A 55,054-nucleotide genomic window follows, 5' to 3' on the forward strand; every position below is an offset into this window, starting at 1 on the left:
CCCCAGAGCATCGCGCCCAACACCCACACCCGTCAAGCAATACGCGAAACAAGTTTCGTGAGTCATGTTGCTGTTCAACGGGGAGCCGTTCCACCTCACAACACCAGCAGGGCTTCACACCATTGGCCGCACTGAGAAGTGCGGACGCGCCGAAGCCGAGTCATCCCACACTCCCCTGCCCGCCGACCTGGCCGTCTGCCCGGGAAGCTCGCAGACACCGGCGACTGGGCGGGCGGGCTACGGAACAGCGCGTCCTCCGCTCCGCAGGAAGACCTCTCCGCAGTGTCCCGGGGGCATACGCCCCGTGGTCGCCGCCTGCCTGGCCAAGGGTCCCTGGACGAGGATCCACGCCCGAGTCGCTGTTGGACCAGGTCTCCCCGGGCTCCGCCCCGCGGCGAACGCCGGGCACGGCCGCGCACGTCGTCGGTGCCCGCGACCGCGACCGCGGACACGGTCTACCGCCCCCGGTCGTTCACCTTCACATGGCGGCGCTCCGACCGGCTCATGCCGCGCTGCCGGCTCACCTGCGTCCATTCGGCGAACCACCAGGCGCCGGTCACCACCACCGCCCACAGCAGCCCGCTGACAACGGCCTTCGGCCAGGACGCGACCTCGCCCCAACGCTCGACACCTGCCAACACCACCCAGCTGATCATGAGTACAACGGCCGTACGCACACGTCGATGCCTGAACATGCGTCCCGCCTACCCCACGCGCCTGCGTTAAACGAAGCCGTGCCCGGCTGTTGGGGAGAAACGGGGGAAGGAGGGAAGACGCTGTCGATGGTCTGCATGGAGCCGGCGGTATTGGCCAGGCGAACAGAAGAAGTAGTCCGGCAACTCGAACGGAGGCACGAGATGGATTGGCGCCACCAGGCGGCCTGCCGACAGGCAGACCCGGACCTGTTCTTCCCGGTCGGCACCAGCGGCCCGGCCCTGCTCCAGATCGAGGAGGCAAAGGCGGTATGCCGCCTTCTCTAGGGGTAACCGTGTGGCGCGAGGCGAGTGGGGACCACTTTGTGCAGCTCAGTGCCGGTGTGAGCGACACTATCGTGTGCAACACATGTGGCGCCACTGTTGCTTCGAGCAGTCGCCAGTGGACCTGTCCGATAGTCAGCCGTCTGCGTCAGGAAGGCTCTAGGGTCCTCGCTTGTGACTGAACTTTCCTCGTATCACGGTGCGACAGCTGACGCGTACGATGCCGTCGCCGTTCTCTATGCCGAATTGCCCCGCGATGACCTCAACACTCTTCCGCTGGATCGCGCGGTGCTCGCCGCGTTCGCCGAAGCTGTGCGGGCCGCCGGCTCCGGGCCCGTCGCCGAGCTGGGATGCGGCCCTGGACCTGTCACCGCTCACCTGCGGGATCTGGGGCTGGACGTCTTCGGCGTCGACCTGTCGCCAGTGATGATCGATCTCGCGCGGGAGACATACCCGGACCTGCGGTTCGAGGTCGGTTCCATGGATGCCCTCGACCTGGCCGATGGCCAGTTGCAAGGCATCGTGTCCTGGTACTCGGTCATTCACGCCCCACCGCAGGACGTGCCACCGTACTTCGCCGAGTTCCGTCGGGTACTCGCACCCGACGGAACTCTTCTGCTCGCCTTCTTCGAGTCGGAAGGTGAGCCGACCACGGCGTTCGACCACAAGGTGACGACAGCCTACCGATGGCCGATCGACGACCTTGCAGGGCTGGCCGGTGAGGCCGGCTTCACCGAGGTCGGCCGGATGCTGCGTGAGCCATGCGAGGGGGAACGGTTTCGCCGGGGGCATCTGCTGATGCGCGCAGGGAAGTGACTCAGGTTGTCCCGTGCCGCCTTCGACGGCACGGGACAACCTGGACCGCCTCAGCCGCGTTGGTTCAGCGCTCTCGTCAGGTCCCGGTTGGCCGCCCGCGCGGCATCGAGATCGGATCGGGCCTCCTCCAACGCGGAGGCCAGTTCGACGTTACGCTGCTCCAGTCTCGTGATCTTCCGCTGGAGCTCGTCGATGTCCGATGGAGCCCCGAGCCCCGACTCCTGCCATGCCTGAGTCCCCAGCACCTGCGACAACCGCTTCTCCAACTGCTGGACGCGGGCGGCAAGGCGGGCGTTGCGAGCCTGGGCGTTCGCGAGATCGGCTTGGAGCGAGGCCCGGCTCACCGGCGAAGTGCCTGCCGGGTCCTGAGTCGCAGGTTCGAGCTCGGCCGCGTGCACGATCTCCAGCAGGTCGCGGTGACGGTAGAGGAAGCTGCGATCGACTCCGGCTTGCCGGGCGATGGCCGAGACGCTGATGGGCGTGCCGTTCCTCGCGGCGTTCTTGACTGCGGTGGCGACGCGCTGGCGGCGCCGCTCGGTGTCGGCCTGTCGGCCGTCGCGCATGGCAGGGATCATGGAAGCCTCCAGGGCCTGACATCGGGAAGCGGCTGGCCGACGCGAGGCATGCCAAGCATCACCGAGCGGCCGCGGCGGACCACAGCGACCGCGTCTTCGATCTGGGCACGTTCTTCGTCGGAGAGGTCGTCCAGGTCGGCCTTGACCCGGTTGATCAGACGGCGGACCCGGCTGATCTCCTCCTCGGAGGGCATCGCTCCGCTGCGGGCCCAGTCGTCGGCCTCGAAGGCCGACATCAGTCGTTCGCGGCTGCGCAGGAGATCAGAGAGGTATCGCTCCAGGTCAGGCAAGTAGGAGACGTCGGTGCGGAAGTGGTCGCAGCCGATGCAGCGGAAGCGCAGTGGGCAGCTCTGGCCGCCGGCCGCGACGTTGTGGGGTTCCAGGCAGATGCCGTAGGCCGTGGCGACTTCGCCGATGGCCCGCCGCACGTGCTCGGAGTCCAGGAGTCCTTGTGCTTTGCGCCAGACGCGGGTGCCGCGGCGGTCGAACTGCAACGCGGTGACCCGGTCGACGGCCTCACGTCGTCGCTCCTGGCTGACCCGGTAATAGCCCTGAGTTGTGGAGAGTTCACGATGGTCCATCAAATCCATGAGCACGTCGGGGTCGATGTTGGCGTCCGCGTGCCGCTGAGCGAAGGAGTGCCGGTAGGCGTAGGGAAAGATCTTGGACTTGTCGAACGGCAGCAGCTTCGTCACCAGCTGCCCGTCGACCTCGACGACGACCGGAAACATGATGTCGGGCAGAGCGTTGACCCAGGCCCGGTGGGCGTCGCCGATCGAACCGATCGGCTTCGTTCCTGCGGGGTTGGCCAGCGGGCTCGGCAGCAGCTTGAGCTTGTCGGCCGGAGTGTCGGGGAAGCGTTCACGCACCCGCTCCTGCTGTTCGGTGATCACGGCAGCGGTCGCCTTCGCGATCGGCAGACGACGGCCCAGCCGGTAGTTCTTGGAGTTGTCGTAGATCAGGACCAAGGTTCCGTCCGGGTCCTTGCCCAGACACTCCAGCGCCAGCGTGCTGATCTCGTCCGGCCGCCGGCCGGTGTCGACAAGCAGCTCGGCCGCGACGCGGTATTCCCGGTTGCTCATCTTCTCCAGCAGATCGAAGTTGTCGCAGAGTTCCCGCATCACCTCGTCCGGCAGATCCCGTCCAGCCTCGGTGTCCTCGGGCTCGTCGGGGATGTCCTCCATGGACAGGGAGAAGTCCGCCGGCAGGCCCTCGAGTATCTGGCCGGGGCCGGTGAGGCCCAGGACACGGATCCGGTTCACGATTCTGCGGACGTAGCGGATCACGTTGACCCGGTGGTGAGCCCCGAAGGCGCCGGTCTCGGCGAGGAACGCGACGCGGTTGCAGAAGCTGACCATGTCCGTGCGGCTCAGAAGCCGAAGCTCATGCCCCTTGTCGTCTCGCTGCAGCCGCAGGCTGTCCGAGAGCTGTTCCATGCCGCGGATCATGTTCTGCATGGAGCTGGCGACATGCCGGCCGCGACGCCGAGGGAGTTCGTCATAGGCCCAGACCTTGACCGCCTCCCGCAGGGGACGCTGGTGGATCCGGCTGAACGTGAGGGTGCCCTGGTGGCCGAAGACGAACAGGTCCCAGATGTCCTTGAGCCGCTCGGTCTCCGTAGTCGCCCCCAGCCTGCGCAGCGCGGTCTGTGCACCCCGGATGATCATCCGCAGGTCATCGACCATCCCCGCGCGGATCAGGTCGTCCTCTCCCAGCGTCTCCAGGCTCGGGACCTGGAGCAGACGCAGCTGATCGCTGATGTGCCGCATCCGGTGATCCTTGGTCTTCGCCTGCCGGGCGGTGCGGACCTGAAGGCAGTAGAGGAGTTCCGCGACCAGCCGGTCAGGCAGCCCGCGCAGGCTGACTTCGCGGTTGACCGGCACCGACGACGACGTCAGGCGCCACCGTTCCTCGTCTCCGTCGAAGGTCCCCGACCGCCGTTCGCGGTTGAGGCGGCCTCGGTGGACCTCGCAGTAGCGGATCCGTTCCGAGCCGCGCAGCCGGTAGTAGGCGGTGACCTGGCAGGGTCCGAACCCGGGCAGCCCCTGCTGCGGGGAGTTCCGCAGGAAGTCCTCCACGGTCAGCTCGGACGAGCTGTGCCAGCGTGCCTGGTGAGTGGTGCAAAGACCATGAGTGACCAGCCGGGGCGGCCGCTGGCAGCCCGGGACACGACAGAGGACCTGCCCGTCGGAGCGGTGATAGGCACTCTCCCTCGGGACCGCGGCGAAGTCCTCGAAGGACAGACCGGACCGCCGCCAGCGGCCGACACAGACCGGTTCGCCGAGCGGGGTGCCCTTCGTGCAGCCGGGGATCTCGCAGTCCGGCATGCCCAGCACCGGGTGGACCTTGGGGTAGCGCACGACACGCGCCTCCCAGTCCCAGCTCACTAGGCTCAGGAACTCTGCGTCCAAGGCGTCGATGATGACCTGGGTCCGCAGGTCCTGAAGCTCATGGGCCAGCGGCAGAGGTGTCCCGATCACTTCTCCCCCGACCTGTGCAGGGACCGCGGGGAGGGAACGCGTTCGATCGCCTCGCGCAATCGGGCCCGGTCGGGAATCAGGTAGGGCCTGGGCGACTCCGGGTGTGTCTGGCCGAGCAGGGCCTGCACCTCGTCCGCCGACCCGCCGGCGTCCGCGACGTTGCTGCCGAAAGCCCGGCGGGCCATGTGGGGACCGACCTTCCGCGACAGCCCGGCCCGCTGGCTCAGCCGCTCGAACAGCTCGCCCAGCGCGTCCGGCGGCATCGGCGCCCCCAGCGGCTCGCGGAACAGGTTCACGAGCAGGAAGTCGCTGCCGCCCGCCCCGAGTACTTCGTGGCGCTCATCGACGTACTGGTCGAAAGCCTGGACCACCAAGAAGTCCAACGGCTGTGTCCATGCCTGCTTCGACTTCGACCAGGCCCGGTTGCTGTTGTCTCGCCGCCGGACGTGGAGGTGGGCACCGCTGTAGTCGCAGCCCAGGGCCCGCGAGTCGGGAAGCAGGTGACAGTCACTGCGGTGCAGACCGGCCGCTTGGCCGCGGCGCAGCCCGACCCTGCCGAGCAGCAGCACGATCAGCCGGTCACGGGCGTTGCGGCACTCCAGGAACATCGCCACCAGCTCTTCGTCGGTGGCCCGGTCCACCTCGGCCTCCGGCTCCTGGCTCCGGTGGACAGCTCGCAGCCGGTAGGTCAGGCCAGAGTCTTCACCCTGGGCCTCCACCGGCAGGTCCCGGCTGTCGGCCAGCTCGTAGATCTGTCCGAGCACCGACCTCGGTGCCTCACCGACCGACACCGCGTAGGACAGCAGCCCCCGCACCGCCGTCAGAACGCCGTTGACCCTCCGCTCTTTGCGAGCCGGGTCGGCACCGGCCCCAGCACCACCGGCGCCGGATCATCATCCAGCGATGACGGCGTGTACTTCAGCCAGACCATGAACAGGCCCAGGTCCCGCGCAGCGACGGACCATTCGCGCCCTGTTGCCCGGCACCACCGCAGGTACAGCGCTATCCCGCCGGCGTACGCCTTCGTCGTCAACTCGGAACGGCTTCGACCGAACCGCAAGAACCTCAGCCACTGATCAGCGATGAACACGACCTCCTAGCCGTCATCGACGACCGTCCAATACCGCACGCCAGAGGGCGATCTGACAGGAAAGGCACGCAATGCAACTCCATGGTCCGACGGTTGATGCAACAACCCGCCACAGAGCCGCACCCCCAGAGAACGATCTTCAGAAGATCAACATAGCCCTCCGGTGCAACGTCCCACCACACAGGACCAGCCCCCAGAGAAGCCGACGCTGCCCGGTCCTGAGCGAATGCCTGGAGTGGGCCCTCGAGGGGGGCCAGGACATGGGTGTGTGCGGCGGCCTGACGGAAAACGAACGGCGCGCTCTCAAGCGCCGGACGACCAGGGAGACCCGACCCCGCCTCGGAGCCTGATCGCAGCGACGATGCCTCGCGACGAGCGGCCGGCATGTAAGCCCCGGCCTGCAATCGCGGGCGGATCGCCGTGCCGCCCCGCCGGTTTCAGTCCCGTCCGGCGCGGCAAGGTTCGGGGTGCGGCGGCAGCCCGGTCACGGAACTCCCGCACGGCGGTTGGCGGCAGATGGCCCGCCGGCAGGAGCGGCCGGACCCGCTCGGTGTTACGCGCGTTGTCAGTGGCTCGGCAAACTGACGAACGCCAACGGTCGGCCCGTACCCATGAGGGATGACCAGCACCTCAGCCACAGGCGTTCCCCTCGCGCTGCGAAGCCGGTGCGGCACCACGGCACGAGCACGGTGCGCGCCACCGCGGGTCGTAGCCGCACGGGTTCAGACCAACCGGGCCAAGCGGTGAGTGGGGCGAGTCACTAGCTCAGGACGGCGTCCAAGATCTCTTCCACCCAGTACCTCAGGCGGTGCCGGCGGCTGCAGAACCGCTTCGGGCGTCTCCACCGACCGCGCTCGTCGAGCGGCCGACGGCACTGCTTGCAGTGCTTCACACGTGTCCGATCCCCCATGGCTGTGACTCTAGCGGCCACGACCTGGTCGGCCGCCGCCGGGCCTTGACCCGATCGCGCGGAAGCGGTCTTCGGAGAGCTATGGGGAAGGCCCCGAACTCTCCTATGTGAAGCCTGACAGCCCTGTCACCGACACAGCTGTCGGCCCCGTGCTCCACCATGTGGGGTCTGTTCAGCCGGCGGGGTGCGCATGCCGCTGTCGCCCAGACAGTCGACACCGACGAGCCCGGGAGCCCGGGAGCCCGGGAGTGAACCTCCTCTCGTCCTACTTGTCGGCAGAGACCGTCTACGCGCAGTTGCGCGAGGCTGTCGCTGCCTGCCCCACCGTCCATGAGAACGGCACCTTGGCGACCGTGCGGTACGAGGACCTCGACCAGCCGGGATTCCCGGAGGACACCATCCGTATCCGGATGACCGTCATTGATGACGGGTCCACCGCACCCGCCAACGTCATCGACCGCATCGTCACCCGGGTCGGAGCATGCATGGCCGACCTCTCCGGACTCGGGCCCGAACCCTACCCGCGCCTGTCCGAGGGGCCGGCTCTCCCACAGGTCGAACGCCTTCGGGCCGCGCAGGGCCTCTGAGATCTGCCAGAACTCGAACCATCGAGTCCCGGCCCGGCCGAGGCCCCGCGCCGGCCCACCAGCCGACCTCTACGGTCAGGGGGCGTCGATGAGTACCCGGCCGTCGGTCGGCACGATTGCCACGAGCCCGTTCGCGTACGCGTTCTGCACGCGGGACCGCTCCGTCGCGTTGGGCACGGCGTTGGCGCAGGCCGTCCCGGCGCTGGACCCGGACATCAGCTGGGAGCACGGCCCCGGCTTGCTGTCCGGCAGGCCCAGGCTGTGGCCCAGCTCGTGCGCGGCGATGCGCGTCTTGTCGTACCCCTGGCTCACGGCCTGCGCACCGAGTTCGACTCGCACCTGTCGCCCCGGCCGGACCGGTCCGAGGGTGGCCTGCGGCCAGCCGGTGGTGGCCACGATGACGATCTCGGCCCGGGTCCCGGGCGCGGCCTCCACCAGCCTTACGTTACTGACGTTCGCGTTCCAGGAAGCGACCCCGGCCGCGATGGCCGCTTCCCAGCCGCCGGCCCGACTGTCGTCATAGCGGAGCGTCACTACCGCCGCGGTGGCGTCCGGTACGGGCGCGGGTGCCGCGGTCGCGGCGGTTGCCGCCGCGAGGACCAGAGCGGCGGCGGATGTGCCGGCTTTCAGCCAGATGCCCAGAGACATGGTCGTCTTCCTTCACGCGTGGGGGGACCCGACCCCTCGGCGGAGCCGGGGCACTGGAGAAGCCGCCACCGCCCGCCTGTGGCCCGCACGTTCGGACAGCCGCCCCTCCGGAGCCCTAAGAAGGTAGCCCCGCACCCCACCAACCCGTCATGCACCTGCCGGCCATTTCCGGTAGGCACTCCGGCCGATGCCCGGTCAGCGGGCGGCACCAGTACGCGCCCGCCGTCCTCGCCGGCGGGCGGTGTCGGCCGGCTGCGGCGGGCTGCGGAAGTCGGTGCCTCCGAAGCCGTGCTCACGCGTTCCGGCCCGGACTGGCCGACGTCCAGGTCGGCGATATCGGCGTCGTGGCGTTAGCGGCGTTAGTGGCGTTACGCGCAGGCACCGGTCGCGGGGCCGCGTGTCGGGGCGAGTCCCGCTACAGCTGCCCTTGCGCATGTCCCTGGCCCGCCGGACGGCACACCCCAGCTCTGACTCAACTCCCGCTTCAGGTCACGCAGAAGTCTTAAGTGCGGAAGTGCGGGATTCCGGTCATTGCCTCCACGACGGCACGCTGGGAAGGGCGCCGGGAGGGTCGACGGTGAGGGCAGTGCCGTCAGAACGGCCGGTCAGCCAGGCCAGGAGGCCGGCGGCCGTCCCCTGCACGCGCGGCCCGGGGCCGGCACCGATGCCGTGCCCGGAGGGGTCCTCGTCCGCGCTGATCCGCATGGATGGCATGGCAGGGTTGCCACTCAACTCCCGTACGATCTCTCGCAGTTCCCGGATGACGAAGACGGCCGGCCAGTCGGCGGGCGGCCTTGGCTCCGTTCACGATCCACGCAGAGGCGCCTGGCGACGGGATCGGTAGACCTTCGGCGCCGGCGACACGGGCACGGTCCTGTGGACCAGTGTCACAGCCCACCAGGAGGTTCGGCTCCTGCCACGGATGATGTACTGGCTGGGTATCCCCTGTACCGGCCATCCCCCGCACCGCGTTTCACGACCGAGCCTCGCGGGCGACGGCGCCTGCTCACCGGCCGGCTGACCACGGTGTCCGATCGCGTAGCCCACAAGACGAGCGGATCCGTCGACGGTCTCCCCCGGGCCGCTACCGCTCGGGTGGATCCCGTCACAGCGCGCTGACCATCATGTGGGGCCCCGATCGCGGCGTTCGGCGGGCCGTGCTCGTGCTCGGCTCGGCTCGACCGGCTCGGGGAATCCTGCCCATGGGGCTTGCCACCGACGAGTGGGGTGATCAATCGCTGGTCGGGGGTAGGTTGCATGCCTGGACGTCGGGCGAGGGACAGAGGCAGTACATGGTCGCGGAGCAGCACAACAGCAATTCCGAGGGGTTGCCGTCGGCGGTGGTGGACTGCGCGCTCTACGAGGACGGGCACCGGATCCCCGGGCAGGTGGACCTGGGCAAGGCCATGGAGCGGGTAGACCCGCTGGAGGGGCGCTTCGCGTGGATCGGCCTGTTCGAGCCGAGCGAAGAGCAGTTGCAGGAGGTCGCCGAAGCCTTCGGTCTGCACCCTCTGGCCGTGGAAGACGCCGTTCACGCACATCAGCGTCCGAAGCTGGAACGCTACGACGACATGCTGTTCCTCGTCCTGAAGACGATCGTCTACGTCGACCACGAGAAGGTCACCGCGACGAGCGAGATCGTCGACACCGGGGAGATCATGGTGTTCGCCGGCCCGGGCTACGCGATCACCGTCCGACACGGCAGCGCCCCGCCGCTCGACGACGTTCGCCGCCGGTTGCAGGAGGACCCGCAGCAGTTGGGCTGCGGCCCCGCCGCCGTCCTGCACGCCGTCGCGGACCTGGTCGTCGACCGCTACGTCGATGTCGCCGACGCCTTCGCCGGTGACGTGGACACCCTGGAGAGCGAGGTGTTCTCCCCTGACCGACCGGTCGACGCGGGGCGCATCTACCAGCTCAAGCGTGAACTCCTCGAATTCAAGCGCGCGGTGATGCCCCTGGCCCCGGCTCTCCAGCGCCTCAGCGAAGGCGCCGTCCCGCAGGTCCCCAAGGAGGTCGCCGCCTACTTCCGGGACGTGGCCGACCACCACCAGAGGGTCAGCGAACAGATCGTGTCCTTCGACGAACTCATCACCGGCATGCTCAGCGCCAGCATCTCCCAGCTGGGCGTCCAGCAGAACGCCGACATGCGCCGCATCAGCGCCTGGGCCGCTCTCATCGCCGTCCCCACCATGATCGTCGGCGTCTACGGCATGAACTTCGACCACATGCCCGAAACGAAATCCCCTTACGGCTACCCCGCCGTCTGGGTACTCATCATCATCGCCTGCACGATCATCCACCGCGCCCTGCGCCGCAACAAATGGCTGTAGTACTCCAGCCGTAGTTCGTGATCTCGATCGTGGGGGGCGCCGAGGAGGCAGCCGGCAGCGTCGATCATCCGGACGAGACCGACCACGCCGTCGCGGGCGTCCGTTCCTTCTCCGCCTACCCGGGTCCATCGAGACGGAGGGCGTTCCTTATCTCGCTGAGCTTCGCGGTCGTCGCCGGGGTCCACTCCTTCGCCTGCTCACCGAGACGGAGGGCGTTCTCGATCTCGCCGAGTTTCGCGGAGGACAGAACGCCCGCTCGCTCGATCAGATCGTCCCGGGACACGGCGGTCAGCCACGTGCAAGGAGTAAAGCCCGGACGCGGCAACGCGAACCGCAGCACGCCTTCGAAGGGCAGTCCTTCCACGGCGCCTACTGCCACTTCGACGCCCAGACCGGTGATGTCGACACCCGCCCGAGCGACGACCTGCATCACCCGGATCCCGGACGCGTCGTCTCCCGACAGCAGCACGACCGGCCGCCGCTCGTCGAACTCCACCCACCAGACTTCGCCACGTTGCACATGTCCTCCTGACACAGGAACGGCGAGCGGACGCTGGGCGCCCCCGAAGCGCTGTGGAGACGGGTGCGGCCACCCGTTGATCATCGGTGTGTGAAGACAAACGTTCACGCGGTGGCCGCAGGCCACAGCGTAGACCCTGCCCGCCGGCAGGAGGCGTTCGAGGGCCTGATGAGCCGGATGGCGGGACGGTTCGGTCCCAGGCCAGCCACTACCGTCGACAAGCCACTCAGGCATGAAGATCACGATCTGCGGGTGGAGTACCAGGGGCAGACGCCGCGGGTTGCCCCACGGCGTGGCCGCCGTCCCGATCCGGGAAACAAAGGGTGGCGGCGGCCACCCATTCAGTGCCGTCAGTGCGGTGCCGACGCGGACGAGGTCGCGGGGGCCCCGACCGGCCGGGGGGAGGCTGATCGGGGCCGGCCCCGGCCGGCCGGGGGGGGTGGCCGGGCGGGGCGTCAACGGGTGGGTGCGGTAAGGGGTGGTCGCCCCGCGACGGAAGTCGCTGCAACGCTTCAGCCGAACGATCTGCCCTGAGGCGATTGGTTGGGCCCGGGGGCATCGGCCCCCTCCCGCACTCGCTAATGGATGAACGGTGCACCAGTCCGGAATGTTCCCGCTCCGCAGCCCGCGCGGATCAGGCAGGTGGTGTCCCATCGATGGGGAGCAGGGACTTCGCGCCGGTCAGGTCCAGCGGCGCAGCATCTGGCGGCGGGGTTATCCCCCGCTTCGGGTACCGGGAGGATCCTGAGGGGCGACACCGGTGGTGGCGGAGGCGTCCTTGGTTCCGCTGGGGCGCCCTGAGCGGCCCTTCGGGCCGAGGTCGTGCATCCCCTGGTCGCCGGAGCCCTTCTTCTGCTCCTCCCCACGCTTGCCCGTGCTCTTCGAGGGCCTGCCGTGGGGATTGCCCGCTTCTTCCTTGGACACTGTCCGACCGGGTCCCTTGGCAGGGGCGTATTCCTCCGCGTGGAAGGAACGGTGGGCGCTGGGGTTGTCCTGCTGCCTGGTCTCGTCCACATCCGGTGACCAACCGTGTTGCTTGCTTCCCTTGAACCGGCTCGGCCCCTCGCCCTGCGGGGGCTCCGACGGCTTCGGATGCCTGGCCATATCCCGACCTGCTGTCTGTCGCGCGGAAGGCGCGGTCGCGGACCGCGTAGGGCACGCTCCGCCCCGCCGCTGGTGACACCTGTCCCCCACCGCCTACCCCCGCCCCACACCCGCACACTCGACCGCCCGACGACCGGGCCGGGCGAGCCGGCGGGCGGGCCGGCGCGGCCAGGGTGTCGCGCCTCTTGGCGTAGTGGGTGGGCGACGGCCCGCACCACCGAGGTACTCCAATGGAGCGATCACGCTCTGATCATCAGAGGACCGCACACGGCAGGACAGAGCCCGGCCGGGTGACTACGGGCCCGGCCGGGCTCTGCTCGCATGCGGTACCGCTTCTACTCAGAAGGCGTCGTCGCGCAGGTCTTCCTCGCGACGCCGCTCCATCTCCTGCGGGCGCTCACCGCCACGCGAGGGGGTGCCCGGCACCGGGCGCACCGGGTCCTGACCGGGCCGCTGCGGCCGCTGCTGCTCCTCTCGGCCCTTACCCGGCTCCTGGCGCTTGTCCTGCTTACCGCCCATGACGGCTACTCCTCATGTTGGGGTACGGCTTCCTCGTCCAAACTGACACGAGACGCTACTTTCCGCGCGCTGACGACTACGGATTGTTTCGGGAGGGTGATGTCGCCGGGGCGTGAACGCGTCGGCGTCCGGACGGTGACGCGCAACCGCGGCATCCCGGCGTCCCCACCCTCACGCCCAGCAAGGACGGCAACCGAGCCGCACCCGGGTGAATCGTGCTGTGGAAGCGGCCGGTCCGGTGAGTGGCCCCGGCCGGCTTCGGTGAACACCTGCCTCCTCGTCCGCGCCCCAAGACCTGCGCCGGCATCGGCTCCACCCGTGTCTCGGCGTCACACCCGCCGCGTTCCGCGGCGCTCCCAACCCGAGCCGGAGTCGTCCTCACGATCGGCCTCGACGTGCAGCGTTCGCAGCCCGTGCAGTACCTCGCCCGGCCGAGCGGGGCGGCCCTCCTACAGCCGCAAGAGGTAGCCGCGCAGCCAGGGTTCGAGGTCGCCGTCGTTGTGGGCCGGGTACGCGCGGGCGCCCTCGGCGGCCTCCCGCTCGTCGCCGCGCCGCGACAGCAACAGCGACCACACGCGGTTCAGGCCCACGGCCCATTCCCGTACCCACTCCCGTGCCCGCTCCCGGTCGCGCCATCAGGCCCGGGCCGGCTCAGGCGTCCAGTGGTCGTCGCCGTCGCAGGGGTAGCCCCCGTGCGGATCCTGGGCGGCGGCCCCCAGCACCGCCAGGGTCTGCGTCCGGTCCCGGGGCCGGCGGTAGACGAACTCCGCGCCCCACTCCTCCTCGTAGAGCACGTTGGCGGGCGCGATCAGCCGGCCATCCAGCAACTGTCGGTCCCCGCCCCGTAGAACGGGCCGGGCGCGTTGCGCCGGTCGCGGTTCTGCCACCGGTCGGGCCAGGGGCTCCACAGACCGCAAGCCGACGCCGACGGAGCCGGGGTCCACGTCCCACCCTCCGGGTCGGGCAGCGGTCCGCGCTCCAACTCCCGGAGCTGCCGGCATCGGGTCCCAGCAGCTCATGCCGGCAGCTCCGGGCAGGCATTCCCCGGGATTCGTCGCACGGCTCTCCTGCCCTCGGGGTTCGGGGTCCCCTTCATCCCGACGCCCCGGCCGACGGTCCGCTGTGATCCCGTCCCGCCGTGCGGTAGAGGTCCTTGCCGGTGGACCAGCCGGCAGCTTGCGCTTCGGCATCCTCCCGTGCGCTCCAGAGTCCCGTCCCCGGATACGTCTCCAGCCTCCGGCACAGGTCGGGGCTGTACACCGCGCGGACACGGAAGTTCTCCAGGTGAACCACACGCGTGACCACACCCGCCAGGCGGGGCGATCCCCTGTGCCGGCCGACCGCGAGAGCCTCCCCGAAGCCGAGGTCCCAACACGGCGGGGCGAGCCAGACCTTGCCACCGGCCGGGAAGTGCTTGGTCCCACTGCGGAGCTCCGCCCCGCCCGGGCCGTACGGAATCTCACGCCGAACATTCGCGACCACGGCGTATCCGTAGAGCCGCTCCGGCCCGGGTGAAGTACTCATGGGGACAGTTTCGCCAAAGCCGGTCGGCCCCGGCGACAGGGTTTCCGAACGGAACCTCAACGGATACGTGCCGCGGTCCTTCGGGTCGAGCACGTCCTGGGCCCGCCGCTGGACGCTCGGCCGGCTCACCTCGGACCCCGTGATCGCAGGGCATGCCCGGGGTGCGACACCGCTCGCCCTGCTCAGCACGGCGCCCGCGGCAGCCGCCATGCCGTACGCCGCGCAGCTCCGTGCCGCCGGCGACGCCAGAGCCGTTTTCATCGCCTCCGTGACCGGGGACCACCTGCTGATCGTTCTCCTCGGATGGCTCCTCGGCGCCCACACGCCGGGCTCGGCCTGCCGGGCCTGTCCCCGCTGCTCCTGCCGAAGGCCACGCAGACCGACCGGAGGTGGTCCGGCAGGCTCCAGATGTGCTTTTGCGGGCGGTATCGCCGAGTCGGATCCGTGTTCAGCGGCCGTCCCAGTCGAGGCGCAGGACGGCGAGGTCGTCGGTGTGGCGGCCGGCGTTCAGGGCTTGGGTCTCTTTGATGAGACGGTCGACGAAGGCGGCGGGGTCGGCCGGGGGCAGGCGGTCGATGAGGGCGAGCAGTCCTTCGACTTCGAGGCGGCCGGGGGCGGTGCCGTTGTGTCCTTCGGTGAGGCCGTCGGTGTAGAGGGTCAGGGCTCCGGACGCGGGGAGCGGGATGACCGTGGGGGGCCGGTTTCCGAGATTCGGGGCGAAACCCAGGGCGGTGCCGTGTGTGGCGTGCAGCTCGCGGGTTCCTTCTTGGGTGGTGAGGAGGGGTTCGTGGTGGCCGGCGAGGTGGAGGGTCGCGGTGGCGGCGTCCTGGTCGAGGGTGAGCAGGGTGCAGGTCGCGAACAGCGGCAGGTTGCCCCGCTCGGCGAACAGGATGCGTTCCATCAGGTGCAGGAGGTCTGTCCCTCGGTGGCCGCCGAGGATGAGGGAGCGCCAGGCGATGCGAAGGCAGACGCCGAGGGCGGCGGCGTCGGGTCCGTGGCCGCTGACGTCGCCGACGACGGCGTGCAGCAGCCCGTCCTCGCCCTCCACGACGTCGAGGAAGTCGCCTCCGAGCAGTGCGCGTTCGGCGCCGGGAAGGTAGCGCGTGGTGACGGTGACGGTTGAGGTGTTGAGAAGCGGCTGCGGCAGCAGCCCGCGTTCCAGTCGGGCGTTCTCCTCGGCCCGTAGGCGGGCGGCCTGGGCTTCGGCGCCGGCGCGTTCGGTCCGGCTTCGGTGGACGGCGTAGCGGACGGTGCGGTGGAGCAGGTCGGCGTCGACCTTGCCCTTGACGAGGTAGTCCTGGGCGCCTGCGGCCATGGCGTCGGCGCCGGCCCGGGTCTCGGACAGTCCGGTCAGGACGATCACGGCGGTGTGCGGGGCCAGTTCCCGCACGGTGGTGACCGCGTGAATGCCGGCCACGTCCGGCAGGTGCAGGTCGAGGAGGACGCAGTCGACCGGGCTGTGGGCCAGTTCGGTGCGTGCCTCGGCGAGGGTCGTCCTGGTGGTCAGCTCGAATCGCAGGCCGGTGTCGTGCAGGAGTTCCTCGACGAGGAGCGCGTCGCCCTCGTCGTCCTCGACGAGGAGGACGTGGTAGAGCTGCTCGCCGGGGGTCGCGGCGGATGTTCCGGTCATGGCTGCGGCTCCGCGCCGGCGCGGGTGGCCTCCGGAAGGACGGACGCGACGGGGCTCCGGGGCGGTTCGGGCGCGAGGGTGAAGGTGATGCGGGCGCCGTCCCGGTGGTCGGGGTCGACGGCGATGGTGCCGCCCTGGAACTCGACGATCTTCTTGCACATCGCCAGTCCGATGCCGCTGCCGGTGTAGGTGTCCTTGGTGTGGAGCCGCTGGAAGATCACGAAGACCTTGTCGGCGTACTCGGGGTCGATGCCGATGCCGTTGTCGGTGACGGTGAACCGCCACAGCGCGTCTTCCCGAGTCGCGGTGACGTGGATCTCCGGCGCCGTGTCCGGGCGGCGGAACTTGACGGCGTTGGCGATCAGGTTCTGCCAGAGCATGCCCATCTGGGTCGGGTCGGCGGCGATCGTCGGCAGCGGGTCCGAGGTGATGACCGCTCCGGCCTCCTCGATGCTCACGTCCAGCGAGGACAGGGTCCGCTTCAACACCTTGTCCAGGTCGACGTCCTGGTGGGCGTGGTGGACCCGGCCTACGCGGGAGAAGTCGAGCAGGTCGTTGATGAGGGTCTGCATGCGGTTCGCGCCGTCGACCGCGTAGTCGATGTACTGATCGGCCTTGGCATCGAGCTGTCCTCCGTACCGGCGCTGCAGGAGCTGGGTGAAGCTGGAGATCTTCCGCAACGGTTCCTGGAGATCGTGGGAGGCGACGTAGGCGAACTGCTCCAGCTCGGCGTTGGACCGCTGAAGGTCCGCGGCCTGTGCGTTCAGGCGTTGCCGGGCCTCTTCGGTGAACGCGAGCTCCCGTACGAGGCGGCGGCGCATGAAGTCGATCTCGCCGCTGAGATGCCGCAGGTCGGCGGGGCCGGTCGAGGTGATGGGGTGGCCGAAGTCACCGCCGGCGATCGTGCGCGCGTCCGCGCCGAGCTGCTCCAGTGGCATGGTGATGCCCCGCCGCAGCCCCTCGAACACCAGAATCGCGAGGAGGACGATGACTGCCCCGATCGTCACGAACAGCCAGTTCCGCAGGGTCATCGTGGCCAGCAGGTCTTCCCTGGCCTCGGCCCGGTCCGTGCGCAGGCGCTCCTGCTGGGCGAGCATGGCTGCCCGCACGCCGTCGAAGGCCGTCCTGCCCTCCGCGGCGCGTTCCGCGGTCAGCGGGGAGGGCTCTCCCTGCGGTGAGGCGGCGATCGGCCGGGCGATCCGCTCCTGCCACGCCTCCACCGCGGTCCGGACCGCCTCCAGGTCTGCCAGGCTCGCGCGGTCGCCGCGCAGCAGTTCCTGAAGCCGGGTGGTGAACTCCTTCTCCTCGGTGAGCCCCTTCTGGTAGGGGGTGAGGAACTCCGGCGTGCCGGTGAGGCCGTAGCCGCGGATGCCGGTCTCCTGGTTGAGCAGCGCCGACTCCAGGCGGAACGAGGTGGTCAGCGCGGGCGAGCGTGTGTCGACGAGCTCCTCGCTCAGCGAGGCGGTACGCCCCAGCACCCAGGCGCCGGTCGCCCCGAGGAGCGCCAGGACCGCCAGGGCCGTGGCCACGCCCACGCGCAGCCACCGTCGGGTCGTCCACGTGGCCAGCCCCCGCGCGCGCGGAGGTCCTTGATCGCCGGTCATCGTGTGAACCCCTCCACAGTGAAGCCGCCCTCGAAGTGCGGCTCGCATACTCTAAAGGGCCGGCGACAACTTGTGTTGTCGAGGGCTGATCGGGGGTCTAAGGTGCCTGACATGCCTGGCAAGAATTTCGTGTTGCGGACCAGCCCGCAGGAGACCGCCGCGGCCGCGGACGCGGCCGTCGGCGACCTTGCCCGGCGCCTCGCCCTTCAGCTGCTCGAAACCCCCGACCATCCGGCACCGAACGATCCCACGCGCGCCCTGGCCGTACTGCACCTGCTGGATCACCTCCAGCAGGCGGCGGAACGCCTTCAGCGGGAGGTGGCCGGCGCCGCCGCCCGCGCGGGGGCCGGCTACCCACAACTGGGCGCCGCCTGCGGCATGACCCGCCAGGGCGCCCGCCGCCGCTGGCCGGGGCTTTTCAACCACACCGACGAAGCACCCACGGAGCATCCGATGATGACCACCCCCGCCCGGCCCTTCGACGTGCTCCTCGTCGAGGACGACATGGCCGACGCCCTGCTCATCGAGGAAGCCCTCTCCGAACGCGGAGCCCGCAACCTGGTCCAGGTCACCGACGGAGTCGCCGCCCTGGAACACCTGCGCGCCCCCGGCAGCGTCCGCCCCGACCTGATCGTCCTCGACCTCAACATGCCCCGCATGAACGGCCGCGACCTCCTGAAGGTCCTCAAGACCGACGAAGACCTCCAGACCATCCCCGTGGTCGTCCTCACCACCTCCGCCGCACCCGACGACGTGGTGGGCGCCTACTCGAGCCACGCCAACGCGTACGTGACCAAGCCCGTCAACCTGGAGGAGTTCGAGAAGGCCGTCCAGAGCATCGACGCCTTCTACCTCGACACCGCAAGCCGGCCCCGCACCTGACGCGGGACAAAGCGCGGGGCTGATCGTCGACGGCGCGGAATCCCCCGGCGCTTCGCCGCCTGGCCCGAGCAGGGAGAAGCCGGCTCAGGCTCCGCTTCGCCCGAACCGGGCCTGACGCCATGTCTGACGTCCTGCCCGGAGTCGTGCTCGGTGCCTGGCGGCATCAGCCCTCCCTTTCACTCGTGTCTGTCTGTCCCCCTGTCCTGAGTGCTGCCACCGGGAAAAGGTTGAACACGAATTCTTCATGGGCGACTTCAACGAATCCGTCGCAGGAGGCCCCAGCTGCAGCCCGGGGGAATGGGGCCTTGCGGCGGAGCTCATGTCGTATCTGCAGTGACTTGGCCCTCTGTCCGATGTCAGCGGTGACAGTGGTGACAGTGGTGACAGTGGTGACAGCTGAGCCTGCCTGCTTCTTGGATCATGTGCGGAGTCAGATGATAAGGAACGCGAGGTGACGGAGCCGGCGTACGTGTAGGCGCGCTTCTCGAAGCGGGTGGCGACGACGGGGAAGCGCTGAGGCGGCTGATGGCCCGTTCGACGGTGACGCACCCCTGCCCCTCTTCACAATGACCCTCGCGTCCGCCCATGGCTGCTCCACGGCACCGAGAACGGCCGGGCCCCGACAACGAACCTTGGGATTCTCCGTAGCTCGCGCCCGAAGACCCACAGCGGGCCCGCCCGCCGGGCTTCTACTTGAATATCTCGCTGGACCAGTACTGCTGCACGCACCGCTCCGGGTCCCCTTGACGATAGCCCAACTCGTATGCCGCAGTTCGCTCGTACTTACTGCCATGCGGGTGCTTGACTCCGCCGACCACCTTGTCGGCCACGGATATGAAGGCGTTGACGGCCGCACCCAGATCGGCTTGATCCACATACCCCTGCTTCTCGGCATGACTGCTCCACGCACCGCTGAAGCAGTCCGCCAGCAGCTCCGATTCCTTCACCGGGACCGTGTGACCCTGCGCATCCAGAACAGGTTTGTCGTTTCTCATCAACACGATGTCCCGCCACCCCCTCTGCTCCATGTAGGCCTCCTGGACCTCGTGGCCGTACTCGTGCGCCAGGACGGCCGCCACCGCGAAGTCGCCGTTCGCGCTCCGCAGTTCTACCGCCTCGCCGATCGGGAAAAAGATCCCGCCGGTGTACGTAGTGCCCTGTTCACCGGTGAAGCGGTCCGACCCACAGTAGAAGACGCTCTCGGTGCTCGATGTGATCGGTTCGGGGTCGCAGGCAGTCCGGTAACTTTCCCCGGCCATAGGGACTGCGTAGAAGGCGGACGGCGCAGCCAGGCCCAGCTTCTTGAAGTGGTCCGTCCAGTAGCCGGCGATGTTGCCGTAGGAGAAACTCACGTACTCGGCGAGGCCCTCGGGCGTACCCGTGGGTATGTCTTCCGCGTACTCCGGCGGCCCGGTGGGTGTAGGTGGCGGTGCCGGCTCGGAAGCCATCGCCGGCGGGACGGCTGCCAGCACCAGCGTGGCAAGCAGTCCTGAGCACAGTCCGGAAAACCGTTTGCAGCGTCGCATGGGTTTCTCCCGACGGCTGATCCCCCACCTCCACCGTGCCCCCGCTCCGGGCCCCGGGCAAGCGGGGCTCCCGGTATTCCCGAACCAGCCGGCCTCGGGGTAGGGGTGGGCGCGTGCGACATGGATGGTCTGTTCCGGCCCGTGTGCTGCCTGGCACGCGTCACCAGGTCGGCGGCCTGCACCAGTACCTGGGCATGCCGGAGCGCGTCGGCTGCGTCAGGGCCGCGTCCGCGGAGGAACTCCAGCAGTTCCTCGGCCTCGTGCACCAGACGCCGCTGAGGATCGGGGTGCGATCCCGGACATGCCTTGGCGAGCACGCGGACGTGGAAAGCTCGCGCCTGTCGCCCCGGCCGGACCGGTCCGAGGGTGGCCTGCGGCCAACCGGTGGTGGCCACGATGACGATCCCGGCCCGGGCCCCGGGCGCGGCCTCCACCAGCCTCACGTTACTGACGTCCGCGTTCCAGGAAGCGACCCCGGCCGCGATGGCCGCTTCCCAGCTTGTGGCGACATGCCGCCACTCGTACAGGGCGGCGAGTGGTTCGAGATCTTGCGACCGCCCTATCCGCCCGTGGAGACGCACCGGCGAGGCCTGTCGCGGATGGCCTTCCCGCCGGCGTCTCCCACGTCTTCGGCGCCTTCGACAGGACACTGACTGACGAACGTGCGCCTGCCGGAGGACTCAAGAAGGACCCAGTCCGCGCCCATCGGCGAGCGGCGGCACTGGCCGCGGCAGACCCCGACGTCGCCGACCGGCCCCGAACCGGTCAGGATTCGTGTCGGGTTGCGGGGGCGCGGTCGGCGATCAGGGCTGCTTGGACGCGGTTGGTGGCATGGAGCTTGCCGAGGACCGAGCTGACGTGGTCTTTGACGGTGCCGTGGGCGAGGTGCATCCGGCGGGCTATGTCAGTGTTGGACATCCCCTGGTGGAGGTGGGTGAGGACCTCCCTCTCCCGGGGCGTGAGGTTGTCCAGATAGGTGGTGGCAGTCGTGTCGCGGTGGAGGTCGGCGAGGTAGCGGCGGGTGAGGCTGGTGGTGATGGCTGTGCTGGTCATGGTCCAGCCTTCGGCAAGGAACCGGACCAGTGGGGCGAGTTGCTCGGGCGGGGTGTTCTTCAGTACGTAGCCCGCAGCTCCCGAAGCGAGGGCGAGAGCGATGTGCTGCTCGTCCGCGGATCGGGAGAGCACACACACCCTTGGCGGCCGGGCCAGGCTGCCGATGCCCGCGGACAGGTAGGCCGCGTCGGCGGTACAGCTGTCGAGAAGAACGACCCGTGGCTCCTGCTCGCGTATGGCGGCGACGGCGCCGCTCACCGGCACGGCCGCGGCGACCCAGACGTCCGCGGCGGCGTCCAGGGTGTGGCTCAACCCGGCGCGTACGAGGGGCTCGTTGTCGACGACGACGACACGAATCACCGGGCAACACCTCCGGGGCCGTATGCCCTCCCCCTTCTGACCTGTCTCCATCCAATACCCGTCGACTCCCGGCCGCCACCCCGCCAGGTGGCGGGGGAGAGTCCGGCCGGGCGGCGGATGGCTCTTTGACCTGCGGATATCCGATGCTCATGTCAATCGGGTGGCGTGCCGGACCGACACGGTCCGGGCGTACCCGTGAATGACATGGGGAAATGCGTGAAGATCAAGTTTGTGTCCGCGCTGGCGTTGGCCGTCGTTGCGGTGGGTGTGGCACCGGCCGCCCCCGCCTTCGCGGTGGACCCCCGCCAGGAGTACAACACCGCGAACTGCTACTTCGACAAGAGCAAGAGCGGCAAGGAAAAAGAGAAGTACTGCAAGGCCCTGATAGGCAAGGACCTCACCGCAGGCGAGAAGGAGTGCCTGAAGCGGGCCGGGATCGCCGGGGCGGCGGCCCTGACCATCGGTAGGATCAACAACAAGAAGGCCAAGGAGATCGTGGTCAACTCCACCGGCGCGGCCCTGGCGGCCTGCTTCTCCTCGAAGGTCAAGTAGACATGGCACTGAAAACCGGCATCTTCGCCGCCTGGGTCGCGGTCCTCGTCCCTGTCAACGCCTACCTCATCGAACCCGTATGGGGTCAACTCCTCTTCACCGGCGTCTCGGCGGGCCTGATGACCTACGCCCAGCACAAGGCGGACCAGCGGGCCGACTGACCGGCACCTGACGCGATCACCGGGGGGAGGCGGGGCGGCAGCCAGGCCCCGGTCGCGGCTTTCACCGGGCCGCTGCCCTGCCCCTCGCCCCCGCGGACGCGCACCTTCCCGATGAGGTCCATGTCCTCCCGCCGGCTCTGGAGTGACGCTCCCGACGCCGCAACCGTGTTCCGCAGACATCACGGTGCGGCCGGACATCAGCAGTAGCTCTCATCGCCACTCAGGCGAAGCTCCTTGGGTCGGCTCCCAACGCGGCAACCTGGCACGTCGACTTCGGCGGCGGCGCCGGCGACCGGCCCTCTTCCACCTTCATGCCCACCGCCGAAAACTGCGAAGGCCTCCAGGGCTACCTTCGCTCCTTCGGAGGCACCGTGAAGGGCATGAGCAGCACCTTCCAGGCCGAACGGCGCCAGTGCGCCACCGGCGCCATCGCCGGAAGCTTCGGCAGCGGCTGACCACCATATTGCTCTCCCAGGCGCATCATCAGCGCGCCGCCGAGAGCGAAGCCGACCATGCCGAGGAGGGCCTGGAGGCCCAGGAAGGCGGTGGACAGGGCGGCCGTGCCGAGGATGAGGCCGGCCGCCGGTCCCTCCCCACCCACCGGTGAGACCTCAGCTGACGACCACCCACAGCACGAACGGCTCACCGCTGCTGATCGCACGGGCCTGCTCACAGATCCGACCGGGCGAAGCCGAGCAGCGCCCGGCTCGCGGCATGCTCGAACAGCGGAAGCACCTCGGCGGCCGGACGCCCCCGGTGCGTCTGCGCCGGCTCCGCGAAGGCCTCCTGATAGGGCACTCGTCGGTGCCGGAGCTGTCGGTGAGCAGCCGGTCCAGGTACTCCCCGCTCACGCGGATGCCGCCCATTGCCGGTGCTCCTTCCCGCAAGGGGCCGGCCGCTCCAGCCCTCACCTTTCGACGCTACGGACGGGCACTGACCAGCGGACTCCGGCAGAGGTACCTGCCCTCCATCCAGACGGTCCAGGCCCGCACCTGGAGGTCCGCACACCGGCCGACGCGGCGAGCGTGCTCGCCGACCTGTTCGGTTCCGCCGCTGGATTGACGGTGGTCCGCGACCCCACCCGCAAGCCGAGCTCCGACTCAGCTTGACGAGCCTGTCCGGCGGGGTCGGTGACAGGCCTGGGCATCGGGTCCGCCCCTCTATACGATCTGTTCCCGCTGTCACAGGTCGGCTGGAGGGGGCTGGAATGCACGGTACGGAGCTGGCGACCACGGCGATACGGATGCTGACGGGGGACGGGGGCGGCACCGTGGAGGGGGCCGCACGGCAGGCGAAGATTCGAGTGCTGGTCGAGGACCGACTCCGCCGGAGTGCTCTGGGCACGGCCGCTTTGGATCGCTTACGGGACGAGCCCGGCGAAAGCGCTGCCTCAATCGCCGTTCCGGTGCTGGCGGACGAGATCGCCCGGGACTCCGCCTACGCCGCGCTGTTGTCGGACGTGGTGAGCCCCGGAGCACACGCCGGGACAGCCGGCCACATGCCACCGCTCCCCCCGCCTCCGCCGCCCGTGCACCCGCCGAGGGCGACAACCGCCCCACGGCCCTCGTTGCCCGGAACGTACCGGCGCCAGACGTGGTTCATCTGGCTGCTCGGGCTGCCACTGGCAATCGTCTCGTACGTGCTTCTGAGCGTCCTGAACCACGCCTCCACCTTCAGCGGCGGCCTGGTCGGCATCCTCAGGCTCCTCCTCATACTCACCCTCGTGGGCGGACCGGTGGCATCGGTGGCCTGGTCGGTCAGCCTGCTACGCCGATTCACCAGCCCCCCGCTGTTGGCGGCCGCGATCCTTTCCTCACTGCTCCTTCTCAGGGTCCTCCTGATCCGATGACGGTTCGCCCGGTGGCGCGCGCCGAACCGAATCGGCACGTACTACCAGGCCGCGGTTGACCCGGACCCGTTCAACGGCGACGTGCCCCACCCACGCGGGGAGGGCCGCCGCCCCGCGCCGCGCGCCTTGATCACGCGCCGAAGCGTCGAGGTACTTCCCGTCCGGGGCGCATTCCCGCGCCGCCGGTCGGCCCGGGGCATCACCGACGGCGCCGGCCACCGGCCGGCACGCTGGGCGCGGAAGAGGATCCACTCCGGCGGAGGGCACTGCCCGCTACCACCGGCTCACGGTGCGCACTGACCGCGGCCCGGGCCCGGCGTGTTCCCGTACCTCCTCCCGCCGTCAACACGCGACGCCGGGTCCCAGCGGGTCACGGACCCGGCAGCCGGGCCGTCAGGCCAAGATGATGGCCCCGGAAGGCACCGGCCGTCCGGGTGACGGGAGGCAACGCATTGATCACTGTGGACGTCCAACACCGCGACTACACCCTCTGGGCCATCGTCGGCGGGCAACTCGACGCGGACGGCGGGGCAGCGCTGGGGCAGGTACTGGAGCAGGTCACCGGCTATGAGCGGGTACTCATGGTGGATCTGCATGGCGTGGTCCTGATGGACCGTGAGGGACTGCTGCATCTGTTGGACCTGCATCGGCGGGCGGAGGGCTGGGGTCTGCGGGTCCTGGTCGTGGGCTGGCAGCCCCAGCCCCAGCAGTTCATGGCCGACATCGCCGGAATCCGCGGACGCGGTTCGGCCACCGGCGAACGGTACGCGCTCGCCGGGTTCCGCCGGCTCATCGAAGAACGCGCCCATCAGGCCCGGGACCTCGCCGGCGAGACGGCATGGGCCGGACCTGCCGACTGAACGCCTCATCGGCGTCGCCCGGCTCCCGCCGCCATAACCATGCTGGGGGCCGGGAGGTTGGTCACCGTGCCGCGGGCCGTACGATCCCGGCCCGCGGTCTCCCGGCGGCGAACGGACGACCGGACACCACCCGCCGGAACCCGGGCGGCATGACGCGGGTGGGGAGGACCGATTCCATGAACCGCTTCAGGTCACCGGTGATCTGCCGACCGCGCTTGCCCGTCATCCCCCTCGGCGCACGCGGCGGTCCCGCGCGGGTGTCCCCTACGGGCTGGGCGGGAATACTCTCCGCAGGACCGGCAGCCGCACGACCATTCCAGCACCCGCAGTGTCCGGGGTGGCACGGACAGTGGCCCCTCCGCACACAACGAGCCTGCTCATGGAGGGGGCGGGTCAGGATGGCCGAGCCCGTACCGGCCTCGCACGAGGCCGACCCCGGATCCCGCCTGATGGGCGAGGAGAACGAGCATGACAGCGAAACTGACCGTCTACCACGTCTCGCCCTCCAGCGAGCGAGCGGCCGCCGCAGGCGTCAAGTGGCAGGTCGAGGGCAGAGAAGGACGCCGGCTACTGCACGAACCACACCGCACGCAAAAGGACGCGATCGACGCCGCACGCCACCACGCCAAGCAACACTCGCCCGCCCAGGTCATCGTCCACGCCCTCGACGGACACATCCGCAGCGCCTACACCTACGGAGACGTTCCCCCGGCACCCCTCGACGAACGCGGCCGCAAGGCAGGGCAACACGGAGGCGTCTTCTGAATCGCGCCCGGACCCGTCCGGGCCAAGGTTCGGAATGCGAGGCACCGCCAGGCCCACCGCCCCCGCCCGGCGTACACGACCCAACGGAAACGGGTGCACGAGGAGCAGCAGGTCGGGGATGCTCGGGTAGCTGCGACGGACGGCGGTCGCGAGTCCGAGGCCGCCGGCCCGCCGGCGAGTCGCTCCTCGGCGAGGGTAAGGATGAGGGTGCCGTGGGCTGATCGCCTCCGCGACCGGCCGACGAAGCCTGCTCGGCAGAGGGCGCACGCTTGACGGCCCCGGCCAACCCCGAGGGGTCTGGCCGGGGCGACCCAGACGTGCCGGGCGGAGGCCGGCCTGGGCGTTCAGGGATGTGATTGAAGGAAGAGCGGTCGCCTCGCGGCGGAGGGCACTGCGGGGCTTCAGCCGAACGATCTTCCCCGCAGGCTTTTGGTTGGGCCCGGGGACATCGCCCCTTCCCACACCCACACCCACACCCACACCCACACCCACACCCACACCCACACCCACACCCACACAGCTTGAACGGTCAACGACTGGTGTTGTTCCCGCGCACGCCATCCGCTTCAGGGCACGTCAGCCGGCGACCCGAAGCCGCACGCCGCACCGTGAGTCCGACAACAAGCATGCCGCCCGGTATGAGTGCCACAAGAAGCCAATCGGGCACTCCCCATCGCCTCCCCCGCCAAGCCCACAGCAGCGCCTGCGGGCCCATGACATGACACCCACCCAGCCCTGAGACGTCCGCAGGTGCCCCGGAGGTTCTCCGAGAAGCCGTACGCCCGGAACGGGCGTCAGGGCGCGCATCGAATCGTGATCATTGTCGCAAGGGCGGCGGTGCGCCGGCCGGGGCACGCCGAGTACCTTCCCGACGGCACCGCGCTTCTGGCGCCGGCTGCTCTCGCGGAACGGGCCGGCGGTGCCGAGTGACACAGGTGCCCGAGCAAGCGAGCTCGGCGTCACCCTGCGGCCCATCCACGCCTCACCCGCCGATCCCACGTGTCCACCTGTTGGTGGACAGCCGGTCCATCAGTCGGTTGTCCAGGTCCACCCCTCCCATTCCCTAGCGTGGGAACGGAAGTTCCGGGAGAGCCGCGAAGCGCCCCCGTAGGCATCGAAACGAGGGGTTGCCCCATGAGCCCGTTCCTGACCGCCTTGATCGCCAGCGGGGTGATCCTGATCATCATCCTGTCCACCGACCTGGGCACGCGCCAGATCACCAACATGCGGCTGCTGCGCTCGATCATCGCGATCGTGATCGTGATCGCGCTCTTCGTCCGCACGCTCCCCCTGGGCGGAAACGACCCCTGGCTCCAACTGGCCGGTATCGGTGCCGGAGTCGTCTGTGGCCTGATCGCCGCGACTCTGCTGCCCGCCCACCGAGCCCCCGACGGTGACGTCTACACCAGGGGCGGCATCGCCTACGCGATCGTCTGGACCTTGATGTCCGCGTCCCGCGTGCTGTTCGCCTACGGTTCCGAGCACTGGTTCGCGCAGGACGTCATCCTGTTCAGCATCGAGAACAAACTGAGCGGGCAGGACGTCTACTCGAACGCCTTCGTGTTCATGGCCCTGGCCATGGTCCTCACACGCACCGCCGTTCTCCTCGTCAAGCGCCGCCGGTTGCGCGGCACCCGGGTCCCGACGACCGACGGCTTCGTGGACGCGTAGAACCAGTCTGCGGTGACGGGGGTTCCTTCGGTGCCTGCATGGTCGGACCACCACACGGCTCCCCCGGCGGTAGGGCACTGTCCGGACACCCACCGCCGACCTCACTCCGCGCCCGACGCGACAGCCGGTACCCGACTGGACACCCGACCGTCCTGCGCCATCGAACTTTGGTCACTGCCGGCTTCAGCGGTGGCGGGGGAACAGTCGCTCGACGGCAGCGATCGTGCCCGCACGGTGTGCGTCGACGGGCGGGAGGGCTGCGCCATCATCACTCATAATGCGCACGGCTGATGGCGCTCGGCGCCAAACACGTGCTGACGCAGCGCGCCGATGGCGTCAACGAGTCGTGCATCACGATGCAGGACATCGAGGGCAACGAGTTCTGCCTCGCCTGAGTCTCCTCCGGGCCTGCGAGGGGGGCCGTCTCATGGGCACCTCTCAGGTCTCGTATGTGAGCGGCCGTCCGGCCGTTGCCGTACACGTGCGCGAGGCAATCGCACGACACCGCAGGCGAGTTGAAGTCAACATGCTCGGGGACTCACAACAAGGACAACAGGAACAACAGGGCCTCCGGGAACCACTCGGAATGGGATCGCCCCCCGAGCTGCCTGGAGGCCCTGCTTTCACGCGCGGAATCCGCCGCAGTCACCCCGATCGAGGCTCCCGTTCGGACAGCCTTCGAGGTCGGTACGGGCAACAACCACTTACGTGTCGGGATGCTCCGGCAGGGCGAGCCAGTCCGACCAGGAGATCTCACGGCCGAGGAGGCGCGGCTTCTCGAACGGCCAGTCGGCGGCGATCCACTGGGGCACCAGCGCGTCGAGGGCCTGCTCGACCTTGCTGCCCACCAGCTCGTCCACCACCCACCAGGAGATCTCACCGTCCGCGCCGGCCCTCGCCGGTGGGTCGATGTAGACACAGCCGAGCAGAGCTGTCTCCGCCGCGTCGAACAGCGCGTAGTTGAAGGACTGGTGTGCGGCTATCTCCTTCTCGTGCCGCAACAGGTCGGCCTGGTCGGCCTCGTAGGTCATGGTGGCCGCGGGCCAGCCCCAGGCAGGGCCGAAGATGGTCCACAGCCGCTCGCGCGAACCCATCACAGCCGGATAGTCGAGCGGGGTGTCCGCCTCCCGGATCGGCCGCAGGTGATGCCCACCGCCAGGCAGCGGTACCAGGACGGGGTGGACGAAGTCATCGGGAAGCCAGCTCATGGCGCCCGACCGTAGCAGCGCGCGGCCGTTCGCTCCCCTGGATTTTCCCCGTATACCGCCAGGGCCTGCTCTCATGCCGGGCAGGGCCCGCGATCACCCGATCGTGACTCCCGTTCGATCGACAGATTCCATGATCGGTACGGCAACGGCTTCTCAAGCCGTAGCCCGCCGTCCCGCACCGGCAGGTACGGGCCGCCAGATCGACCACCGGCCGGTGTACCTGCCGACACGCCGCCGCAGGGACCTGACGCGTCCGGACCCGCAAGCGTCGGACCATTCGAGAGGCAGGCCGCAGGACTCAGTGGCCCCGGGACTCACCCGCTGTTTCACCGCACGGAAGCCGACGGGAGCCCACTGGGCCTCGACGTCGGGGACGGCGCGGCGGTAGGGCTCGACGCCGGAGACGGAGCGATCGTCGGGACCGGAGTACACGTAGGGCTCGGTACCGGAACCTCCGTGACGGTGGGCACCGGGGTCGGGCTCTGGACGGGCACGGACCGCACCATCGGGGCCAGGGTCGGCACCGGCGTGGCAGTCGGACGCGGCGTCGCGACGGACGCGGGGCTCGACGTCGGAACCGGAACACGACTCGGGGACGGCCAGCACGTCGGAACCGGCGCGCACGTGGGGCTCGGTGTCGGATTCTCCGTGACGGTGGGAGCCGGCGCGGAAGCCAGGCCCGACGTCCCAGTGGGCACGGAGCGCACGGCCGCCACCCTGGCCGGCACCGGCGTGACAGTCGGGAGCGGCGTAGAGGTCGAGGTGGTGCTCGACGTCGGAACCGGAACCCGGGTCGGAGACGGCGTGTGGGCCGGCGCCGCAGTGCACGTGCTGCTCGGTACGGGAGCCGGTGTCGTGCCATCGGCCTGCGCCATGCCGGCCGTGAGAGCAAGGCCGGCAGCCAAGCCGGACGCAGCAACAACAGCCGCGAGTCCGCGAACTCGGTAAGTACTCATCTGGGTTCCCCCCCTGGTCGACCTTTCCGGCACTGTCGCCGGCCATGGTCCGAAGAGAGCCAACACCGTCCGCCGCTGGCCCACAAGATCATTCTTCGTCCGGCAACGAGCCGCAGCGAGGTACCGCGTGGGCCCTCGTCGGCCACCGGCCCGGGCCCGGACCTGCAGCCATGAAGGTTGCGGTCGGAGAGCCTGGCACCGTCCGCCTCCGGCCTCCCCGGGCTGAAAGGAGCAACTTTTCCGGGTCGGGAGCTTTCGTTCGGATGGTCGGCGAGGCAAGGATGGGGCCATGGAGCAGATGTTGAGTCGGCAGGAAGCGTCGGAGGCGGTCCAGGACTACGGGTGGCGTTTCTTGCTGGGCGCGTTGCGAACATCGGTCCCGGTCGGTTCGTTGGCTCAGGCGATCGGCTTGGCAGCGGACGCCGTCGCGGTGTGCGGCGCCGACGCCGACGGGCACCTTCGGATCGATGTCCGCCCCGATCGGGCCGTCTTCACTCTGCAGTCGTTGGACCGCGCAGCGGTTACCGCCCGGGATGTCGAACTCGCGCGTCGGATCGCCGCCGCCGCGGGCGAGTCCGGGTTTCTGACACGGCCCGAAATCGGAACGGGGGCGCCGCGGTCCGTCCAGATTCTGGAGATCGCCGTTGATGCGCTGGACATCGCCGGGATTCGGCCGTTCTGGAAGGCAGTGCTGGGCTATACGGATGAGGCGGGCGCCGAGGGGCCGGAGGATCCGCTCGTCGACCCGGTAGGGCAGGGCCCGGCCGTCTGGTTCCAACAGATGGACCGGGCGCGCCCGCAGCGCAATCGCATCCACTTCGACATCTGTGTTCCGCATGACGAGGCGGCCCGGCGGATCGAGACCGCACTGGCGGCTGGGGGTCGCCTTGTGTCCGCGACCCGTGCCCCCGCGTTCTGGGTGCTCGCCGACCTGGAGGACAACGAAGTCTGCGTCACTACATGGCAGGGTCGAGAGGGCTGAACCTTCCTTGGGATCCGATGGTCACCGCCACGTGTTGATGACTGCTATCAACGCGGTTGTCGCATGGCGGACGGCGAGTTCGTCGAATCCGTGGCCACGGCGCGGTGACGTTGCAGACGATTGATCCCACACTCCACGGCGTGGGCGCCCTTGAACCGCCCCGGTGGCCGGTGGCGCGCCGGGTCGCCGGCCCCCGGCCACGGCCGGGACGGCACGATGGCACGGTGCGGCCTGGGGTGCCGGGGTAGTGCCCAGGCCTCGAAACGTTGGCCTGCCCGCCCACACAGTGCGCCTCCGGTGCCTGCGTAAGGCCCTCGTACTCCTCGCGCCCCCTGTGGAGTGTCTGCCCGGCGCTCCACATCGCCGCCGCCGAGCCCTGGCGAAAGCGTCGACCGCCACTGCCTCATGAGGAGGCATACTTTCCGTCCTGCCCGCACCATGGGCCTGTACCTGCAACGCGGCGAAGGAGATGGTCATGTCCTCGGATCCCGCTCCCCACGCGACGAGCCCTGCCTTCGACACGGCCACCGGATGCCGCCTACTGCTGGTACGCCACGCGAAGGCCGTGCCCAAGCACGTCGCCGAGGACTTCGAACGGTCCCTGAACGACCGGGGCCGGGCCGAGGCGCCGCAGACGGGACGTTGGCTCGCCGCGGCAGGTTTCGAGCCCCGCCTGGTGCTGTGTTCCCCGGCCCGAAGGACACGACAGACGTGGCAGCTGATCGCTCCGGCCCTGCCGGACGTGCCACCCGCCGTGTACGACGACAGGCTTTACGACGCGGCCCCGACGACGCTGGCGACCGTGCTGGCGGAACGCGCGTCGGGGGTGAGCCCACTGATGCTGGTCGGGCACAACACCGGCATTCACGAGCTGGCCACGGCCCTGTGCGGATCCGGCCCGCCCAAACTGCTGGACCGATTGAGGGACGGGCTCCCGACGGCGGGCGTCGTGGTGGTGGACCTTCCGCGCGGATGGGGCGGCCTCACCGAGAGTGAGGGCCACCTGACCGCTTTCTGGGCCCCTTTCCGCGGACAGTCGCCGGAACCCCGGCCAGGGTGCGACCCGGACACCGACCGGCAGTACTGAGGAGCGGCTCCTGCGGCGGTTCACCAGCGCACAGGAAGCCTGGGCCCGTGTCCCTGGATGTGGGAGACGATCAGGACCGCGTTCACCCAGACGATCACCCCGCTCCACGCCAGAGCCTCGGCCCTTGCGATGGCGCCCACCACGAGCATGACGAACGCGGCCGCCAGTATCGCTACGGTCATCGCCAGACGCCGTCGACGAGCTCCACGCCGCGTCCGGTTTGCCCTCCCGCCGGTGCCGCTCAGCTCGGCGACCAGCTGGTCCCAAACCGCCGTCTCGCCTGCTGTCAGCTCACTCCTGGCCAACTCCGCCTCCCTGAAGCCGTGTACGGACCCAGGATGCGGCTGCCCACACATCGACCCGATCATGTACCCGGCTGCCGACGCCGCGGGCAGGCGCCGCAACAGTGGAGCCTCCGAGCCGGTACCAAGGTCAAGCGTCGCCCCGTCCCATGTCTGCCGGAGCGGTCCCGGTCGTGCGGCCGAGCAGCCGGTCGCCGTCCGCCGTCCGGACGGCGCTCCGATCCACCTACCCCAGGACCGAGGGCTGGGGCTCCCCCACAGGGCCTGTCGTTCGGGTGCAGTCGTGGCGAGGGGCGGACGCACGTTCCGACGGCGACGGCCGCGGGCGGCCGACCGTCCTCGGCCGGCGGACGTGCGGAGTCTCCGCTCTTTTGCCGTTTCGGCAACAGGACTGGCCCGGCGAGCAGGCAGTGCGCGACGGTGGGGCCATGACCGACAACACCTCCGCAGAAGTCATCCCCCCGCACGCCGACGGTTACGTCGGCGACCCCGCCGTGCGCGACGAATGGGACAACCGCTACTCCGAGCGTCAGCGGCTCTGGAGCGGGCAGCCCAACGGGGCGCTCGTCGCGGAGGTCGCCGACCTCTCCCCCGGACGCGCGCTCGACGTCGGCTGCGGCGAGGGCGCGGACGCCATCTGGCTCGCCCGCGCCGGCTGGGACGTCACCGCCCTCGAGGTCTCGGGGGTGGCGCTGGCCCGGGCCGCCGCCCATGCCCGGGACGCCGGTGTCGGCGTCCGCTGGGTGCACGCCGGACTGGCCGAGGCGGCACTCCCGCGGGCGTCCTTCGACCTGGTCTCCGCGCAATACCCGGCGCTGCTCCGCACGCCGGGGTCGACGGCCGAGCACGCTCTGCTCGATGCCGTCACGCCCGGCGGCTCGCTCCTGCTCGTCCACCACGCGGGCATGGACGAGAACCACTCCGCGCAGGACAACTCCTTCGATCCCGCCGACTACGTCTGGCCCTCGATGGTGGCCGCGCTCCTCGGCGACGACTGGCAGGTCGAGGTGAACGAGGAGCGGCCCCGCGTCGTGCCCGAGGGCGGTGCCGGCGCGCACCACGCCCACGACGTCGTACTGCGGGCCCGCCGCCTGCGCTGACGCGCTGACCGGCCGCGCCGATGCCGTGCGGCTCGCGATGGCGGCGCCGGCCGCGCACGGCTGGGCTGCCCGGGAAGGAAGCTGTCGCGTCCGGCAATCGGGTTCACATGAGGCAGGTTCTGGTTCCGGTGAGCAGGAGGAGCCGTTCCACCTGACGGCTTGCTCCGGTGACGCACAGGGGGCGGCCGGCCTGCTCCGCATGGGCGCGGGCCATAAGGAGTGCGTCGAGGCCGCCGCAGTCGCAGAACGTGACGTATCGGAGGTCGATCGTGACGGGGCCGCGGTAAGAGGTGAGCGCGGCAAGGACGGCCCGCCTCAAGGCGGCCGCGGAGTGGAAGTCGATCTCCCCGCTGACCGCGACCCCGACGGACCCGTCCGGTCCGGGTGTCACGCAAACCTGAATGCCGTCAACATCGGTGACCGGGACGAGCCGCTCACGGTCCGTGGTCCGGATCATGTCTGCCTCCCCCTCTCAGGGGCTTCGGACGCACTACCAGTCATGGTCGACATCCGTCCGACGCACGTCAAGAACTTCACGAAAGAAAGGACATGGATTCTTGATTCGGGGCGGGATTCGCATATGGGCGAAAAGCCGTCGCAGCGGGCGCCATGGACCTTCCTGACAAGCCACGCACGCGCCCTTCTCACCCGAAGCAATTCACTCACCACTACCGACAACCCCACGTGTGGCGGCGCACGCGAGGACGGGCGGGGCCGACTGTGGGGCGGGTCACTACGCCCCCGCCACGGCGGACGAGGACTTCCGCAATAGACTGAACGTGTTCAAATCAGCGAGGGTCAGGGGGCAACTCGTGCCGGTCAGTACGCACGCCGCATCGGACGAAGAGTCGGGAAGCAGGGGGAAAAGGGCTACCGCTCACCGGTGGCAGACAGGAATCGCACTGGTAGCCCTGTTCCTCCCGCTGCCGTGCGCCCTCGCGGTCGCTGTCGACGGCGGGTCCGTCTTCCACCTCACGGTCCCCGCACTCCTTCTCGGGATACCACTCACCCTCCGCCGAAACCGCGCATGGTTCATGACCTCCAGCGTCATCACCGCAGTCCTGGTACTCGGTTGGTCAGTCGTCGGCATCCTCGAAGGAACCTGGACGTTCCTTCCCTCAGCGCCTCTGCTGATCTGCGCGAACTTCGCGGACCCCCGCGAATACCGCACACCTGCCATCATCGCCACCACCCTCGCGTGCCTCATCGCCACACCCTTCGCCCTGGTTGCCCTCACCGCCACCACACTGCTCGTCAAGTCGTAGAGGGGCGCCTTTCGGCCGCGCCTCCAGAACCGGGAAACGAGTGACCGCCCGCAGAGGTGAGGAGGTCAAGCCGGCACGGGGTGATCGCGGCTGTCGGTGGAGGGGGTACCGGCGGCTCGCCGTCCTCGCCGTCGCAGTACGGACACCATGGCCCGAAGCGGTTGTGCGTCCGGACGAGGCACATGTGCGCGGTGGAAGTCAGGAAGAAGCGCGGGAGCGATGCGTAAGCACTGTGGAACCCCCACAGGCCTGCGCGTATGCGGCGATGTTCCCGAGCCGTCGCCGAGGCGTTGAGAGGCATTTCCTTTGTGGTTCGTGATCATCTGGGCTTCGGTTCTGTCGGCCACCGTCTGCACACGGGTCCACATCGCCCGGCTCCGGGGACGGATGGCCATGCTCGGCGACACCGCCCCGGGGTCGGCGTCGTGAACGTGGACCTCCTCGTGATCCACACGACCCGGCTGGAGGCGTGCCGGGATTTCTATGCCGGCCTCGGTCTGGAATTCGTACCGGAGCGGCACGGCGACGGGCCGGACCATTACGCCGCGGTCCTCGCCGACGGGAGCGTCATCGAGTTGTACCCCGCCACGCGTCGGCCGGAGACCGGGTACTTGCATCTCGGGCTGACCGCGGGGCGTGGTTCCCTGACCCGGGTGGCCGGGCGGCACATCCTGACCGACCCGGACGGCCGTACGGTCGTTCTGACCGTCCCGTAGCGGATCACCGAACAGACGGCGCGGGACACTGTGCCCCGCGTTCTGGGGGACGCCGCGCACGCCGACGTGGAGATCCGTCCCGGCGGCAACGTGTCGGCAACCGGCGAAGCCCGTGCGGCGCCGGCCGAGACGCACACCGGCCTCGGCCTGGGCAGTCGGTGCCGGGCGCGCGGTATTGGGAGCGCGGGGAAGCTCTGGTAGAACCGGTCCATGCGTCCACGGCCCGGGGAAGTGCTGCACTTCTCAGAAGACCCGACGATCAGCCGGTTCCTCCCTCACGTCGCCGCCACCACCCGCCACCCGGAGGCTGTCGTATGGGCCGTCGATGGCGTACAGGCTCCCGACTACTGGTTTCCCCGCCAATGCCCCCGCGCCATGGCCTGGACCGGGCCCGCGACGGCCGAGGGCGACAGGGAGCGCATCATCGGCCCCGGCGGCGGCTCGCGGGTCCACGCGATCGAGTACGGCTGGGTGGAACGGTTCCTGGGTGTGGAGCTCTTCGCCTACCGGCTCCCCGCCGCGTCCTTCCGCCCGATCGGCGATCCCGTACCTTTCGCCCACGTGTCCAAGGGCCCCGTCGAGCCTCTGGGCCCGGCCGAGCCCGTGGGCAGCCTCCTGCGACTGCACCAGGACGCCGGCATCCAACTCCGCGTCCTGGACAACCTGTGGGACTTCTGGGACGCCGTGACCACCAGCACCCTGACCTTCGGCGGCATCCGTCTCCGCAACGCACTCCCCCGCCCCGAGGCCGGCGCCGCCGGGGCTTGAGGACCCGCAGACCGGCCGGCACCACAGCGGCGGGCGGCGAGCGGACGTCGCGCAGCCTGGCAGCGACGAACCCCGGGGCTTTCGGGTCACGGTTGGTCGGCGGTCTCCGGGTCCCGGGAGAGGTCGATGGTGAACGCCACTCGGTCGAGTCCGGGGCCGTCGTAGTCCGGCTTCGCTCCCGACGCCGTGAATCCGAGCCGAGTGTGGAAGGCCTGCGACGCTTTGTTCTCCACGCTGGTGATGCAGTGTACGTAACGGCGTCCGTGCGACCGGGCGAGCGCGAAGAAGGCGCTGTAGAGGGCGCGTCCGACACCCTTGCCGTGCAAGGCGGGGTCGACACCGACGAAATGCACGTAAGCGGTGTCGGGCTCCGTCTGCGACAGGAAACCGACGAGGAAGGCGGCGACCTCCGCGTCAGCGCGTTCGATGAGGAAACTGGTGGTGGTGAAGTGCTGGAAGTACAACCGGGGCAGCAGCAAGGCGCGTTCCACCGCACCCGCCCCGCCCTTGAGGCCACCCCACCAGTCGTCCAGTACCGCGAGCACGCGAGGATGGTCGTCAGCCGCAGGGTGTCGAGCCGTCAGGCCCACAGGAAGATCAACGATCATCCGCCCATTCTGCCTGTCCGGCGGTCCTGAGTGACGAGGCGGACCACCGCAGCCGCGACTGGGTGGCGTCCTTCGCCATGGTCGGCCGACCCGGCCGACGGCAAGGCCAGGAAACCATGGGCATCGTCCGGAGGGGCACCAGCACGTATCGGGATGCCGAGCACCGGCCACCGACCGGAAATGAACCCGCTCGGCGCGCTGTTGTCAGCCCATATGACCGAAGATCTCATGCGGCCCGATGGGGTCCACCCGCTCCTGACCGGCCGCTTCAGCCCGTACGCGTTCGACCCGTCGGTCAAAGTCGACGACCGTGCCCTCGACCTGCTGCTCGAAGCGGCCAGGTGGGCGCCCTCCGCCGGGAACTCCCAGCCATGGGGGTTTCTACCGGCCAGGCCCGGCGAGCCGGAGTACGCCCGCGTGGTGCCTCGGCTTGCGGCCGGCTCGGCCCGCTGGGCCATGGACGCGAGTCTGCTCATCGTCACGTTCACCCGCCGGTATTTCGACGACTCGGGAACCCTCTACTCCGAGTTCGCCGACTACGACCTCGGTCAGGCCGTGGCCCACCTGACCATCCAGGCCCAGGCGATGGGACTGTCGTCCCACCAGTTCCGTGCCTTCGACCTCGCGGCGCTCACCGAAGAGCTCGACCCGAATCCGGGCTGGGCGATCGTTTCCATGATCGCCGTGGGCAAGTGTGCCGAAAACCCCCCGGCGGTACGGACGCGGCGCAGCACCGGCGAACTCCGCTCGGCTCCGTTGTCCACACCGTCGTAGGACGCGAAGCGGTCCGGCGGACCATCGCCGGACCTGAGGAGTTCACCCGGAACGGGCCGGTCGAGGCATTGCGGCCATGGTCGGCCGGCCGCACGCGGCAGGACGGGCCGGCCCGTTCAAGAGCCGGCGCCGGCAGGCGAAAACCGTCGGCGGGGCAGCCTGGAGACCATTCATTTTCGCCAGAACAGGTGGTGCGTCACCCCGCTCGGGCTGGGAACGACCTCCAGGTGGAAGCGGTCGAGCAGCTCATCGGGGGAGGCCCAGAGGCGTACTCCGGACCCGAGCCTCACCGGTGAGACCGCCACGTGCATGGTGTCGACCAGGTCTGCGTCGAGGAACTCCCGGATGGTCGTGGCCCCGCCACCGAGTCGGACGTCCTTGCCCTGCGCGGCCTCCCGGGCCTGCTGGAGAACCGTGGCAGGGTCACCGTCGACGAAGTGGAACGTGGTGTCGGAGAGTGTGAGCGAAGGACGCTCGTGGTGGGTCAGGACGAACACCGGGGTGTGGAACGGAGGTTCATCACCCCACCACCCCTGCCATTCGTGGTTGCGCCAGGGCCCGCGCTGGGGCCCGAACTTGTTGCGGCCCATGATCTCGGCGCCGATGTTGTGGGCGTAGTCCCGCGTGAGGTAATCGTCGATGCCCCGGCTCCCTCCGGGCTCGGTGCGCATGGGCCAGCTCGCGGTGGCGCCGGCCCAGGCGAACAGCCTCCCGGGATCGACATGACCGAACGGCCTCTCAAGGGTCTGGTCCTCACCGGCACCGATCCCGTCACTTGAGACGTTGAAGTTCTGGACTCTCAGAAGCTGGGGCACGTGCTCCTCCTGTGGTGTCGACAACGATGGTGAGACCTGCCGGACCGTCGAAACTCATCGCTGTTTCCGCGACCGGCCGGGAAGCGTCCTGCTCAGTGTCCCGACCTGCGGGGTTCGCACGCGGTTCGCTCCGGCGCTGTCGCGGCTGATCGTGTGTTCGGGCGGCGCGACCGCGAGAACGCGGGCGCAGGCGGGTGGTGTCCGTGTCCTCCAGGCAGCATTCACGCAGGGGCGCCCCGCCTCCGCGATGCGCGGGGGGCGGGGCGCCGCTGCGTGCCGGATCCGCTACAGCAGGGCGATCGAGCTCGCCCGGTCGTTCATCGCGTCTCCGACGTACGAGGTGGACTGCTGGTATTCCTGGTGGACGCCGGAGGCGTTGGGCGCATCCCACAACTCCAGCCAGCAGGACAGCGTGGTCAGCGAACTGACCGAGTTGTTCCAGGTGCCTTCGAGGTCGATCTGTCCGTCCCGGCCGTTGCCGCTCCCGCAGGCGCTGCCGCCGGTTAAGACCAGGGCGGAGCCGCGGTAGTTCGAGTCCGTGTAGACGACACCGAGCTGCACGGCCTGGGCACCTGCGGTGCCCGAGGAGCCCTTGAGACGGTCGACCAGCTTCTGGTCGATGTGCTTCGCCGACAGCGGCGCGTCGGTGATCCGTCCGTTGGTGGAGGCGGTGACGGCATCCTGGAACGTGTCGTAGCACCGCATGCTGCCTGAATCGACGTTGAGCACGCAGTTCCTCGGGGCGGGTGCGGCGCTCGCGGTGGCGGCGCCCGTACCCAGGGCCAGGACGGTGGCGGCTGCCGCGACAGCAATACGTGACGTACGAGCAAACATGGGTCACTCCCGTCTCGTGGACGTTGTACCAACACCGTGGATGCTTCCGCCTCCATCCCGCATGGGCCAGGGGCACATTCGGCCAGGGTCGGTGTATGCGCCATGCGTTGCTGCGGGTCAGCGGGCGATGCGTTGCGCTTTGCGTACTTCATGACCTGCCGTGACACCTTGCCCAGGTCGTCGGCAGCATCTGACGGGGAATCCGAAGAAACCGGCGCGAACTGTTCGAAGCCGCGCTCCCCGGCGGCCGCCGGGGGTACCTCCGAGATCCGGCGGGCGTGGACATGGGACTTCGGGTTCGCGCTCACCGGCAGGCAGTCAGCGGCGATGACGCCACGCAAGCGGATGGCGCCGATCCGCTCAGCGTGCCGGGCCGCTTCCCGCAGGGTCTGTCGGGCTGCGTCGTGGCGGCTCGCCCCGATGAGCATGCCGCCGTGAGTGAGGTGTGCGGAAACGAGTTCGGGGGTGGGGTCGACGGCGTTCAGGAGGTCGACGGACTGTTCGGGGGAATGTTCGGCGGCCATCAGGCCGACCTGACCCCCGTGGCGGTGCCGAGGGCGCGCAGCGGCCGGCAGACGCAGCGGGGCGCGCGCCAGCGGCGAGCGGCCTCCAGTTCCTCGGCGTCGAGCGGGACGGCCGAGCAGCAGCCGGCAACAGGCGGTAGCCGACCGCCAGGGGGTGGTGACGATCGGGCCGATGACTTGCCGTTCGCTCTGTCGACGACCGCATTCCAGCAGGTCGTCGAGGGCGGCCGCGGGTGAGCCGGCCAGTCGGTGCGCCTCGACGGTGCGGCCCGTCCGGGTGAGGACGGTGGCGGCCTGGGCGACGAGGTACGCGTGCCCGATGCGCAGACCACGGCTTCTGCGAGGCGATCTGGCGGTGCGGTGCGAGGCGAGGCAAGGCGACCCCGGCACGGCCGACAGGTTGAAGCGTTCCACCTCGTCACCCGCCCGGGACCCAGGGCAGGCCGGTACACCGCGACGACGCCGATGTTCGTCGTTCACCGTCGGAGAGGCGGGCGCAGCCCATCCGCGGGCCGGCCCGGTAGCGCTGCTCACCGAGACCGATCTGCCCGCCCGCCCGTTGGGTGAGAAGGAGTCTCCGGCAGTCGCCGAACGCCTTCCGGCGGAGTCACCCGCGGCCCTCGCCACGCCGACCGCCGCGGACCTCGTCCACCGGGCCCGCACCGGCATGCGCGCGCGGTCGCCTCCCCACCCGGCACGCAGAGCCCACTGGGGGAGCGACCGCTCTCCCCCGCCACAGCGGACCGTAGCCGCAGCTCAGGTCTACGGCTGCTCTTCCTCCAGGTCCTCGATCACATGGACGGCGGCTTCCTCCGCCGAGGCGGCACCGGCGTCCACGCCGACGTCGTGGGCGAGCACGTTGTTCTCGCGGGGGGATTCGGTGGCCGGCGCCAGACGACCGGCGCGCGCATCTCCCACCTCGGGGTCGATCGGCTCTCCCTCCCCACCCGGCAGGTCGCCCACACCGTCCCCCGGCTCGGGCTGCTGGTCGGGGACTTCGCGGGCGAGGCGGTCGTCCAGGCTCTCTCCGAGACGCTGTTCCTCGCCCGTGGTGGGGTTGCGCTCGCTGGCGTAAGGGCGCTCCGGTGGCGAGTACCCCTGGTCGAGAAGGGCGTCGGTGCCGAGTTCCCCCACGCTGTCATCCATGTCCGGCTGGCCTTCGGAGCGCTCGTCCTCGGGCTGGGGCTGGTAGACGTCGTCGCCGCGAGCTCCGGTTTCGCTCATGAGCGATTCCTCTCGTCGCACACCCCGGGGTGGCCGGGGCGTCGGGGATAGTGGCTTCCTCCCGCGCCTCCCCAGAAATCCGGAGCTCACGCAGCCCACCGCCGGGCCGGGCACGTCGCCCGCGGCCGGCTACGAAGCGCCGGCTTCACGCCCCACCGTACGGCCGGGGCATTGCCCCGGCCGCCGTGGCGGCCACCGCCGGGTCAGGCGGACAGCGCCGCCGAAACCACGGACCGTGCCGCCTCCTGGACCTCTGCGAGGTGCTCGGGTCCGCGGAACGATTCGGCGTAGATCTTGTACACGTCCTCGGTGCCCGAGGGACGGGCCGCGAACCAGGCGTGGTCGGTACTCACCTTGATCCCGCCGAAGGCCGCGCCGTTGCCGGGGGCGCTCGTCAGTACTCCGGTGACCGGGTCGCCGGCGAGCGTGTCCGCGGTGACCTGGTCCGGGGAAAGCCGGCCGAGCACGGCCTTCTCGTCCCGCGTGGCCGGTGCGTCGATGCGGGCGTACGCGGGTTCGCCGAACCTGGTGGTCAGCGCGGCGTACCGCTCGGAGGGGCTCTGTTCCGTCACCGCCAGGATCTCCGAGGCGAGCAGGGCGAGGAGGATGCCGTCCTTGTCGGTCGTCCACACCGAGCCGTCGCGACGCAGGAAGGACGCGCCGGCGGACTCCTCGCCGCCGAAGCCGAGGCCACCGTCGGCCAAACCGTCCACGAACCACTTGAAGCCGACGGGTACTTCGACCAGTGGGCGGCCGAGGTCGGCGGCCACCCGGTCGATCATCCCCGAGGACACGAGCGTCTTCCCGATGCCCGCGGCCCGCGGCCAGCCCTCGCGGTGGCGGTACAGGTAGTCGATCGCGGTGGCGAGGTAGTGGTTGGGGTTCATCAGGCCGCCGTCCGGCGTGACGATGCCGTGCCGGTCGGCGTCCGCGTCGTTGCCGGTCGTGATGTCGAAGCGGTCCCTTCCCTCGATCAGCGAGGCCATCGCGTACGGGGACGAGCAGTCCATCCGGATCTTCCCGTCCCAGTCCAGCGTCATGAACCGCCAGGTGGGGTCGGTCTCCGGGTTGACGACGGTCAGGTCCAGGCCGTGTTCCTCGGCGATACGCCCCCAGTAGGCCACGGAGGCCCCACCCAGCGGGTCGGCGCCGATGCGCACGCCCGCGGCACGGACGGCGTCGAGGTCGAGCACGGAAGGGAGGTCGCGGACGTAGGCGCCGAGGAAGTCGTACCTACCGGTGGTGGCGGCCGCGAGCGCCCGGGCGTACGGAATCCTCCGTACCTCCTTCGAACCACCGGTGATGATCTCGTTGGCCCGCTCCTGGATCCAGCCGGTCGCCTCGGACCCGGCGGGTCCGCCGTGGGGCGGGTTGTACTTGAACCCGCCGTCGCCGGGCGGGTTGTGGGAGGGCGTGACGACCACTCCGTCGGCCAGGCCGTCGGTACGGCCGCGATTGTGGGTCAGGATGGCGTGGGACACGGCGGGGGTGGGGGTGTAGTGGTCGTCGGCGTCGATGACGACGTTCACGCCGTTGGCGGCGAGGACCTCGATGGCGGTGACCCTCGCGGGTTCGGACAGCGCGTGCGTATCGGCGCCGAGGAACAGCGGTCCGTCCACGCCGTGGTGAGCCCGGTATTCGCAGATGGCCTGGCTCGTAGCGGCGATGTGGTCCTCGTTGAAGGCCGTGTCGAGGGACGAGCCCCGGTGGCCCGACGTTCCGAAACCGACCCGCTGGGCTGGATCGGCGGTGTCGGGGTGCAGGGCGTAGTACGCGGTCACCAGGCGGGACACGTCGATGAGGTCCTCCGCCCTCGCCAACTGCCCGGCTCGCTCGTTCGGCATCCGTTCGCTCCTACGATTCTGGTCGGGACCCCGAACGGGGTCCACACGGCTCCATGATCGTCCGGGCGGCGGCCGGACCCGGCCCGACGCCCCGCCACGCCCATCACTCGACCTACCCAGGAAACCCGGTGCCGGCACGCCCGATCCGGGACCGGGTCGAGCGGAACCGCCGCCGGGCACATCGTTTGCCCAATGTACGTTTTGCCGAGTATGTGACGGTAATAACGCCTGTACGTCGGTCACCTACCGCGAATGAGGTGGGCGGGGACGGTCCGCCCTCGCGCGACTTAAGTGCCCCTCACCGGTCCCATTCACCGAAAGTAGTTCCAATATCACACTGTGTACACACCCTGGGGCCGGCGCCCCGCATCCGTTCCGAAGGAGGACCTCATGGGCAAGATCCGCAGCGGAGTCAAAGTGCTTCGCGGCATGAAACAGGAGGCCGACGGCAAGGCGCTGATGGACCCCGGACTTCGCACGGCGGGACGAAGGCTCATCGATCAAGGGCGCAGCGAGATGCACCACCGGCCCCACCGAGCCGGCGGCACCGAGTGGGTCCCTGGCCGTCCAAGCCGGTAGCCGTCCTCGTATTCTTCTCCTCCGGCGCCCTCGGGAGCCATCCGGATCGGGTTCGGAAGAACGCCGGGCGCCGGATCGTCCCGAGAAGGCCGGTGAGGATCCGACAATGAGTCGCATGCTGTTCGTGCTCCGCTACCGCAACGGTCGGCCGGAGCCCCTCGACATGGATGTCGTACGGGAGGTCCTGGGGCCGCACGTCGGCACCGCCGACGAGAACCCGAGGGGCGGCGCACCGATCCGGACCGCTGACGGCTACGAGGTCGAGGTGGACGTGAACGACGTCTGCGTCGCGGTCAGCCGCTTTCCACCCGGCCGGTTCTTCGACGTCCTGGCCGAACTGGTCGAACGTCTCGGGGCGAGCGTACTTTCGACGGACCGACCGGTGATCATCCGCGAGGAGGGCGATCGGGCACATCTGTCCGATGACCTTCGCGAGGGGGCCGTCGTCATCGCGACGACGGCGCCGGCCCTGGAAGGACACTTCAACGGTCGCTCCTGACGGGGGCGGCGCCCCGAGGGAGGGCCCCGCGCGGAGCGACCTGTTGCGGGACGGCTACCGTCAGCCGTTGACGGTGGACGGAACCCGGACGCGAACCCGGACGCGAACCCGGATCGCGGACGCGGAGACCGTCGCGTACTCGTAGCGAGTGGACCGGTTCGAGGACCGCACCGTTCCGCCGCACCGGCCGAGCCCCGGAGCCCGGGACGAGGCGGTTCGCCCGCGCTCGTGAGGCGTGGGGGCCCGCGGACCAGGTACCAGTGGACCGGTGAAACATCACGCTTCGCCCTGAAGGAGGGAAACGACGTGCGCCGTCGTACGCGGTTCTTCGCGCTGTCCGTCGTGGCCGTTTCCGTCAGCGGCGGCCTCGTGCTCGGAATTCCGCTCCCCGGCTCGGCGGCGGGGTTGAGCATGGCCGAGCTGAAAGAGGCGTTGCCGCGGAAACAGGACGTCGCCGGATACCAAGTGGCCTCCGTGGAAAAGGAGTTCACCAACCACCCGTCGGATGACCGCCCCTGCGGCAAGGTATCGGCGGCCATCACTTCGAAGAACCACCCTCCGGCGGCCTCGGCCCGTGTGGTGCTGGCCCCTCGGGGGCACAGTGGTCACGATCAGGTGGTCAAGGTCTACAGCTTCGCGGAGGACGACGCGGTGCGGGTGATGAGCGGAATCCGGGCGGCGATCGGGGACTGTGCGCACTACAACGCCTGGTACGCGGACCTCTACACGCGCCACGGCCTGAAGCCGGCGCGGTCACCGTACCGGGTGGGGGACGACACGTTCAGCTACCGACAACTCGATGCGGCGGCCGCGGACGCTGGGGGAGCCCCGATCCCGCTCGGACCGGGTCCGCTTCAGGAGCCCGGACGGACGTTCACCTTCGTCCGCACCGGCGGCGTGATCAGCCAGTACTCGGATGCCGTGCCGGAAGCGGTGGCCGAAGAGCTCAGCCACCGCTTCCGACGGGCCTGATCCGACTGACGACAGAGCCGTTCCGGGCGGCGCACGGCGTCACCGGCCCGGCTGTCGGCGCGCCCGGCGTCGGCGGCGGCCCTCACGCTGACGGACGCGGACGGCCCTGCCCCTCCAGGGACAACTCGCCGACCGGATCGCGGTGCTCGGACGTTCCGACTCCTCCGCCGGAGGGAACGGCCGTGTCCCCGGGGGCCGAGTGGGCGTTGCACAGGACACGGCAATGCCCCCGCCCGAGGCGTGCGTCTGCGCCCGGGGGCAGCGGCCCGCCGTTCAACCCCCAGGTAGAACCCACCCCCACCGTAGTTCGAGGAGCGCACCATGTCCGCAGTGAAGAAGAGCTTCGCCATCGCCGCCACCGCGGCCACCGTCGTCATGGGCGGCGCCGGACTCGCATCCGCCGACGCCGGCGCCCAGGGCGCAGCCATCGGCTCCCCCGGCGTCGCCTCCGGCAACGTCATCCAGGTCCCGGTCCACATCCCGGTCAACGCCTGCGGCAACACCGTCAACGTCATCGCCCTGCTCAACCCGTCCTTCGGCAACACCTGCGTCAACGCCTGACACACGGGAGACACCGGCCGAAGCCTTCACAGCCTTCGCGCCCCACAAAACCCGTGAGAGAGGCAACCGGATTCCTCCCCGGCCCGCCCCCGCTCACGACCCGGCGCCCGCCCCCGGAAGACGGAGGCGGGCGCCGCCGTACTCCATGCCGACCCCAGACCCCAGACCCCGGGATCGGCATGGTCCAGTACTTCTGGGAGCGAAAGTACGACCTGACCTGCTCCGATGGCTCTTCGGACTTCAACGGCGGGCTATCCCACGACCGTTCGGGCAGCACCGGGATACGCCACCTGGTGGCCCGCGGGTCGCCCCGGACGCTCTCGTCGCCGGGCAGATGCTCCTACACGGTCCAGAAGGGGGCGACGTAGTACGCGCGTGCCGCGTCACGCATGCGCAGGGCGAGCCGGATGCGATTGAGCCGCTCCGCGACCGGAAGCTTCTGGCCGGATCCGAGGAAGAAGCCTCCGCCATGGCTGACGAACTTGGAGTGCGGCGCCCGTGACCGAGCCTACGAGAGTTCCTTCCGCATCAACACGCACATCGTTTCGTAGCGGCGCACCGATCCATCAGGCGCTTGTTCGTCCCACGAGTCCGGCCGGCGGTCGTACGCGACATAGCCCAGTCGTTCGTATAGCGCATGCGCTCGGGGGTTGCCTTCCTCCACAGCCAGCTCGGCCTGCCGCAGACCGCGGCTCCTGATCCGCAGTTCTGCGGCTTCGACGAGGAACGTGCCGATCCCGCACGACTGCAATGCGGGGTGGACCGCCAGCTGCCACAAAGTGCCGACGCCCTCATTGACCTGGTAGTCGACGCCGCCCTTCGCCACCGGGATGCCCGTCGCAGAGCAGACCGCCAGGTAGTCGACCTCACCGGTCCGGGCGCGTTCCAACTGCTTGGCGACACCGGCCAAGTGGTGGTCGGACCCTGCCCACCCGCATGACGCCAGGTCCGCGTGCGCCAAATCACGGACTGACAGCTTCAGCACAACATCGATCATCTTCAGTACCTCCGGTCAGTCAGCATCCACGCCGATCAAACGGGGTGCAAAGCCGTTTCCGCAGCTCGCGCTCCCGGCTCATCCTCGACGTCGACGTGACCCTGGTGCCCACCCGCGGCCACACCTTTGCCGAGCAGTCGAAGAACCATCGGGGCTCACCGACCAACAGGTCGTCATCTACGCCGACACCCGACTCGTCGTGGTGATCGGCCGCCGGGCGACCGCGGCCCCGAACCCGATGACCGGATCCGGGGCCGCAGGACGGTTGGGCTCGGGGCCCGGCCGCCGGGTCAGCCGAGGTCGGGGCGCCTGCCGCTCAGGGGCCGTCTCACTTCAGATGCCGGGCGAAGAACCGGGCTCCGGTGTCGAGTTCGAATTGCGGGACGCCGGTGTGCCCGCCGAGATTGGCGTGCAGGGTCTTCTCCTTGGAGCCGAAGGCGTCGAACAGGTTCAGGGCCGCCTGCCGGTCGTTCCCCTCGTCGTCCCACTGCAGCAGGACGTGCAGCGGGATGGTGACCTGGCGGGCCTCCTCGAACATGGCGGCCGGTACGAGGCTCCCGGCGAAGAATCCCGCGGCCACGATGCGGGGTTCGACCGCCGCGAGGCGGACGCCGATGGAGATCACTCCTCCCTCGTACCCGACCGGGCCGTCGATCTCGGGCAGCGACAGGAGGGAGTCCAGGGCGGACCGCCATTCCGGGACCGCCCTTTCGACCAGCGGGAGGATGAGGGCGTCCACGATCTCGTCGCCGACCGGATCGCCGGCCTCCATCACCCGGCGCAGGTCGGCGCGGGCCTGCTCGGCGGCGGCCCAACGGGGCCGTTCCCCGCTGCCGGGGAGCTCGATGGTGGCTGCGGCGAAGCCGTACTCCGACGCGTAGTGCCGGGCCCGACCCGCCAGCCGGGGGTACATCCTGCCCAGTCCGAGCGGCGGGTGGCCGATCAGGATCAGCGGCACCGGTGCGGTCGCGGGTACGGGTGTCCACAGGATGCCGGGGATCTCGCCGAGGGTGAACTCGCGTTCGAGGACGGCGTCGTCGAGACGCTGTTCAGAGGTGAAGTGCATTGGTCGTGCCTTTCGGGAGTGCTCATGGAACGGCGCTCCCGGACGACCTGCCTATCGTCCGACCGTGACCCCGGAGGAGAGCACCCATGTCGATTCTGCGTTCACGGGTACCACCTCCTGGTTCTTCGCACGGCCTCCGCGAACGTAGCAGGGGGCGCGGTGGGCGGCCAAGCGGTTTCTCGGACGGGCACTCCATGGGCGGAGGCTTCCCCGATCACCGTGGCGGTGCCGGCCGCCCGCCGTCGCCGTCGTCGTGGTGGTCGTTTCCGGTGGTCCGGGGGGCGGGCGGGAGGCGGGCGGTTACGGTCCGGGGGTACCGACCGGATCAGCCACTTCCTCGGCCGCTCGGGACTCAGCGCCTGCGCCGGGGCCGAACCCCCTGACGATCAGCCACCCGGCCAGCCCGAGCTCCCAGGCGAACACCGGGAGCGCGGCGACCGCCCCCGCCACGGAGAGCTGCGTGTAGGCCCCGAACATCACGGCGACGGCCGAAGCGCAGATCAGCGGCCCGCCGATCAGCCCGAGCACGGCGATGGGGCGGGGGACGAGCCGTGCGCGGTACGCCATGTACGCAAGCAGGACGGTGTTCAGGCCGAGGGCGATGTTGGGCCCGAGCAGGAACGTCCAGTCGTGCACGGCCGCCAGCGCGACATCGGCGCCGTCCGCCGTTCCCGGATCCCGCCGCAGGGTGACGAGCGCCAGGACGGCGACTGTTCCGAGGGTGATGACGGCCGCTTCCAGCAGCCGCCCGAAGGCGTACCCGAGCGCGAGCCCCTCGCCGTGGCGGCGCAGGACGGGGAACAGCGCCGCCCCGGTGCCGGCCACGGCCACCACCAGCACCACCTCGCAGAGCACTCCGAGCAGCGCCCGCGTGTCCGCGCCCTGGGCGAGGCGGCCGACCGGCCCACCGAGCAGGGGGCGGTACAGGACCGCACCGGCTATCGCGGCGACCTCGGTGAGCAGGAACAGTGCCCCGGTGGCCACTGCGGTTCTTCGGTCCGGACTCATCTTCGGCACCTCTCGCTCGATCGTGGTGTACGTCGTACACCTGGCGGCGATCCTAGGTGTACTGCGTACACTCGTCAAGGAGAGGGCTGTCGAGAAGAGGGGCTGGACCGGAATGACCCGGCAGGAAACCACGCACGCGCAACGGATCCCCCTGAACAGGGACCGGGTCCTGCGCGCCGCCATCGCGCTCGCCGACGCCACCGGCATCGACGCGCTCAGCATGCGCAGGCTCGCGCAGGAGCTGGGCGTCGTCCCCATGGCCCTCTACAAGCACGTGGCCAACAAGGAGGAGCTGCTCGACGGCATGGCCGACGCCGTCGTCGGCGAGATCGACCCGCCGGCGGTGGGTCCCGACTGGCAACACGTGGTCCGCGGGCGGATCCTCTCCGCGCGGCGGGTCCTGTTGCGTCACCCGTGGGCGGCCCGGGTCATCGAGTCACGGACCGGCCCCACCCCGGCCGTACTGGCGTACCTGGACTCGATGGCCGGGACCTTCCGGGGCGGCGGGCTCTCCGCCGACCTCACGCACCACGTCATGCACGCCATGGGCAGCCGCCTGCTCGGCTTCAGTCAGGAACTGTTCGACACCGCGGGCTCCTCCGGCCCCCCGGACCCCGGCCTGGCGGCGCGCTACCCGCACATCGCGGAGCTGGCCGCGACGGCCGCACACGACGGGGACTCCACGGTCGGCGGTGGCTGCGACGACCAGTTCGAGTTCGAATTCGCCCTGGACCTCCTCCTGGACGGCTTCGAAAACCTCCGCCGCCAGGGCTGGACGTCCTCATCCAAGGGTGTGCGGACCTAACGGATCGCAACGGGGCGTGCCGACGGCCGAGTTCGCGCCGACCATGTCGAACCTCGACGAGCACCGGCGTCGCCGGAGGAGTCGCCCGTGCCGCCGGCGTCCACGAGGCCGGGAGCGCCGAGCCGCAGGTGGAGCCGTTGTCCTGGCGGATCGTGTGCTGCAGGATCCTCGTGCTCGATGCTGCGGGAGAAGGGACGGCGGATCTACCGACATTCCGATGGCGTTTCCCACTACGTCCGCATCACGGTCTCTTTCTCCACCAGCCACCTGCTGTTCAGCAGCGTGGAGCTGGTCCAGGGCATCGGCGCTCCACAGCCCGCCCTCGCGTCCGACCTCCCCCCGGAATAGATCCCCGCCCCGGAGGAGTCGGTCGGCCTACTCCGGCTCGGTGGGCACCGGGGCGGGGCGGAGATGGCCCGGGGTCACGAGGGAGGTGACGGTGCCGCTGGGGGAAAACGGTGTGGCCGACGGCATGCGGGTCGGGCATGGCGCCGTCGCCGGGCAGGGACGTGTCTTCGAGGTCCAGGGGGTGGGACGTGGTCCTTGAGGTAGTTCGCGCGTCGCTGTCCGCTCGCCTTCTCCACCAACGGGCGGCCGAGAAGGATGGTGTCCCGCGGTGCAGTTGAAGAGGCCGCTGCGCATCTCGGCAAGCAAGCGGACGGTGATCGCGTCCCCGACGGGTGCAGGTGACGTGCTTCGAGACGGGGTCGTCGAGTCCGGCCTCGCCCCGGTCGACCGGTTGGAGGACTCCGGTGATGGTGAGTGGCTCGGTGGCGATACCGATCCGCGTGGACAGGTCGCTCTTCATCGGTCGGTGAGTCGATCGCCGTGTCCCCGACGCCGAGCGACCTCTCGCGCGTGCCGCTGCCGGGGATCCACAGTCCGACGTTGAGACCCGGGATCCGGGATCCGGGATCCGGGATCCGGGATCCGGGATCCGGGATCCGGGATCCGGGATCCGGGATCCGGGCCGCGTGCGACTCGTTCCGTTTCCCCTGCCCCGGGTCCCCGACCTGCGCCTCCTCCCCCGAGGTGCGGCATGGCACCGTCGCGGCCCGAACGCCCGAGGTCGCCCGGGCCGTACGCCGTCCTGTCGTCAGGCAGCGCGCGACGTACGGCGGTAACCGCCGGGAGCCTGCCCGTACTCGCGCTTGAACGCCTTGGCGAAGGCGTACTCGGAGCCGTAGCCGGTGCGGGCCGCGACGGTCAGGAGCGGGGCCTCGGACTCGCGCAGCAGTTTGGCGGCGGTCGTCATGCGCCAGCGGGTCAGATAGGCCATGGGCGGTTCGCCGACGAAGGCCGTGAACCGGCGGGCGAAGGCCGCTCGGGACAGACCCACCCGGTTGGCGAGCGACTCGACGGTCCACGGAGCGGCCGGGGTCTCATGGACGGCCGTCAGGGCGGAGGCGATCGCGGAGTCGCCGAGGGCGGCGGCCCAGCCCTTGGTGGCCGTCGGGGCCTGGTCCTCGATCCAGGCTCGAAGGATGTAGAGGAGCAGCGAGTCGATGAGCGCGGGGACGATGCCCGCCGATCCGATCCGGGGGTTCTCCAGCTCCGTGCCGAGGAGTTGGACGGCTGCGCTCAGCTCGGGGTGCCGGCCGTGCCGGGTGGCCAGGTGGACGATCTCCGGGAGCTGGTGCACCAGGGGGTGGGGGCGGCCCTGGTCCAGGTGGTAGTTGCCGCAGAGGAGGCTGGTGCCGGGGCCGTCGCCGCCGATCGTGACCGTGCCGAGCGGTGAGCCCGGGCTGAACTGTTCCGGCCTTTCCACTTCGGCCGGTGTGGAGGGGTGATCGGCGAGAATGTGCCCGCGGCCGTCGCGCAGGAAGACGACGTCACCCGGAGCGAGGGCGATCGGTTCGAGGTGGGGTGCGTCGTCGAGCGGTATGAGCCAGCAGGTGCCGTAGAGCACCACGTGGAAGCCGGCGCCGGCGACCGGGGGTAGGCGCAGGCCCCAGGGCGCGCGGCCGTTGGTTCGTACGGATCGGGGCTGCCCCGTCCGCATCGAGCCCAGTGCCTCGGTCAGGATGTCCAACGCCGTCCCCGCCTTCCCCGGTGCCCCGGTCTTCCGTGTTCCCCCGGCCCCCCGGCTCCCCGGATTTCCGCGTCGTGCACATCGTGCGCGTCGTGCGCTTCAGCCTACGCTCCGTCAAACCCTGCGGTGTCAGGCGACAGTGAGGACCACCTTGCCCTGGACGCGGCCGGAACCGACCAGTTCGTGGGCCTGGGCGGCTTCGGCCAGGGGGAAGGTCCGCGCGATGTGGGGCCGGATGTGTCCGGAGTCCACGAGCGCGGCTATCGCCTCCAGCGACGCGTAGTCGGGTTCGACGGAGATGCCGGCGAAGTGACGGCCCGCGGCCGTCACCTGGGCCGCGAGCTCCTGGTTCCAGTGCTCCATGATGCTGACGAGCGTGCCGCCGGGACGCAGAACGGCCAGGGACCGAGGGCCTTCGGAGGACGAGTCGAAGACGACGTCGACGTCCTTGACCTCCTGCGTGAAGTCGGTGGTGCGGTAGTCGATGAGCTCGTCGGCGCCCAGGTCACGCAGGAACTCGTGCCTGGGGGCGCTCGCCATGGCGATGACGTGGGCTCCGCGGGCCTTGGCGATCTGGACGGCGAAGTGCCCGACGCCGCCGGCCGCGCGGTGGATCAGCACCCGCTGTCCTTCCTGGAGTCCGGCCGCGTCCACCAGGCCCTGCCAGGCGGTGAGCGCGGCGAGGGGGATCGCTGCGGCGTGCACGTGGTCGAGGGCGGCGGGCTTGCGGGCGACCTGGCGCGAGGGGGCGGCGACGTATTCGGCGTAACCGGTGGCGGCGCGCGGGAAGAACGGCATGCCGAAGACCTCGTCGCCCGGCTTGAACCGGGCACCGGGGCCGGCCTCCTCGACGACGCCCGAGATGTCCCAGCCGACGCCGAACGGCGGCTCACCGAGCAGCGGGTAGGCGCCGGACCTGACGACCACGTCCACCGGGTTCACGGAACTGGCGTGGACGCGGATCAGGACTTCTCCGCCGAGAGGGGTGGGACGGTCGGTCTCGATGACCTCCAGGACCTCGGGGCCTCCGAAGGACTTCTGGATGACGGCGCGCATGATGGTCTCCCTGGGGTGGGTCGCCCGGGGGATGTTCCCGGGCTCGGCTTGATGTGCTCAACACTAGGGAGATCGAATGAGCCGATGAATATCCACGAGTCTCCAGAAGATGTCCGAACGTCTTCCCTGGGTGGAGTCCGAGCTCCGAGCAGTCACCCGGGGGTGCCGCGCCGCGCCCTCGCGGGGGCGCCCGCCCTTGAGGGTGGCCACGGCACGCTCGCCGGTGCACCGGCCCCTCCCGGTGCCGGGCGCCGGGAAGGGCGGGCCCGCGTCCGTTCGTTCAGGAGGCCCGGATCGCCCGGTCGATCTCCGCGCCGGTACGGGCCACGACGACGGGCCACTCGGTCCTGAGGGAAGCGGGCAGAAGCTCGCGGTGCTCGTCCCGCTGGATCACGGTCGGCCCGCCCGGGACGACGAGGACGGCATCCAGTCGTCGCAGGAGGGCAGCCAGAAGGTCCATGATCCCGTCCCCTCCGGAGCGGTTGAAGGTGATGCCGGTCGGGTGGTTGCGGACGACGAGTGCGGCGACGAGGGGGCGCGCCCCGGCCCGGAGCTACGGCTGTCCCCCGCAGACCCCACAGGGTTCCTCTTGCGCCCTGGCCCGTCGGCCGCTCCGCCGGACCGTGGTCCCGTGTCCTGCGGTAGGGCTCGGTGATCCGGTGCTCGGCCGGTTCCAGCGCCATCACCTGGGTCAGCAGCCCCAGTCCGGCCTTGGGCCCGGCAGGGTCAGGGCCTCGCCAAAGAACTACGGATGGCCGAGCGGCTCAACACCGCCCTCAGCGTGGTTTGGGACCCCGGCCGGTTCCACGACACGTTCCAGGAGAAGGTCGCCACCCTCATCGAGGCCAAGGCGGCCGGGGCGGAGCGTGGAGGGGGCCGAACCCGCGGCCGAACCCACCCGCGACGACCTCGTCAAGGCGCTCTCCCGATCTTGAGCCGGACAGCGGGCCGGGCACCTCTCAGGCCAGTTGTTCGGCCAGTCCGACGATGATGCCCTCCGGGCCTCGGACGTAGCAGAGCAGGTAGCTGTCCTCGAACCGGGCGATCCCGCCGACGAGTTCGGCGCCGTGAGGTCGGAGGCGGGCAACGGTGTCCTCGATGTCGTCGACGGCGAACATGACGCGGTGGGTGCCCAGGATGTTGTGCGGCCGGTTGCGCGGCCCGGTGCTGGTCGCGGCGGGGCTGCGGTACCTCGCCAGTTCGAGCCGGCTGTGACCGTCCGGGGTCCGGACCATCGCGATGTCACAGCGGACGCCGTCGAGTCCGGTGCACTGGTCGGCGACGAGGCCCTCGACCTGCGCCCTGCCCTCCAGCTCCATACCGAGTTCCACGAAGAACGCGATGGCGGCGTCCAGGTCCTCGACGACGATGCCGACGTTGTCCATCCGCTGAATCGCCATGCTGCCTTCTCCTTCTTCCCGGTGCGGCCGATGACGGCCGCCGATGTCCCTGGGACGGAGCCGGTCGCGCGTTCTCGACGTTCCCGGGGCGCCGAACCCCGGAAAGTTCTGGATCGCACCTCAGCACCGCACCGGTACCCCGGCGAGCCGGGCGCCACCACCAGCGGTGGGTGCGGCCCGGGTCGCCGCTCGCATGAGGACAATCAGCGACAGCGCGCCGTGCACGCCTTCCATGCTTCCTCGACCATGCGCAGCGTGCGAGCTGAGCATTCGTGCCTGCCCGTCGGGCACAGGCCTGCCTGACGGGCCGTCCTCACGGGCCTCCCGACGTCACTCCGGGCCGGCGGCATTCGTACCGAGCTCGTACCGCAGGCCTCTCTCGCCCGCGAGAGCCGGGGCCACCGCGCGTGGTCTCATGTGGCGGCCGGGACCGGGAAGAACGCCATGATCGTCTTGCCTTCGTCGTGGCTCCGGATCTCCGTACGGTCGGCGATCCGGTTCACCAGGAGCCAGCCGAACCCTCCCGGCGCGTGGATCGGCGTACCCGGCGTGCGGGGGAACAACATCGATGCGTCCGAAACCGCCACCTCCACACGGCCTGCGAGAAGCTGAACGTGGAAGCCGGTCACTCCGCCGGCGTGGCGGATCGCGTTGGAAACCAGTTCCGAAACCACCAGCAACACGTCGTCCACCAGGCGCTCCCCCGCGGCGGCCGCCTCCAGAACGTCCCGGGCGATCAGCCGTGCGTCCTCGCATCTCAGACCGGACGTGTCACGCCCCGTACCCGACATCGCTCTCCCTCACCACTCGAATCCTCTCCTTTCCCTTCACGAAGCCCACCCGGATACCGGTTCCGTACACCCGAGCCGAGTCGTGGCTACCAGGGCCCGCTCCACTACGCGAGCGGCCGCCACGCTCCGGAACGGCTGTCCACGGGTGACCCGATCCCGGCGATCCGCGCCGCCCTGCCCACGGCCCCGGCCGCCGACTCGGCCGTCCGAGCGGTCATCGTCCTCACCTGGCGCCCCGCCCCCGACCTCGACGACCGTCTCCTCTGCCCCGGCCCCACCGGCAGGCCCGGCATCCCGGCATCCCGGCATCCCGGCATCCCGGCAGGGATCTCACGCAACGGGCGGGTGCGCGGGGCACACCTGAGCGGAGCAGCCTTGGAGGGCGGTTCACCCGTCCGCGGCCTGCCCACCGGCTTCCTCGCCGCGCACCCTCTCGATGAGGCGGCTGAGCAGGGCAGGCGCTGCCGCGATCTCGCGGTCGGTGAGGCCGGCCCGCTCCGCCCTCCGAAACGCACGATCATCGGTATGGACCGCACGGGCTTCACCGGGCGGGAGCGTCACGCCGATGCGTGGGCGTCGTCGTCGGTGGGGTGTGGCGGATCCTTTCCCCGGTACGACTGATCCCGCCGCACGGGTGAACCCGGCCCATCGTGCTCCGCCGACCGCTGATGCCGACCCCTATAACTGGGCCCGTCACGTTGATCGACGGATGGGTCCTCACCATGCTGAAGGCTGCTCTTCGGGTGCTCGCCGCCCTCTCCCTCCTCTCCGCCGCGGGTGTCCCGGCCTCGGCGGCCGCCGCTCCGGCCCCCGCCGTCCATGTGGTCCCGGCCGCCGCGGTGGACGACCTGACCACCCCGTGCGGCCCGACGGTCGACTACCGCGCCTGGGACTGGTGGCGTACGACGACGAACCCGTCGATCGCCCGCCCCGTCGCCTCCGCCGCGGCGCAGGAGCGGTGGCAGTGGCGCACGGACGTCAACACGCTGTGGCGCGGCGACACCCGGGAGACGGTCGAAGAGATCTTCCGGACGGGCTTCACCCCGCGGGGCGAGGAAGTGACGCCGCTCGCCGAGTACATCGTCAAGGGCGGAGGCCAGAACAGCGCTCACCTCAGCACCAGTTGCGAGAAGTGGGTCGCCCAGAAGTTCGCCACGTACGGCAGCGGTCGGACCGGCTGGGTCTACGAGATCTACGCGCCCGGCGGCATCGACGTCAACGCCACTGCCCGCCTCAACGACTACAGCTCGCCCTACCTGTGGAACAAGGAGATCGACTTTCCCGGCGG

57 protein-coding genes and 6 pseudogenes (1 of these 63 cut by a window edge) are annotated in these 55,054 nt (G+C 70.0%); 28 read left to right on the top strand and 35 right to left on the bottom strand.

What is annotated here, in order from left to right:
- Window positions 1-455: 455 nt before the first annotated feature.
- Window positions 456-644: a hypothetical protein gene (locus NOD94_RS10255; protein WP_281205496.1), complete on the bottom strand. Its 189-nt coding sequence runs from the start codon at window positions 642-644 to the stop codon at window positions 456-458.
- 213 nt (window positions 645-857) lie between these two features.
- On the opposite strand from NOD94_RS10255, the pseudogene NOD94_RS10260 reads away from it, so the two are divergent.
- Window positions 858-971, top strand: a pseudogene (locus tag NOD94_RS10260) (WhiB family transcriptional regulator); the annotation flags it as partial.
- Window positions 972-1,151: 180 nt separating this feature from the next.
- Window positions 1,152-1,793: a class I SAM-dependent methyltransferase gene (locus NOD94_RS10265; RefSeq protein ID WP_281205497.1), complete on the top strand. Its 642-nt coding sequence runs from the start codon at window positions 1,152-1,154 to the stop codon at window positions 1,791-1,793.
- 50 nt (window positions 1,794-1,843) lie between these two features.
- On the opposite strand, the gene NOD94_RS10270 is transcribed toward NOD94_RS10265, so the two are convergent.
- The 4 genes from NOD94_RS10270 to NOD94_RS10285 are packed head-to-tail and all read right to left on the bottom strand — an operon-like array spanning window position 1,844 to window position 5,938.
- Complete coding sequence (locus NOD94_RS10270; RefSeq protein WP_281205498.1) at window positions 1,844-2,368, bottom strand: DUF6262 family protein; 525 nt, start codon at window positions 2,366-2,368, stop codon at window positions 1,844-1,846.
- Complete coding sequence (locus NOD94_RS10275) at window positions 2,365-4,848, bottom strand: site-specific integrase (protein WP_281205499.1); 2,484 nt, start codon at window positions 4,846-4,848, stop codon at window positions 2,365-2,367. The genes NOD94_RS10270 and NOD94_RS10275 overlap by 4 nt, the downstream gene beginning before the upstream one ends.
- On the bottom strand, window positions 4,845-5,663 hold the full coding sequence (locus NOD94_RS10280; protein ID WP_281205500.1) for a site-specific integrase: 819 nt from the start codon (window positions 5,661-5,663) through the stop codon (window positions 4,845-4,847). Before NOD94_RS10280 ends, NOD94_RS10275 begins: the two co-directional genes overlap by 4 nt.
- Before the next feature lie 5 nt (window positions 5,664-5,668).
- Window positions 5,669-5,938 (bottom strand): hypothetical protein, encoded by a 270-nt coding sequence (locus NOD94_RS10285; protein WP_281205501.1) that lies wholly within the window; start codon window positions 5,936-5,938, stop codon window positions 5,669-5,671.
- A gap of 203 nt (window positions 5,939-6,141) precedes the next feature.
- Between NOD94_RS10285 and NOD94_RS10290 the strand changes: the two are divergent.
- Window positions 6,142-6,288 (top strand): annotated as a pseudogene (locus tag NOD94_RS10290) (WhiB family transcriptional regulator); the annotation flags it as partial.
- An 808-nt stretch (window positions 6,289-7,096) separates the two neighbouring features.
- On the top strand, window positions 7,097-7,435 hold the full coding sequence (locus NOD94_RS10295) for a hypothetical protein (RefSeq protein ID WP_281205502.1): 339 nt from the start codon (window positions 7,097-7,099) through the stop codon (window positions 7,433-7,435).
- 75 nt (window positions 7,436-7,510) lie between these two features.
- Here the strand turns inward: NOD94_RS10295 and NOD94_RS10300 are convergent, their stop codons facing one another.
- Together NOD94_RS10300 and NOD94_RS10305 are read right to left on the bottom strand one after the other, a co-directional pair.
- The gene (locus NOD94_RS10300) at window positions 7,511-8,083 is read right to left on the bottom strand and encodes a snapalysin family zinc-dependent metalloprotease (protein ID WP_281205503.1); all 573 of its coding nucleotides are present in this window, start codon (window positions 8,081-8,083) and stop codon (window positions 7,511-7,513) included.
- 528 nt (window positions 8,084-8,611) lie between these two features.
- A pseudogene (locus NOD94_RS10305) lies at window positions 8,612-8,854 on the bottom strand (maleylpyruvate isomerase); the annotation flags it as partial.
- Window positions 8,855-9,375: 521 nt separating this feature from the next.
- On the opposite strand from NOD94_RS10305, the gene NOD94_RS10310 reads away from it, so the two are divergent.
- Window positions 9,376-10,413, top strand: coding sequence for a magnesium and cobalt transport protein CorA (locus tag NOD94_RS10310; protein WP_281205504.1), 1,038 nt, complete (start codon window positions 9,376-9,378; stop codon window positions 10,411-10,413).
- Window positions 10,414-10,528: 115 nt separating this feature from the next.
- Here the strand turns inward: NOD94_RS10310 and NOD94_RS10315 are convergent, their stop codons facing one another.
- The 7 genes from NOD94_RS10315 to NOD94_RS10350 form a co-directional block, all read right to left on the bottom strand.
- Window positions 10,529-10,933 carry a type II toxin-antitoxin system PemK/MazF family toxin gene (locus NOD94_RS10315; protein WP_281205505.1) on the bottom strand — a complete coding sequence of 135 codons (405 nt, stop codon included), beginning with the start codon at window positions 10,931-10,933 and terminating at the stop codon, window positions 10,529-10,531.
- Window positions 10,934-12,376: 1,443 nt separating this feature from the next.
- Window positions 12,377-12,556 (bottom strand): hypothetical protein, encoded by a 180-nt coding sequence (locus NOD94_RS10325; protein ID WP_281205507.1) that lies wholly within the window; start codon window positions 12,554-12,556, stop codon window positions 12,377-12,379.
- A gap of 449 nt (window positions 12,557-13,005) precedes the next feature.
- Window positions 13,006-13,146, bottom strand: a complete 141-nt coding sequence (locus NOD94_RS10330) for a hypothetical protein (RefSeq protein WP_281205508.1) — start codon at window positions 13,144-13,146, stop codon at window positions 13,006-13,008.
- Window positions 13,147-13,191: 45 nt separating this feature from the next.
- Entirely contained in the window at window positions 13,192-13,383 is a 192-nt protein-coding gene (locus NOD94_RS10335; protein WP_281205509.1) for a hypothetical protein, read from the bottom strand.
- Window positions 13,384-13,648: 265 nt separating this feature from the next.
- Window positions 13,649-14,080 (bottom strand): hypothetical protein, encoded by a 432-nt coding sequence (locus tag NOD94_RS10340; RefSeq protein WP_281205510.1) that lies wholly within the window; start codon window positions 14,078-14,080, stop codon window positions 13,649-13,651.
- 448 nt (window positions 14,081-14,528) lie between these two features.
- Window positions 14,529-15,710, bottom strand: coding sequence for a SpoIIE family protein phosphatase (locus NOD94_RS10345; RefSeq protein WP_281205511.1), 1,182 nt, complete (start codon window positions 15,708-15,710; stop codon window positions 14,529-14,531).
- Window positions 15,707-17,314, bottom strand: coding sequence for an ATP-binding protein (locus NOD94_RS10350; protein WP_281205512.1), 1,608 nt, complete (start codon window positions 17,312-17,314; stop codon window positions 15,707-15,709). Before NOD94_RS10350 ends, NOD94_RS10345 begins: the two co-directional genes overlap by 4 nt.
- A 111-nt stretch (window positions 17,315-17,425) precedes the next feature.
- On the opposite strand from NOD94_RS10350, the gene NOD94_RS10355 reads away from it, so the two are divergent.
- Window positions 17,426-18,196 carry a response regulator gene (locus tag NOD94_RS10355; RefSeq protein WP_281205513.1) on the top strand — a complete coding sequence of 257 codons (771 nt, stop codon included), beginning with the start codon at window positions 17,426-17,428 and terminating at the stop codon, window positions 18,194-18,196.
- Between the two features lie 689 nt (window positions 18,197-18,885).
- Here NOD94_RS10355 and NOD94_RS10360 read toward each other — a convergent pair.
- The 3 genes and pseudogenes from NOD94_RS10360 to NOD94_RS10370 all read right to left on the bottom strand — a co-directional run bounded on the left by NOD94_RS10360 (window position 18,886) and on the right by NOD94_RS10370 (window position 21,135).
- Entirely contained in the window at window positions 18,886-19,722 is an 837-nt protein-coding gene (locus NOD94_RS10360) for a neutral zinc metallopeptidase (protein ID WP_281205514.1), read from the bottom strand.
- A gap of 302 nt (window positions 19,723-20,024) precedes the next feature.
- Window positions 20,025-20,219 (bottom strand): annotated as a pseudogene (locus NOD94_RS10365) (hypothetical protein); the annotation flags it as partial.
- Between the two features lie 268 nt (window positions 20,220-20,487).
- Window positions 20,488-21,135, bottom strand: coding sequence for a response regulator transcription factor (locus NOD94_RS10370; RefSeq protein WP_281205515.1), 648 nt, complete (start codon window positions 21,133-21,135; stop codon window positions 20,488-20,490).
- 216 nt (window positions 21,136-21,351) lie between these two features.
- Here NOD94_RS10370 and NOD94_RS10375 point away from each other — a divergent pair, with 216 nt between their 5' ends.
- Together NOD94_RS10375 and NOD94_RS10380 are read left to right on the top strand one after the other, a co-directional pair.
- Window positions 21,352-21,687: a hypothetical protein gene (locus NOD94_RS10375; protein ID WP_281205516.1), complete on the top strand. Its 336-nt coding sequence runs from the start codon at window positions 21,352-21,354 to the stop codon at window positions 21,685-21,687.
- A 2-nt stretch (window positions 21,688-21,689) separates the two neighbouring features.
- Window positions 21,690-21,848: a hypothetical protein gene (locus NOD94_RS10380; RefSeq protein ID WP_281205517.1), complete on the top strand. Its 159-nt coding sequence runs from the start codon at window positions 21,690-21,692 to the stop codon at window positions 21,846-21,848.
- A 346-nt stretch (window positions 21,849-22,194) separates the two neighbouring features.
- Here NOD94_RS10380 and NOD94_RS10385 read toward each other — a convergent pair whose 3' ends face one another.
- The gene (locus NOD94_RS10385; RefSeq protein WP_281205518.1) at window positions 22,195-22,449 is read right to left on the bottom strand and encodes a hypothetical protein; all 255 of its coding nucleotides are present in this window, start codon (window positions 22,447-22,449) and stop codon (window positions 22,195-22,197) included.
- Window positions 22,450-22,517: 68 nt separating this feature from the next.
- A complete protein-coding gene (locus NOD94_RS10390; RefSeq protein ID WP_281205519.1) occupies window positions 22,518-22,646 on the bottom strand; it encodes a hypothetical protein in 129 nt (42 codons plus the stop codon).
- Window positions 22,647-23,055: 409 nt separating this feature from the next.
- Here NOD94_RS10390 and NOD94_RS10395 point away from each other — a divergent pair, with 409 nt between their 5' ends.
- The 5 genes and pseudogenes from NOD94_RS10395 to NOD94_RS10415 form a co-directional block, all read left to right on the top strand.
- Window positions 23,056-23,697, top strand: a complete 642-nt coding sequence (locus NOD94_RS10395) for a hypothetical protein (RefSeq protein WP_281205520.1) — start codon at window positions 23,056-23,058, stop codon at window positions 23,695-23,697.
- A gap of 461 nt (window positions 23,698-24,158) precedes the next feature.
- Window positions 24,159-24,557 (top strand): hypothetical protein, encoded by a 399-nt coding sequence (locus tag NOD94_RS10400; protein WP_281205569.1) that lies wholly within the window; start codon window positions 24,159-24,161, stop codon window positions 24,555-24,557.
- A gap of 468 nt (window positions 24,558-25,025) precedes the next feature.
- Window positions 25,026-25,322, top strand: a complete 297-nt coding sequence (locus NOD94_RS10405) for a DUF2188 domain-containing protein (protein WP_281205521.1) — start codon at window positions 25,026-25,028, stop codon at window positions 25,320-25,322.
- Between the two features lie 1,134 nt (window positions 25,323-26,456).
- Window positions 26,457-26,993 carry a hypothetical protein gene (locus NOD94_RS10410; protein ID WP_281205522.1) on the top strand — a complete coding sequence of 179 codons (537 nt, stop codon included), beginning with the start codon at window positions 26,457-26,459 and terminating at the stop codon, window positions 26,991-26,993.
- Window positions 26,994-27,265: 272 nt separating this feature from the next.
- A pseudogene (locus tag NOD94_RS10415) lies at window positions 27,266-27,388 on the top strand (VOC family protein); the annotation flags it as partial.
- 309 nt (window positions 27,389-27,697) lie between these two features.
- Here NOD94_RS10415 and NOD94_RS10420 read toward each other — a convergent pair.
- A complete protein-coding gene (locus tag NOD94_RS10420; RefSeq protein WP_281205523.1) occupies window positions 27,698-28,201 on the bottom strand; it encodes an N-acetyltransferase in 504 nt (167 codons plus the stop codon).
- Between the two features lie 1,245 nt (window positions 28,202-29,446).
- Here NOD94_RS10420 and NOD94_RS10425 point away from each other — a divergent pair.
- Both NOD94_RS10425 and NOD94_RS10430 read left to right on the top strand, forming a co-directional pair.
- Window positions 29,447-30,139, top strand: a complete 693-nt coding sequence (locus NOD94_RS10425) for a VOC family protein (RefSeq protein ID WP_281205524.1) — start codon at window positions 29,447-29,449, stop codon at window positions 30,137-30,139.
- Window positions 30,140-30,614: 475 nt separating this feature from the next.
- On the top strand, window positions 30,615-31,226 hold the full coding sequence (locus tag NOD94_RS10430; protein WP_281205525.1) for a histidine phosphatase family protein: 612 nt from the start codon (window positions 30,615-30,617) through the stop codon (window positions 31,224-31,226).
- 20 nt (window positions 31,227-31,246) lie between these two features.
- On the opposite strand, the gene NOD94_RS10435 is transcribed toward NOD94_RS10430, so the two are convergent.
- Window positions 31,247-31,408 carry a hypothetical protein gene (locus NOD94_RS10435; protein ID WP_281205526.1) on the bottom strand — a complete coding sequence of 54 codons (162 nt, stop codon included), beginning with the start codon at window positions 31,406-31,408 and terminating at the stop codon, window positions 31,247-31,249.
- A gap of 548 nt (window positions 31,409-31,956) precedes the next feature.
- Here NOD94_RS10435 and NOD94_RS10440 point away from each other — a divergent pair.
- Window positions 31,957-32,628: a class I SAM-dependent methyltransferase gene (locus NOD94_RS10440; protein ID WP_281205527.1), complete on the top strand. Its 672-nt coding sequence runs from the start codon at window positions 31,957-31,959 to the stop codon at window positions 32,626-32,628.
- 103 nt (window positions 32,629-32,731) lie between these two features.
- Here NOD94_RS10440 and NOD94_RS10445 read toward each other — a convergent pair whose 3' ends face one another.
- Window positions 32,732-33,085, bottom strand: coding sequence for an STAS domain-containing protein (locus tag NOD94_RS10445; protein WP_281205528.1), 354 nt, complete (start codon window positions 33,083-33,085; stop codon window positions 32,732-32,734).
- A 577-nt stretch (window positions 33,086-33,662) separates the two neighbouring features.
- On the opposite strand from NOD94_RS10445, the gene NOD94_RS10450 reads away from it, so the two are divergent.
- The 3 genes from NOD94_RS10450 (at window position 33,663) to NOD94_RS10460 (ending at window position 35,377) form a co-directional block, all read left to right on the top strand.
- The gene (locus NOD94_RS10450; protein WP_281205529.1) at window positions 33,663-33,893 is read left to right on the top strand and encodes a hypothetical protein; all 231 of its coding nucleotides are present in this window, start codon (window positions 33,663-33,665) and stop codon (window positions 33,891-33,893) included.
- A 425-nt stretch (window positions 33,894-34,318) separates the two neighbouring features.
- Window positions 34,319-34,609: a VOC family protein gene (locus NOD94_RS10455; protein ID WP_281205530.1), complete on the top strand. Its 291-nt coding sequence runs from the start codon at window positions 34,319-34,321 to the stop codon at window positions 34,607-34,609.
- Between the two features lie 210 nt (window positions 34,610-34,819).
- Window positions 34,820-35,377 (top strand): DUF6886 family protein, encoded by a 558-nt coding sequence (locus NOD94_RS10460; RefSeq protein ID WP_281205531.1) that lies wholly within the window; start codon window positions 34,820-34,822, stop codon window positions 35,375-35,377.
- Window positions 35,378-35,463: 86 nt separating this feature from the next.
- Here the strand turns inward: NOD94_RS10460 and NOD94_RS10465 are convergent, their stop codons facing one another.
- Entirely contained in the window at window positions 35,464-35,922 is a 459-nt protein-coding gene (locus tag NOD94_RS10465) for a GNAT family N-acetyltransferase (protein ID WP_281205532.1), read from the bottom strand.
- Between the two features lie 276 nt (window positions 35,923-36,198).
- Between NOD94_RS10465 and NOD94_RS10470 the strand changes: the two genes are divergently transcribed.
- On the top strand, window positions 36,199-36,759 hold the full coding sequence (locus NOD94_RS10470; protein ID WP_281205534.1) for a nitroreductase family protein: 561 nt from the start codon (window positions 36,199-36,201) through the stop codon (window positions 36,757-36,759).
- A gap of 170 nt (window positions 36,760-36,929) precedes the next feature.
- Here the strand turns inward: NOD94_RS10470 and NOD94_RS10475 are convergent, their stop codons facing one another.
- Both NOD94_RS10475 and NOD94_RS10480 read right to left on the bottom strand, forming a co-directional pair.
- Entirely contained in the window at window positions 36,930-37,574 is a 645-nt protein-coding gene (locus NOD94_RS10475) for a dihydrofolate reductase family protein (protein WP_281205535.1), read from the bottom strand.
- A gap of 285 nt (window positions 37,575-37,859) precedes the next feature.
- On the bottom strand, window positions 37,860-38,408 hold the full coding sequence (locus NOD94_RS10480) for a hypothetical protein (RefSeq protein WP_281205536.1): 549 nt from the start codon (window positions 38,406-38,408) through the stop codon (window positions 37,860-37,862).
- Between the two features lie 278 nt (window positions 38,409-38,686).
- Here NOD94_RS10480 and NOD94_RS10485 point away from each other — a divergent pair, with 278 nt between their 5' ends.
- Window positions 38,687-39,169: a hypothetical protein gene (locus NOD94_RS10485; RefSeq protein WP_281205537.1), complete on the top strand. Its 483-nt coding sequence runs from the start codon at window positions 38,687-38,689 to the stop codon at window positions 39,167-39,169.
- Between the two features lie 525 nt (window positions 39,170-39,694).
- On the opposite strand, the gene NOD94_RS10490 is transcribed toward NOD94_RS10485, so the two are convergent.
- Entirely contained in the window at window positions 39,695-40,156 is a 462-nt protein-coding gene (locus NOD94_RS10490; protein ID WP_281205538.1) for a DUF5709 domain-containing protein, read from the bottom strand.
- Between the two features lie 203 nt (window positions 40,157-40,359).
- On the bottom strand, window positions 40,360-42,000 hold the full coding sequence (gene pgm / locus NOD94_RS10495; RefSeq protein ID WP_281205539.1) for a phosphoglucomutase (alpha-D-glucose-1,6-bisphosphate-dependent): 1,641 nt from the start codon (window positions 41,998-42,000) through the stop codon (window positions 40,360-40,362).
- Window positions 42,001-42,685: 685 nt separating this feature from the next.
- On the opposite strand from pgm, the gene NOD94_RS10500 reads away from it, so the two are divergent.
- The 3 genes from NOD94_RS10500 (at window position 42,686) to NOD94_RS10510 (ending at window position 44,611) form a co-directional block, all read left to right on the top strand.
- Window positions 42,686-43,078 carry a hypothetical protein gene (locus NOD94_RS10500; RefSeq protein WP_281205540.1) on the top strand — a complete coding sequence of 131 codons (393 nt, stop codon included), beginning with the start codon at window positions 42,686-42,688 and terminating at the stop codon, window positions 43,076-43,078.
- A 306-nt stretch (window positions 43,079-43,384) separates the two neighbouring features.
- Window positions 43,385-44,050, top strand: coding sequence for a hypothetical protein (locus NOD94_RS10505; RefSeq protein ID WP_281205541.1), 666 nt, complete (start codon window positions 43,385-43,387; stop codon window positions 44,048-44,050).
- 321 nt (window positions 44,051-44,371) lie between these two features.
- The gene (locus NOD94_RS10510) at window positions 44,372-44,611 is read left to right on the top strand and encodes a chaplin (protein ID WP_281205542.1); all 240 of its coding nucleotides are present in this window, start codon (window positions 44,372-44,374) and stop codon (window positions 44,609-44,611) included.
- Window positions 44,612-45,119: 508 nt separating this feature from the next.
- On the opposite strand, the gene NOD94_RS10515 is transcribed toward NOD94_RS10510, so the two are convergent.
- Window positions 45,120-45,608 carry a GNAT family N-acetyltransferase gene (locus NOD94_RS10515; protein WP_281205543.1) on the bottom strand — a complete coding sequence of 163 codons (489 nt, stop codon included), beginning with the start codon at window positions 45,606-45,608 and terminating at the stop codon, window positions 45,120-45,122.
- A gap of 44 nt (window positions 45,609-45,652) precedes the next feature.
- Here NOD94_RS10515 and NOD94_RS10520 point away from each other — a divergent pair.
- A pseudogene (locus NOD94_RS10520) lies at window positions 45,653-45,822 on the top strand (IS5/IS1182 family transposase); the annotation flags it as partial.
- A 114-nt stretch (window positions 45,823-45,936) separates the two neighbouring features.
- Here NOD94_RS10520 and NOD94_RS10525 read toward each other — a convergent pair.
- Window positions 45,937-46,674: an alpha/beta hydrolase gene (locus NOD94_RS10525; protein ID WP_281205544.1), complete on the bottom strand. Its 738-nt coding sequence runs from the start codon at window positions 46,672-46,674 to the stop codon at window positions 45,937-45,939.
- A 300-nt stretch (window positions 46,675-46,974) separates the two neighbouring features.
- On the bottom strand, window positions 46,975-47,682 hold the full coding sequence (locus NOD94_RS10530) for a DUF4386 domain-containing protein (RefSeq protein WP_281205545.1): 708 nt from the start codon (window positions 47,680-47,682) through the stop codon (window positions 46,975-46,977).
- 112 nt (window positions 47,683-47,794) lie between these two features.
- On the opposite strand from NOD94_RS10530, the gene NOD94_RS10535 reads away from it, so the two are divergent.
- On the top strand, window positions 47,795-48,487 hold the full coding sequence (locus NOD94_RS10535; protein WP_281205546.1) for a TetR/AcrR family transcriptional regulator C-terminal domain-containing protein: 693 nt from the start codon (window positions 47,795-47,797) through the stop codon (window positions 48,485-48,487).
- A 177-nt stretch (window positions 48,488-48,664) separates the two neighbouring features.
- Window positions 48,665-48,835, top strand: coding sequence for a hypothetical protein (locus NOD94_RS10540; protein ID WP_281205547.1), 171 nt, complete (start codon window positions 48,665-48,667; stop codon window positions 48,833-48,835).
- A 748-nt stretch (window positions 48,836-49,583) separates the two neighbouring features.
- Here the strand turns inward: NOD94_RS10540 and NOD94_RS10545 are convergent.
- From NOD94_RS10545 to NOD94_RS10565, 5 genes are all read right to left on the bottom strand, one after another.
- Window positions 49,584-50,519: an AraC family transcriptional regulator gene (locus NOD94_RS10545; protein ID WP_281205548.1), complete on the bottom strand. Its 936-nt coding sequence runs from the start codon at window positions 50,517-50,519 to the stop codon at window positions 49,584-49,586.
- 129 nt (window positions 50,520-50,648) lie between these two features.
- The gene (locus tag NOD94_RS10550; RefSeq protein WP_281205549.1) at window positions 50,649-51,575 is read right to left on the bottom strand and encodes an NADP-dependent oxidoreductase; all 927 of its coding nucleotides are present in this window, start codon (window positions 51,573-51,575) and stop codon (window positions 50,649-50,651) included.
- Between the two features lie 280 nt (window positions 51,576-51,855).
- A complete protein-coding gene (locus NOD94_RS10555) occupies window positions 51,856-52,035 on the bottom strand; it encodes a hypothetical protein (RefSeq protein ID WP_281205550.1) in 180 nt (59 codons plus the stop codon).
- Window positions 52,036-52,534: 499 nt separating this feature from the next.
- Complete coding sequence (locus NOD94_RS10560; RefSeq protein WP_281205551.1) at window positions 52,535-52,975, bottom strand: VOC family protein; 441 nt, start codon at window positions 52,973-52,975, stop codon at window positions 52,535-52,537.
- Between the two features lie 413 nt (window positions 52,976-53,388).
- Complete coding sequence (locus tag NOD94_RS10565; RefSeq protein ID WP_281205552.1) at window positions 53,389-53,766, bottom strand: ATP-binding protein; 378 nt, start codon at window positions 53,764-53,766, stop codon at window positions 53,389-53,391.
- A gap of 722 nt (window positions 53,767-54,488) precedes the next feature.
- Here NOD94_RS10565 and NOD94_RS10570 point away from each other — a divergent pair.
- On the top strand, window positions 54,489-55,054 hold the 5' portion of the coding sequence (locus NOD94_RS10570) for a hypothetical protein (protein WP_281205553.1). 160 nt of this gene lie beyond the right edge of the window; only the first 566 of its 726 coding nucleotides appear in the window; it begins with the start codon at window positions 54,489-54,491; the stop codon falls past the right edge of the window.

The organism is Streptomyces sp. Isolate_45 (assembly GCF_024721315.2).
Lineage (GTDB): Bacteria > Actinomycetota > Actinomycetes > Streptomycetales > Streptomycetaceae > Streptomyces.

Coding starts and splice junctions, on each gene's coding strand:
- NOD94_RS10410 (WP_281205522.1), top strand. CDS start 26,457: ATGAGCCCGTTCCTGACCGCCTTGATCGCCAGCGGGGTGATCCTGATC.
- NOD94_RS10540 (WP_281205547.1), top strand. CDS start 48,665: ATGCTGCGGGAGAAGGGACGGCGGATCTACCGACATTCCGATGGCGTT.
- NOD94_RS10345 (WP_281205511.1), bottom strand. CDS start 15,710: ATGACCGGAACATCCGCCGCGACCCCCGGCGAGCAGCTCTACCACGTC.
- NOD94_RS10490 (WP_281205538.1), bottom strand. CDS start 40,156: ATGAGCGAAACCGGAGCTCGCGGCGACGACGTCTACCAGCCCCAGCCC.
- NOD94_RS10435 (WP_281205526.1), bottom strand. CDS start 31,408: ATGACCGTAGCGATACTGGCGGCCGCGTTCGTCATGCTCGTGGTGGGC.
- NOD94_RS10525 (WP_281205544.1), bottom strand. CDS start 46,674: ATGCACTTCACCTCTGAACAGCGTCTCGACGACGCCGTCCTCGAACGC.
- pgm (WP_281205539.1), bottom strand. CDS start 42,000: ATGCCGAACGAGCGAGCCGGGCAGTTGGCGAGGGCGGAGGACCTCATC.
- NOD94_RS10445 (WP_281205528.1), bottom strand. CDS start 33,085: ATGATCCGGACCACGGACCGTGAGCGGCTCGTCCCGGTCACCGATGTT.
- NOD94_RS10270 (WP_281205498.1), bottom strand. CDS start 2,368: ATGATCCCTGCCATGCGCGACGGCCGACAGGCCGACACCGAGCGGCGC.
- NOD94_RS10300 (WP_281205503.1), bottom strand. CDS start 8,083: ATGTCTCTGGGCATCTGGCTGAAAGCCGGCACATCCGCCGCCGCTCTG.
- NOD94_RS10355 (WP_281205513.1), top strand. CDS start 17,426: ATGCCTGGCAAGAATTTCGTGTTGCGGACCAGCCCGCAGGAGACCGCC.
- NOD94_RS10425 (WP_281205524.1), top strand. CDS start 29,447: ATGGAGCAGATGTTGAGTCGGCAGGAAGCGTCGGAGGCGGTCCAGGAC.
- NOD94_RS10565 (WP_281205552.1), bottom strand. CDS start 53,766: ATGTCGGGTACGGGGCGTGACACGTCCGGTCTGAGATGCGAGGACGCA.
- NOD94_RS10420 (WP_281205523.1), bottom strand. CDS start 28,201: ATGAGCTGGCTTCCCGATGACTTCGTCCACCCCGTCCTGGTACCGCTG.
- NOD94_RS10325 (WP_281205507.1), bottom strand. CDS start 12,556: ATGGGCGGTAAGCAGGACAAGCGCCAGGAGCCGGGTAAGGGCCGAGAG.
- NOD94_RS10560 (WP_281205551.1), bottom strand. CDS start 52,975: ATGGCGATTCAGCGGATGGACAACGTCGGCATCGTCGTCGAGGACCTG.
- NOD94_RS10530 (WP_281205545.1), bottom strand. CDS start 47,682: ATGAGTCCGGACCGAAGAACCGCAGTGGCCACCGGGGCACTGTTCCTG.
- NOD94_RS10340 (WP_281205510.1), bottom strand. CDS start 14,080: ATGAGTACTTCACCCGGGCCGGAGCGGCTCTACGGATACGCCGTGGTC.
- NOD94_RS10480 (WP_281205536.1), bottom strand. CDS start 38,408: ATGTTTGCTCGTACGTCACGTATTGCTGTCGCGGCAGCCGCCACCGTC.
- NOD94_RS10550 (WP_281205549.1), bottom strand. CDS start 51,575: ATGCGCGCCGTCATCCAGAAGTCCTTCGGAGGCCCCGAGGTCCTGGAG.
- NOD94_RS10360 (WP_281205514.1), bottom strand. CDS start 19,722: ATGCGACGCTGCAAACGGTTTTCCGGACTGTGCTCAGGACTGCTTGCC.
- NOD94_RS10405 (WP_281205521.1), top strand. CDS start 25,026: ATGACAGCGAAACTGACCGTCTACCACGTCTCGCCCTCCAGCGAGCGA.
- NOD94_RS10555 (WP_281205550.1), bottom strand. CDS start 52,035: ATGGACCTTCTGGCTGCCCTCCTGCGACGACTGGATGCCGTCCTCGTC.
- NOD94_RS10450 (WP_281205529.1), top strand. CDS start 33,663: ATGACCTCCAGCGTCATCACCGCAGTCCTGGTACTCGGTTGGTCAGTC.
- NOD94_RS10395 (WP_281205520.1), top strand. CDS start 23,056: ATGCACGGTACGGAGCTGGCGACCACGGCGATACGGATGCTGACGGGG.
- NOD94_RS10500 (WP_281205540.1), top strand. CDS start 42,686: ATGAGTCGCATGCTGTTCGTGCTCCGCTACCGCAACGGTCGGCCGGAG.
- NOD94_RS10430 (WP_281205525.1), top strand. CDS start 30,615: ATGTCCTCGGATCCCGCTCCCCACGCGACGAGCCCTGCCTTCGACACG.
- NOD94_RS10310 (WP_281205504.1), top strand. CDS start 9,376: ATGGTCGCGGAGCAGCACAACAGCAATTCCGAGGGGTTGCCGTCGGCG.
- NOD94_RS10460 (WP_281205531.1), top strand. CDS start 34,820: ATGCGTCCACGGCCCGGGGAAGTGCTGCACTTCTCAGAAGACCCGACG.
- NOD94_RS10535 (WP_281205546.1), top strand. CDS start 47,795: ATGACCCGGCAGGAAACCACGCACGCGCAACGGATCCCCCTGAACAGG.
- NOD94_RS10510 (WP_281205542.1), top strand. CDS start 44,372: ATGTCCGCAGTGAAGAAGAGCTTCGCCATCGCCGCCACCGCGGCCACC.
- NOD94_RS10350 (WP_281205512.1), bottom strand. CDS start 17,314: ATGACCGGCGATCAAGGACCTCCGCGCGCGCGGGGGCTGGCCACGTGG.
- NOD94_RS10470 (WP_281205534.1), top strand. CDS start 36,199: ATGACCGAAGATCTCATGCGGCCCGATGGGGTCCACCCGCTCCTGACC.
- NOD94_RS10380 (WP_281205517.1), top strand. CDS start 21,690: ATGGCACTGAAAACCGGCATCTTCGCCGCCTGGGTCGCGGTCCTCGTC.
- NOD94_RS10440 (WP_281205527.1), top strand. CDS start 31,957: ATGACCGACAACACCTCCGCAGAAGTCATCCCCCCGCACGCCGACGGT.
- NOD94_RS10515 (WP_281205543.1), bottom strand. CDS start 45,608: ATGATCGATGTTGTGCTGAAGCTGTCAGTCCGTGATTTGGCGCACGCG.